The organism is Bradyrhizobium sp. USDA 3397 (assembly GCF_054060965.1).
The window spans coordinates 454,305-508,670 of the sequence record NZ_JBSSDS010000001.1; the positions used below are offsets into that span (position 1 = coordinate 454,305).

The window sequence follows — 54,366 nt, forward strand, 5'->3', positions numbered from 1 at the left end:
CATTGCGGCGGCGGCCGTCTATGACGATACCGGCGCTGCGATCGCCCGCGTGGTCGCGCGCCCCCAGGGCCAGTCGGTCGCCGAGGTCTCGCACCCGATCCACTACAGCAACGGTAACATGGCCGTTCAGGCCGGCCGCATCGCCATCGCCTATTCGCGTGCGACGCTGTACGCGGATGCGGGCAGCCGCCTGCTGCTGCTGCTCGTCGTCGGGCTCCTCGCAACGTTCGCGACCCTGATCGCCATGCGCATCTCCGCCAACATCTTCATCGGCCGGCCGCTCGCGGCCATGATGTCGGCGATCCAGCGCAGCAAGCAGGACGGCCGGGCCTATCCGGCCGATGTCACGTCCTCGAACGAATTCGGCCAGCTCGCGCGCGCTTTCAACGCCATGCAGCACACGACGTCGGGCGCGCTGGACCGGCTCGGGCACATGGCGACGCACGATCCGCTCACCGGGCTGCCGAACCGGCGCTCCCTGACCGAGCGCCTCGCCGTGACGAGCCAGAATGGAGGCGCGCCGGATACGCTGGTCGCGTTCTGCTTCATCGATCTCGACGACTTCAAGGGCATCAACGACACCTTCGGTCACGAGGCCGGCGATGCGTTCCTGGTCCAGATTTCGCAGCGCCTTCGTCGCGCGGTCGAAGCCGAGGACTGGGTCGCCCGGCTCGGCGGCGACGAGTTCGTCGTCATCCGCCCCGAGGTGAGCGACGAGCAGGCCGCGCACGCATTCGCTCAACGCGTGCTCGATGCCATTTCCGAGCCGATCCGCCTCCACGACAAGCAGGTGGTGCCGCGCGCCAGCATCGGCCTTGCCGTGCGCCACGCCGACGATCCGGAGCTGTCGCATCTGCCGACGCTCGCCGACATCGCGCTCTATCACGCCAAGAGCAAGGCGCCCGGCACGGTCGCCGTGCTGGACGAAGCGCTCCAGCGCGACTATCGCCGCCGCAGGGATCTCGAGCTCGCCATTCCCACCGGATTCGCCGAAGGCCAGTTCGAGGTCTGGTATCAAAGCCAGGTCGATCTCGACAGCCATGAGGTCGTCGGGCTGGAAGCGCTGATCCGCTGGCGCCATCCCGAGCACGGCGTGATCGGCCCCGGCGAATTCCTGCCGCTGATCGAGCGCAGCGGCAACAATGCGCGGCTGACCCGCTACGTGCTGACCGATGCCTGCCGGGCCTTGCAGCAATTGGCCGCTGCGGGCAGGCCGCAGCTGCGGATCGCGATCAATCTGCCGCCGTCCGAGCTTGCCGACCACTCGCTCGCCGCCGAGCTGCATGCGACCTGCGCGCGCTTCGGTGTCGCGGCATCGATGCTCGAGCTCGAGATCACCGAAGGATCGCTGATCAACAACATCGCCAGCGCCTCCGAAACGCTGCATCGCCTGCGGCGCCTGGGAGCCACGATCGCGCTCGACGATTTCGGCACCGGCTATTCTTCGCTCGCGCATCTGCGCCGGTTTCCGCTCGACAAGGTGAAGATCGACAAGGCGTTCATCAGCGAGATCCCCGACAGCGCCGAGGACAAGGCCATTGTCGGCGTCATCGCCTCGCTCGCCGTCACGCTGGGACTGACATTGGTCGCCGAAGGCATCGAGCGCGCCGAGCAGGCGGAGGCCATGCGTGAGATGGGCGTGCGGCTCGGGCAGGGTTTCCTCTATCAGCGGCCGCAGCCGCTCGAGGCCGTGCTGCAATGGCTCGACGGGCAGCCGGCCGTGGCGAGCCGCGTCGTCTCTGACAGCCCATCGATCACCTCCGAATTCGCCGTCTGAGTTGCGGCTGGGTCACGGCTGCGCCGCGGTCCAGAGCATCGAGAGCCCCGCCGCGATCATGATCGCGTCCATCAGCAGGCGGAAGGTTTCCGGCCTCAGATGCAGCACGAAGCGTTTGGCGATGAAGGCGCCCGACATCAATGAGGCGCCCGCGATCAGACCCTTGATGAAGACCTCGCCGGTGAGCGCGCCGAAACGCTCGAAAGTCACCGACTTCGCGAAATAGAGCCCGAGCGAGGAGGCCGCTTCGGTGGCGAGGAACGCGCCCTTGGACAGGCCGTAGAACAGGAACAACGGCACGCTGAGCGGCCCGGTCGAGACCACGATGCCGGTGAGATAGCCGATCAGCGCGCCGCCGATGGCGAGATGCCATAGATTGGCCTTGAGCTCGTGCCGCGCCAGAAAGTGCCGCACCGGCACCATCGCGATCAGGAAGAGGCCGATGGTGAGATCGACGGCATGCGAGGGCAGTGCCAGCAGCGTCCGCGCGCCGAGCGCCGCCGCCGGGATGCCCGTCGCCGAATAGGCCGCGCAGGCCCGCCAATCGACCTCGCGCCACCACGCCAGGATCCGCGAAAAATTCGCCATGACGGAAGCGACCGCCATGATCGGCACCGCTTCCTTCGGGCCATAGGCATAGACCAGCACCGGCATCAGCATGATCGACGAGCCGGTGCCGACGATGCCGGAGATGGTGCCGGCGACGAGGCCGACGGCGAGGACGAAGAGAAAGGCCAAAACAGCCTCCAGGAATCGGGAGAGTTTAGCCGCGGGCAGCGATGCGGGCGATCAGTCCTACGCGAGGGAGCCCATCGCTCTGCGCATAGGCATGCCGGTCTGGGCGCCGGCCTTGAGGCATTTCAAAGCCGCCGCTTCGCAACTCACTTCGAGCGCGCGTTGCAGCGACACGCCTTCGCTGATCATCGCCGCAAAGGCGCCGACGAAGGTGTCGCCGGCGCCGGTCGTGTCCACCGGCGTGATGCGCTGGGCGGGCGCCCGCAGGCGGGTGCCTTCCGCCGTCACCGCGAGCGCGCCTTGTGCGCCGGCGGTGACAATGCAGGTGAGGTTGCCGGACTTCGCGAGTCCGGCGCTTGCGGCTTCGTAGTCGGCGGACGTCAGGCCGATGGCGGTGGCGGCGTCGCGGGCCTCGTGCTCGTTGACGAGGAGATAGTCGGTGACGGCGAGAAGCTCCGTGACCATCTCACGCGTCATCTGCTCCGGAACGGGTGCAAGGTTCCAGATGACGGTGCCGGAGGCGGCGGCGGTTCTTCGGGCAGCTTCCAGCGCGTGCGCAAAGGGCACCTCCATCTGAAGCACTAGCACGGTGTCCAAATTGAACAGCTCGCTCGCAAGATCGCCGGCACGCGCCGTCATGTTGGCGCCGCTCGCCACCGTGATTGCATTCTCGCCGGCCTGATCGACGGTGATGAAAGCGCAGCCGGTCGGCTCGTCGGCTCTGATGACGCGGTCGGCGTTGACGCCGTTGGCTCTGAGGTTCTCGATCGTGCTGTCGCCAAATCCGTCCCGGCCGACGCGGCCAGCCATGCTCACGCGTCCAGGCCCGGCGATCCGCGCGGCGGCAACGGCCTGATTGGCACCCTTGCCGCCGAAATGCGTCCGGTAGGACGGCGCCAGCACCGTTCGGCCAGGACCTGGAATCACCGGGACCTGCGCGACCAGATCGATGTTGAGCGATCCGAACACCAGGATCATGGCGGAGAGCCCTCAGCCTTCCTCGTCCATGACGCGCAGCTTCTCGACGCGGCGGCGGAAATCCTCGTCGGTGGAGAATTCGGCGGACAGGTACGACGACACGAGATCGACAGCGAGCCACGCGCCGACGATCTGCGCGCCGATGCACATGACGTTGACGTCGTCATGCTCGACGCTCTGATGCGCGGAGTGGACGTCGTGGCAGACCGCGGCGCGGATGCCCTTCATCTTGTTGGCGGCGATCGAGGCGCCAACGCCGGTGCCGCACACCATGATGCCGCGCGCGGCTTCGCCCGACGTCACCTTCGCCGCCACGGCGCGGGCGATGTCGGGGAAATCCACCGGCTTGTCGTCATAGGAGCCGACATCGATGACGTCGTGGCCGAGCTTGCGGATGTGGTCGATGACGGTCTGCTTGAGCGGCCAGCCGGCGTGGTCGGATCCGATGACGAGACGCATTCTTTGTCCTTCTTGATCTTTGCATGACCGCGACAGCCGGGCGCGGCTGTCACGATGTCTTTCCCCGTGGTTCAGCTGCGCATGTCCGCCGGCAGATCGACGCCGTGGAATTTCTTGTAGATGGCGTTGAGCTTGCCGTTCTTGACGTTCTCGGTGATCCAGGCGTTGAGCTTGTCCATCAGCGGCTGCTCACCCTTCTTCAGGCCGATGGCGAGGTCGAAGGTCGCCAGCGGAATCCGGGACTCGAACACGCGCGAGGGATTCTTCACGCCGATCTGGTTGATGATTGTCGCGGACGAGCCGACGCAGTCGACCTGACCCGAGACCGCCGCCGTCACCATGGTGGCGTCGTCGTCATAGCGCGCGATCTTGAGGTCCTTGTCCTTCATGCTGGACAAGGTTGTGTCCTGCGTGGTGCCGCGCGAGACGCCGATCGACTTGTCCTTCAGGTCCGGCCAGTCCTTCACGGTCGACGATTTCAGGCAGCCGACGTCGGATTGCAGCGTCGCATAGCGCTTGGTGAAGTCGATCACCTTGGCACGCTCGGCCGTCACCGACAGGGTCGAGATGATGATGTCGGCCTTGCCGGTCAGGACGTTCGGGATGCGGGTCGCACCGGTGGTCTGGATGAATTCCAGCTCGAGGCCCCAATCCTTGGCGAGGAGCTGCGCCACTTCGACATCGGAGCCGGTCGGCTTCATCGTGGAATCCATCATGCCCGAGGGCGGGATGGCGAGGTCGGTCGATATGCGGATCTTCTTTGCCTTCATGATGTCGTCGAGCAGATCGGCCGATGCGGGCGTTGCCGCGATCATGATGAGGCCGCACAACGCGGCGGCCGTTCCCAGCACTATCTTCTTGGTCATCCCTGGTTCTCCTCTCCCTGTTATGATTTTAGGTTTCCCGTTCCCACGAATTGCGTGAGTTCGGGCGTGGTCGGCGACGTCAGGATCGAGGCAGGTCCGGTCTCGTGGACCTTGCCTCGATGCATGAACACGATCCGGTCGGCGATGCCCTTGGCGAAGCCCATTTCGTGGGTGACCATCACCATGGTCATGCCGTCAGCCGCGAGCTGTTCGATCACCTTCAGCACTTCGCCGGTGAGTTCGGGATCGAGCGCGGAGGTGACCTCGTCGAACAGCATCACCTTCGGCTGCATGGCGAGCGAGCGGGCGATTGCGGCGCGCTGCTGCTGGCCGCCCGAGAGCTGCTCGGGATAGGCGTGCAGCTTCTCATCCAGCCCGACCTGCGCCAGAACTTTTCGTGCGAGATCCTTGGCCTGCGACGTCGCCATGCCCTTCACCGCGCAGGGCGCGAGCGTGATGTTCTGCTCGATGGTGAGGTGCGGAAACAGATTGTAGCTCTGGAACACGATGCCGACGTCCTGGCGTAGCGCACGCAAGTTCACGTCGGGACGGTCGACGCGATGCCCGCAGACCACGATCTGGCCACCGTCGACCTTCTCGAAGCGGTCGATGCAGCGCAGCGCGGTGCTCTTGCCGGAGCCGGAGCGGCCGATCAGGGCGAGCACCTCGCCACGTGCAACGGCAAAGGAGACGCCGTCGAGCACGCGGAGCGCGCCAAAGCTCTTCTGCACGTTGTGGAGCGATACGATCGGTTCGGAGGAGGGGGCGTTTTGCTGCATGTCAGGCTGGCGCGAGGTTGGACCTGCCACGCCCCATCCGCCGTTCCAGCCTCTGGCTGAACAGCGACAGGGGATAGCACATGGCGAAGTAGGTGACGGCGATGATGGCGTAGATGGCGAACGGTTCGAACAGCGAGTTGTTGACGATCTGGCCCGAGCGCATCAGCTCGACGAAGCCAACCACGGAGGCGAGCGAGGTGTTCTTGATAATCTGCACCATGAAGCCGACGGTCGGCGGCGTCGCAATGCGGATCGCCTGCGGCAGGATCACCTTGACCATGCGCTGGGTGCGGCTCAGCGCCAAGCCTTCGGCGGCTTCCCATTGCGGCTTCGGCACAGACTGGATGCAGCCGCGCCAGATCTCGCCGAGATAGGCCGCGACGTAGAGCGTCAGCGAGGCACCGGCCGCGACCAGCGGCGAGACCTTCAGGCCGATCGCGGCAAGACCGAAATAGCCGAGGAACAGGATGACGAGCAGCGGCGTGCCCTGGATCAACTGGACATAGATCGCACTGGCGAGCCGCACCGATTTCAGCGGCGAGATGCGCGCCAGTGCGATCACGAAGCCGACGATGCCGCCGCCGATCAGCGCGATCAGCGACAGACCGATGGTCCACAGCGCGCCCTGGCCGAGGAACATCAGGTGGTTGATGTTGAGATGTCCGCCCATGGTCATCTCACAACGGCGTGCCGAGCCGGCGCCGGCGCGGAAACAGGAGGAGGCCGAGGCCCCAGAAGCCGGCACGCATCACCAGCGACAGGATGACGTAGAGCACGGCGACGATGATGTAGGTCTCGAACGCGCGATAGGTGTCCGACTGGATGTAGTTGGCGACCGCGGTGAGCTCCTCGGCCGAGATTTGCGAGCAGACCGAGGAGGCCAGCATCAGGAGCACGAACTGGCTGGTGAGCGCCGGATAGACCTTCTCGACCGCCGGCAGCAGGATGATGTGCCAGTAGATCTGCAAGCGCGACAGCGCCAGCCCTTCGGCGGCCTCGATCTGCCCGCGCGGGATCGCCTCGAAGCCGGCCCGCATGATCTCAGCGGTATAGGCGCCGACATTGATGGTCAGCGCCGCCACCGCCACCGTGAACGCGGAGTATTTCAGGCCGAGGCTGGCGAGGCCGAAATAGACCAGGAAGATCTGCACCAGCAGCGGGGTGTTGCGGATGGTCTCGACATAGACTTTGCAGGCACCGGCAATCAGCGAATTGTGCGTGCCGCGTCCGACCGCCGCGAGCGTGCCGAGCAGAGCGCCTAGCACGGTCGCGAAGAATGCCAACTCAAGCGTGAGGACGGCGCCGGCCAGAAAGCTCGGCCAACGCTCCAGCACTGCGGGAAAGTCGAGTTGGAGGCTCATCGTTCCAGGGTCAGCCGGTGGTCTGGTTGGTCATGCGGTCATAGACGCGGAACAGAGCCTGGTTGCCGTTGCTGCCTTCGCCATGGGCGCGCGCATCGACATATTGGCTGGTGACGAGCGCGGTGCCGGGCAGGGGCACGTTCAGGGCCTGTGCGTGCTCCTGCACCAGGCGAAGGTCTTTGAGCTGCAGATCGATCCGGAAGCCCGCGGAGACGTCGCCGGCGATCATCGCGGGGCCGAGCTTGTCCAGCATCCAGGAAGCGGCGGAGCCGCCGAGCAGCACCCGGCGCAGCAGGTTGAGATCGAGGCCCGAAGCGCGGCCGAGCGCGAGCGCCTCGCAGATCGCCTGGATGTTGATGCCGCAGATCAGCTGATTGCAGAGCTTGACGGTCTGGCCGGCGCCGGATGCGCCGACATGGGTGATGGTCGTGCCCATCGCGCGGAAGAACGGCTCGGCCTTGGCGAACGTGTCCGCATCGCCGCCGGCCATGATCGAGAGCGCGGCGTTCCTGGCGCCCACCGGCCCGCCGGAGACCGGCGCGTCGATGAAGCCGACGCCTGTCTTCTGCAGGTCCGAATGGATGCGGCGGACGGCGACCGGCGAGATGGTGCTCATGTCGACGATCAGCTTGCCCGGCGGCGGGGAATTCAGCAGGCCCTGCTCGCCGTAGATCGTCGCCTCGACGTGGGGCGTGTCGGGCAGCATGGTGATGACGATATCGGTGCCTTGCGCGGCATCGGCAGGGCTTTTGGCACGCGTCGCGCCTTCCTTGACGCTGTCGGCCAGCGCGGCTTCGTTCAGATCGAAGACGCGGACCGCGTGGCCCGCCGCCTGCAGGTTGCGCACCATCTCCCGGCCCATCGTGCCGATGCCGATGAAGCCGACCTTGCCCTTGTCGTTCCGTCCCATGTCGTCAGTCCGTTTCTTGTTTAATCGGCGTCTTGATTGAAGGGCTGTGCGCGATCAGCCCGAGGCACTGGTCTTGTCGATGTCACCGACGACGGCGCGTCTGCGGTATTCGTCGCCGATGGCGAAATGCTTGCGCAGCGTCGCATCCGCGCGCTCGGGATCGCGCGCAATGAGGGCTTCGAAGATGCGGCGGTGATCGTCGACAAGGTAGGTCTTCATCGACGGGAAGGCCTGCACCAGCTCGCGGCGGCTGCGATGCGAATGCGTCAACAGGCCCGCCATGGAGGCGTGCAGCACGCTCAGCGTCTCCGAATGCGAGGCGACGACGATCGCGCGGTGGAAGTCGAAATCGGCCATGCCGCCGGCATCGGCTTCGTCGATGGTCTCGCCGATCTTCGTCAGCGCGCGCTGCAGCCGTTCGAAATCGGCGATGTTGGCACGTTCGCAGGCGAGGCGGATCGCCTGGCATTCGATCGCGACGCGCGCCTGCATGACGTCGTCGAGCATGTCCGCCTGCTGGGCGAGCGCGAAGGTGAAAAAATCGTTGAGCACCGAGACGTCCGGTCGCGTCACCACGGTGCCGATGCGGTCGCGGATCTCAACGATCCCCAGCACGGTGAGGGCGCGCAGCGCCTCGCGCACGATCGGTCGGCTGACGCCCAGCAGTGTAGCAAGCTCGCGCTCGGAGATCAGGCGGTCGCCCGGCTTGAGCGAGCCGGCAAGCAGGCGTTCGCGCAGGAAGGCAAACACCTTCTCGAACCCTTTTTCGCCGTCGCTCGCTCGCTTGAGCTCCATCCCTGTCTCTTGGTCTGATCTTGGTCAGACCAGTATGCTGACCAGAGCGTCGAGGTCAAGAGGCTTCGCTCTGAGAGATCAGCAGGCCGAGAGAGGTCTGGCGGAGCGCGACCCCATCCGGCTTCATGCTGCGCCGCCGTCCGATTGTCGTCTTTCGCCCGGGGATGGCTCAGCCTTGGGCGTCCCGACCGGCTGTCCTTGCGCTCTCCTGGTGTTCGATAGACGCAAGGAGGTCCAGTTGGCTCGCCAAAGCGAGATAGGCGTTTGAAACGCTCACAAGCACATTGGCGAGCCGCTTCGCCGACATGGCATCATTCGCGCGCGCTCGGTATTGCTCCGCAAGCTTGCGACAATCCTCGGGTTTGAGCATTCAGCCCCCAAAAAGAGCTGAACACCCGCGCTGCACTCCTGGTTCCTAATCGCGAGTCCACGCAGCTGTACAAGCATCGTCGGTTGCGGCTCGCGCTCCGAGTTGCCATCATCCTCGCAAACCGAGATTCTTCCAGTGACCCTCACGTCTCTCCGAAGCAGTGTCCGCCTCCTCTACGAGGGCGCAACGCCGGACGGCGTGCGCTTCCGTTATGCGCTGCTCATCTTCGATATCGTGACGGTGCTGTTCATCATTGCAACCTCTTTCCTGCCGCCCAGTGACATCGTCGAGACGCTCGACGTGCTATTCGGCGTCATTCTGCTTGCCGACTTCTCCGCCCGACTCCTGGTCGATCGGCATCCGTTTCAAAAATTCACCCAGCTCGCGACGTGGGCTGACATGGTCGCGATCGTATCCTTCCTGGCGCCGCTTGCCGGCGAGGCGGGCGGCTTTCTCCGGATTCTGCGGACGTTGGGCCTGCTTCGCGACTACCAGATGCTGGTGAGGCTGCGCATCGATTCCCCGTTCTTTCGTCGCAACGAAGAGGTCATCTTCGCCGTCACGAACCTCGCCGTTTTCATCTTCGTCATGACCGGGATCGTCTACGAGACCCAGAAGTTTCGCAACGACGAGATCCGAAACTATGCCGATGCCCTGTATTTCACCGTCACGGCGCTGACGACGACCGGCTTTGGCGACATCACCTTGTCAGGCACGTTCGGTCGCCTGATCACCGTCGTGATCATGATTTTCGGCGTAACGCTGTTCTTCAATCTCGCCCGCGCGCTCCTCAGTCCTCACAAGGTGCGGTTTCAATGCCCGACGTGCGGGCTCCAGAGACACGATGCCGACGCCGTGCATTGCAAGGCCTGCGGTACCGTTCTCAATATTCCCGATGAAGGGGCGATCTGAAGAGCCCTCGGCGCGACGTGGACGCCTTCGATGGTGACATCATGCCAGTGTTTTGCCCGACGGATCAACTTTGATTTCGGTTTACCCGTAAGTCATTGAGCGGACAGAGGTCGGCTACTGTGCATGGGGTTGTTTTTCATACTTTTATCGGGCGGCCCGCTGCTGACTGCATTTGGGTCACCGCAACACCACCCACGCCGGCGCGTGATCGCTGGCGCCGTCCTCGCCGCGGATCTTCTTGTCGACGCCGGCTTTGGCGAGGCGCGGGGCGAGGGCAGGGCTGAGCAGGAGATGGTCGAGCCGCAGGCCCGCGTCGCGCGGCCAGCGGTTCCGCTTGTAGTCCCAGAACGTGTAGACGCGCTTGTCCGGATGCAACTCGCGGATCGCGTCGCACCAGCCTTGCTCGACCAGCGCGGCAAAGGCCGCGCGGCTCTTCGGCTGGATCAGCGCATCCTTGTCCCATGAGCGCGTCGGATAGATATCGATCTCGGTGGGCGCGACATTGTAGTCGCCGGCGAGCACCACCGGCAGGTCCTGCTTGATGAAGGTCCCGGCGTGGCGCCGCAGCCGCGCGAACCAGTCAAGCTTGTAGTCGAATTTCGGTCCCGGCTGCGGATTGCCGTTGGGCAGGTAGATGCTGGTGACGATGACGCCGCGCACCGCGGCCTCGATGTAGCGCGCTTCGAGATCGGCAGGCTTTCCCGGCAAGCGGTCGCGCGTCAGCACGGGCTCGGCATTGCGGGCGAGGATGGCGACGCCGTTCCATGTCCTTTGTCCACGCCACACCGCGCCATAGCCGGCCCTTTCGATGGCGGCCGCCGGAAATTCGCCATCACTTGCCTTCAACTCCTGAAGCGCGACGACATCGGGCTTCGCCATTCGCAGCCATGCCACCAGATTGGGCAGGCGGCGGTTGATGTTGTTGATGTTGAATGTCGCGATCTTCATCTAGAGCTACCGGCTCTGCCTTTCGTCTCCGGAGATACAATGCCCAAGTTAAGCTTTGCCGCTACCGCCTTCGTCGTCGCGTTCTCCGGGGCCACGGCACAGTCAGCCGAAACGCGCGGCGCGTGCAAGGCGGACTACGACAAATTCTGCGCCGGCATCGCGCCGGGTGGCGGCATCGTCGCATGTCTCAACGCCAAGCGCGACCAGCTCAGCGCCACCTGCAAGACGGCGCTGGACAGCAGAAAGAAGAAATAATCCTTGTGTCCCGGACGCGCGGAGCGCGAGCCGGGATCCAGAAGGCGACACGGTGAACTGTTGAGATATGGGCCCCGGCTCTGCAGCGCACTACGCCGCGAAGTGCGGCGCACTGCGCTGCGTCCGGGGCACGCGCGCGTGTTAACTCGGCAGCGGCGGCAACGCCGACGGCTGTTCGATCGGCGGTGGGGAAGGCGGCTGCCCGGCGTTCGACGCGGGCTCCGGCTTCGTCAGCGGCTCCTCGACATTGCCGCCCTTGTAGACGCGGGCATAGCGGTGGCCGAGGCTGGTCAGCACCTCATAGCCGATCGTGCCGAAATGGTGCGCGAGCTCGTCGACGGTGATGCCTTCGCCGAGCAGCGTCACCATGTGGCCGCGCCGCACCGCGTTCGGCGGCAGATCGGTGATGTCGATCGCGATCAGGTCCATGGAGATGCGGCCCGCGACAGGGCAGCGCTTGCCCGCCACGATGACATCGGCGCCGCGGGTGCCGTCATTGGAGCTGGCGGCGCGGAAATAGCCGTCGGCATAGCCGACTGCGATGATCGCCAGTTTCGTCGGCCGCCGCGCGGTCCAGGTGCCGCCATAGCCGACGGTATCGCCGCGCTCGATGCTGCGGATCTGCACGATGCGCGCCTTGAGGTCGACCACCTGCTGCATGGGATTGTCGGCCTCCGGCGTCGGGTTGACGCCGTAGAGCGCAGCTCCCGGCCGCACCAGGTCGAACTGGAAGGGCGCGCCGAGGAAGATGCCGGAGGAGTTGGCGAGCGCCGCCGGCACGCCTGTGAACTCGCTGGCGATGCTGCGGAAGGCCGCGAGCTGTCTGGCATTGATCGGGCTGTTGAGCTGCTCGGCCGAGACCAGATGGCTCATCACCAGCGTGATGCCGTGATCGCCGGCGTTGATGCGGGGGATGATGGCCTGCGCTTCCGACAGCGTCAGCCCGAGCCGGTTCATGCCGGTGTCGATGTGAACAGCGGCGCCCCCGTTCCAGCCGGTGCGGCGGCAGAACACGTCCCATTCGGCGAGCTCGTTGAGATCGCCGATCACCGGACGGCAATTGATCTTGGCGTAGTGCTCGCCGGTGTTCTGGAAATAGCCGCCGAGCACGTAGATCGTGGGCTCCGGAACGGCGGCGCGCACCTTGCGCGCTTCCTCGATGGTGGCGACGAAGAAGGTCTTGCAACCGGCTCTGCTCAGGGCGCGCGACACCTGCTCGGCGCCGCAGCCATAGGCGTCGGCCTTGATGACCGCCGAACATTCAGCCGGCACCGCGGTCTTCTCGAGCTTGCGCCAATTGGCGATGATCGCATCGAGATCGACGGTCAGCACGCCGCCGAAGGCGGCGAGCGCGGCAGCCTGGTTGGCCTCCGGGGAGAGGGGGCCGGATTGCGGGATTGATTTCGGGGCGGACGCCATTGTCATGGCGTCGTTTTACGCAAGAGACCGGCCCCGTTCAACCCGGGGAACAATCTAGTAGTCGCTGCGGTCCGGCAGTTGGCCGTCATGCGCGAGGTCGCCGAAGCGCGTGACCGAGGCATCGAAGTGCAGCTCGACGGTGCCGGTCGGACCGTGGCGCTGCTTGCCGATGATGACTTCGGCGCGGCCGACCGTGCGTTCCATGTCGGCCTGCCATTTGGCATGCTCTTCGGTGCCGGGGCGCGGCTCCTTCATGGCGAGGTAATATTCCTCGCGGAACACGAACAGCACGACGTCGGCGTCCTGCTCGATCGAGCCGGATTCGCGCAGGTCCGAGAGCTGCGGCCGCTTGTCGTCGCGCGATTCCACCTGGCGCGAGAGCTGCGACAGCGCGATCACGGGAACGTTGAGCTCCTTGGCCAGCGCCTTCAGGCTGGTCGTGATCTCCGTGATTTCCTGCACGCGACTGTCGCTGGCGCGCTTGCCCGAGCCCGAGAGCAGCTGGATGTAGTCGATCACCAGGAGATCGAGACCCTTCTGGCGCTTGAGCCGGCGCGCGCGCGCCATCAGCTGCGCGATCGACAGGCCGCCGGTGGCGTCGACGTAGAACGGCAGCGACTGCAGCTCGATCGAGACCTGCCGGATCTTCTCGAAATCGGCTTCCGTGATGCCGCCGCGGCGGATGTGGGAGGAGGGAATGCCGGTGCGCTCGGCCACGATACGCGTGGCGAGCTGGTCGGCCGACATTTCGCAGGAGAAGAAGCCGATCACGCCGCCATTGGCGGCCTTCATGGTGCCGTCGGCCTGAAGCTCCGGCACGTAGGCCTGCGCGACGTTGTAGGCGATGTTGGTCGCCAGCGACGTCTTGCCCATGCCGGGGCGTCCCGCAACGATGATGAGGTCGGAATGCTGCAGACCGCCCATCTTGGTGTCGAGGTCACGCAGGCCCGTCGAAATGCCCGACAGCTTGCCGTCGCGCTGGAACGCCTTGGCTGCGAGATCGACGGCGACCGTGAGCGCCTGCGAGAATTTCTGGAAGCCGCCGTCATAGCGGCCGGACTCGGCGAGCTCGTACAGCTTGCGCTCGGCGTCCTCGATCTGCGCCCGCGGTTGGAAGTCGACCGGCGCGTCATAGGCGACGTTGACCATGTCCTCGCCGATGCCGATCAGGTCGCGGCGCAACGACAGATCGTAGATGGTGCGGCCATAGTCCTGGGCGTTGATGATGGTGGTGGCTTCGGCCGCAAGCCGCGCCAGGTATTGTCCGATAGTCATGCCGCCGACATCGGTATCGGCCGGCAGGAACGTCTTCAGCGTGACCGGGGTGGCAATCTTGCCCATCCGGATCAGGCTGCCGGCGGTCTCGAAGATGGTCTGGTGCAGCGGCTCGAAGAAGTGCTTGGCCTCCAGGAAGTCGGAGACGCGGTAGAAGGCGTCGTTGTTGACCAGGATTGCGCCCAGAAGGCTCTGTTCCGCCTCGATATTGTGCGGTGCGCTCCGATAGGCGGGAGTTCCGGCATCGGGCGCGAGTTTGAGAACGTTCGAATCAGTCAGTGCCATGGTCGGGCGTGCTTAGCAATTTTCTTGGGCGGATGCGGGGCCGGGATAAAGCGCCGCCGCAGGTCAAAGCGGAAGCAAAAGCTGACCGCTATCAACCGCTCAGTTAAAATGGTGGATGATTAGCAGTCGCAGCACGCGCCGCGCTTGACTGGATTTTGGCGGAACTCGCTCGGCGCAGAGAGCTGTGATCGCGCCGCGGAAAAATCCTGAAATCCGTGAACCCGGGGGGCTGACGTGCAGACCTATCGAGAAGCGCGCGAAATGACGCTCGCTGACCGATTCGGCTCGGCTTCAGACCAGCAGGAGGTAGACCAGCGCAACCAGGGCCGCCCCAACGCCGGTGACGATCAGGGCGTAATCGGTGCGAAGGTCGTCCTGCACGTCAAACGAGGTTTGGGTCTCTTTGCTCATGGCGACGGTCTAGGCCAGGCCCGACCAGACTTCTGTGAAGCAGATCACATCTCCCCGGATTCTTTCGGGTGTCATGCCGGAACAGGCGGATGGGCAGGGGATTATCTCATTCCCCCGCCAACAGGGATACGAGGCGAGCGATGCAGCCAGAACGGCAGCACCAGAACTGGCAAAGCGAGACAGGCAGCCGGCTTTGGCTGTCGGGGCTGATCGCGGCTATGAAGCACGCGGAGCGGCCCGAGGTGCGTCGCCAGCCGGTCGCCCCCGAAATCCTGCTGGAATTGCGGGCGCAATTGGCGTTAACGGCGTCTTTCCGGACGTCCGGGATTTCGACACTTCGTCACTAGGATCCGGACCTATTCACCAGCCAGCTTGAGCTTCGGCATGGCCGCGCCCTCCCGGGCCCGCAGCCGGGCTTCTTCCTGCGGAATATAGTCGCGGGTCATCGGCACCACGCCCTGGCGACGGGTGATCTGGATCTGGAAGTTCATCATGGCTTGCTTGCGGAACGTCATCTCGCAGGCCGCGAGGTAAAATTCCCACATCAAGGCGAAGCGCTCGTCGTAGAGCTGCACGGCTTCCTCGCGCCGCGCCATGAACCGCTCGCGCCAAGCCTTCAGCGTCTCGGCGTAGTGCAGGCGCAGAATCTCGATGTCGCAGACCAGCAGGCCCGCGCGCTCGATCGCCGGCAGCACCTCCGAGAGGGCGGGGATGTAGCCGCCGGGGAAGATGTATTTGGCGATCCACGGATTGGTCGAATCCGGTCCCTGCGAACGGCCGATCGAATGCAGCAGCATGACGCCGTCTTCCTTCAGCAGCTCGGCGCAGCGCTGGAAGTAGGCGTCGTAGAACCTCGCCCCGACATGTTCGAACATGCCGACGGAGACGATGCGGTCGAACGTACCTTCGACGTCGCGATAATCCTGGAGCTGGAATCTGGCCGAGCCCGTCAGGCCCTTTTCGGCGGCGCGCGCATTGGCGACCTGCAGCTGCTCGGTCGAGAGCGTGATGCCGGTGACGTCGGCGCCCGCGATCTCGGCGAGATAGAGCCCGAGGCCACCCCAGCCGGAGCCGATGTCGAGCACGCGCTGGCCATTGCCGACGAGAAGCTTCGCCGCGATGTGCCGCTTCTTGGCAAGCTGCGCGTCGTCCAGCGACATCTGGGGCGTCTCGAAATAGGCGCAGCTATATTGCTTGTCGGCATCGAGAAATAGCGAATAGAGCCGGCCGTCGAGATCGTAATGATGAGCCACGTTTTGACGGGAGCGCGGGCGGGGATTGAACTGCTTGAGGTGCCGCGTCAGGTAGCGCAGGTGCCACCACGGCTTTGCCCACTGCGGCAATGGGTCGGGTTGATCGAGCAGGATCGCGAGGGCATCAGCTATGGTGCCGCGCTCGACCACGAACTCGCCGTTCATGTAGGCCTCGCCCAGCCCCAGCTCGGGATTGACGAGGACCCTCCGCTCGGAGTCCGCAGTGACGAAGCGGACTGCGACCGGCTCGCCGGAGCCGTCGCCGACGGTGAACTTCGACCCGCTCGCGCTGGTCACCGTCAACGACCCGCGGCGGATGAATTGGGACAGAAATCGACGCAACAAACGGTCCATCGGCAATCCTCTCGAGCGAACCCGAAAGATGCGACTACCCGGCCTTTATAACTGACGCCCAGGCGCCGCAGCGGTTCCTATGCGTTTGCATTCAAATCTAGCGAGCCGGTTCCGGCTGCGCTATTGCACTGTGTTCAAAGTAGATATTCGAAAACCGCTTAATCACATCCTTGCGCGCGGACCTGCTTCCATTCGCGGCTCAATCGGTTAAAAGGTGACCGCCGCCGCGCCGGATGCCGGCTGCATTTGCGGAAATTCAACGGAGATGATGGGAATGTCGAGCCGAGCGCTCAGCCTCGCGACGGTGTTGCTTCTGATTGGCTTCGGTGCGGCTAATTCCGTTCTTGCGCAGGCGACGAATCTCGAGGCTGGCAAGACCCCGTCGCAGCTGTTCTCGCAGACCTGCAATGTCTGCCACAAGAGCCCGCGCGGGCTGCTGAAGTCCGTGTCGCCCGGCTCGCTGCCGGGATTCCTGCGCCAGCACTACACGACGAGTTCGGACATGGCGGGCGTCCTCTCCGCCTATCTGATCTCGAACGGTGCCACCGACACCCGCTATCAGGCCAAGGACGCCAAGAAGGACGGCGCCGCGCCTGAACAACAGGGTCGGCGCCAGCGCGCGCAGGATGCCGCGAGGCCGGACGGCGAGGGCGCTGCTTCTGCCGCCGAGGGTACGCGCCAGAAGCGTGCGGCGCGGCCGGCCGAGGAGGGTGCCAAGCCGGAGGGAGAGGCTGCGCCCGAGGCACGCAAAGGCAAGCGGCGCGCCAAGCCCGACACGGAGGAAGCCCCGAAGGTCGATGCCGCGGCGCCGGCGAGCGACGACAAGAAGAGCGAGCCGAAGCCGGAGCCCGTCAAGCCTGACAGCGCCAAGGTCGAGCCGCGCAGCGAGACGCCGGCGCTGCGGCCAGATCCGGTCCCGCAGGTGACGCCGGCCGCTCCAGCCGCCGCCAAGCCCGCTGAGCCGGCCGCGCCCAAGCCGGTGGAAGAGGCTGCTCCGAAACCTGCCGAGCCGGCCCCCGCGGCCAAACCGCAGGAACAGGCGCCGCCCGCGACCGCTGCAGCCCCGCCGCCGCCGGCGCCGCCTGCGTCCTCCGGTCCGCCGGCGCCGCCGATCTCGCGCTAAGTCACCCGGATCTTTCGATCGACGATGCGAAGGCGCCCATCCGCGGCCTTCGCATCGTCTTGACCGTCATTAGAGTAGTGCTCTAGAGTATTGCTCTAGGAGGCGCCCATGACGGCGAGCGTACGAGACGATCTGTTGGCGGCCGGCCTTGCCGTGTTCGACCGCGTCGGCTTCGAAGCCGCGACGGTGGCTGCGATCCGCACCCGCGCGCGGGCTTCCAACGGCAGCTTCTTCCACGTCTTCGGTTCGAAGAAAGAACTTGCCGGTGCGTTGTTTCTGGAGGTCCTGCGGCACTATCACGCCGCGATACTGGCTGCGCTCGATCCCGGCCCCGACGCCGAGCAGGGCATCGATCGCCTGATCCGGGCGCATCTCGACTGGATCGTCACCAGCCGGCGCGAGGCGCGCTACCTCTTCGAGATCTCGCGCAGCGAGTGGGGCGAAGACGTGCGCGACGCCCAGCGGGCGCAGAATGCGCGGCTTGCCGAAGGCATTGAGCGCTGGCGCGCGCCGCTTGTCGCAAGCGGCGAACTTCTCCCGATGACGCCGGTGATGTTCGTTAGCCAGCTGATCGGTCCGGCGCAGATTTTCTGCCGCGCCTATCTGTCGGGTCGCGAGCGCACCGATCCGCGCATCGAGGCGGACACGCTGATCGCCTGCGCCAATCGTGCGCTGAGGCCGTTCGATCGCATCAACAAGCAATAAGGGGAGATCGCATGCGGGCCGAAGCTGATCCGGAATTTGCGCCGATTGCCGAGCGCATCCACGCCAATATCGGCCGGCAGGGTTTCATGAACCTGGTCGGCGCCGAGCTCTCCGAATTGGCGCGCGGCACCTGCACCATCGCCGTGGAGCGCCGGCCGGAGCTGTTACAGCAGCACGGCTTCTTCCATGGCGGCGTCACCGCCTTCCTGGTCGACAACGCCACCACGATCGCAGCCGCCACGTCGCGCGGCCAGCCGGCGTTGACAGCGGAATACAAGCTCAATCTGCTGTCGCCTGCGGTCGGCGAAAAGCTGATCTGCCGCGCCCGGGTGATCAAGCCGGGCCGCCAGGTCGCGGTGGTCGCCGCCGACGTGTTCTGCGTCAGCGACGGCGTCGAGAAGCATACGGCCACCGCGCTGGCCTCGATCGCGATGCTGAGCGAGGACGTCGTTGCGAAAACGAAAAGCCCGGCCGCGTGAGGCAGCCGGGCTCCGTTGTTTCTTCGTCATTGCCGGGCTTGACCCGGCAATCCATCAAGAAAGCTTCTTTGACGATGGATGCGCGGGTCAAGCCCGCGCATGACGAGTTGTGGCTTACTTCTCTTCCGCAGCCGGCGCCGGCGCGACCTCGTCGTGCTGGGCTTCCGGATCGAAGAACTCGCCGGCGGCGGCGATCGCCTCGGCGGCCGCGTCGCGATCCTCGTTGCGGGTCGATATGTCCTCGCCGCGGTTGATGCGCTCGGCCTCGTCCTGGCTGCGGGCAACCGTGACGGTGATCTCGACCTCGACTTCGGGATGAACGGCAACGGTGATCGAGTGCTTGCCGATGGTCTTGATCGGCGCGTCGAGCTGGATCTGCGGACGGGCGAGCGAAACGCCGTCGGCTTCGAACGCGAGCACGATGTCACGCACGTTGACCGAGCCGAACAGCTGGCCGGCTTCCGAGGCCTGGCGGATCACGATGATGTTCTTGCCCTCGATCTTCTCTGCGACCTTGGACGCCTCGGCCTTCGAGGCGAGGTTGCGCGCTTCGAGCTCGGCTTTCATGCCGTCATACTTGGCCCGGTTGTCGGCGGTGGCGCGCAGCGCCTTGCCGCGCTTGAGCAGGAAATTGCGAGCGTAGCCGTCGCGAACCTTCACGACTTCGCCCATCTGGCCGAGCTTGTTGACGCGTTCCAGCAAAATGACTTCCATATTCGTTCTCCTTTTGAAGTGCTCTCGAAGGTTTCAGTTTCGGGTTGAACTCAGGGGGTAGGCAGTGGCGGCGGCTGCCGGCTGCGCAGGAAGCGTTCGCGCAAACCAAACAAGGCATCCGCAAGCCCAAGGATCACCATCGCGACCACGGGCCATCCGAACACGACGACGGCGGCGTAGGTCGAGCCGAGCCAGAACGTGCGGCCGTTCAGCGCGAGCGTCAGCGTATGCAATACGGCGAAACCGGCCAGCGCATAGCTCATCAACAGCGCGGCAGTGGCGATCTGCGCCACGATGCCAAGCAGCCCCCCGGTGAAGCAGAAGGCGAGGGAGATGCACAGCACCACCAGCGTCATCTGCGGCAGCTCGGTGGTCTTGAGGTCCGGCCAGGGACGGCGCAGCCGGCCCGACGTCGCGGTCACCTTGGCGCTGAGCCAGAGGTTGAGGGTCAGCGTCATCGTCGCGGCAATCGTGGCGGCGGCGGGTGCGATGCGCACCAGCGCGTCGACGAACTGGCTGGCTTCGCCCGAAGTTTGCGTGTCGGTGGCGCGCAGGAGGCGCGTCAGGCCACGGCGCAACGTGCCGATGATGGTCTCGGCGTCGGTCCCGAGCGTGAGCAAAGCGGCCATCGTGGTCAGCGTCGCGAAGCCTGCAATCCAGAGCAGGATGCGGCCGACCGGGTACCACTCGACGTCCGGCTCCGCGGAGGGCGCGGTGCCGGTCGCAGACGCGGCGCTTCCCACCTGACGTCCGAGCAGGACGAGATGGCCGAGCCACCACGCCGGCAACGCGACGGTGACGGCGAAGGCGATGCAGTAGGGCAGGCCGAACAGGGCGCCAAGGCCGATCGCGGCAGCGATGCCGCCGAGGCTCGCGCAAAGCGGGCCCCAGCCGATCGCGGCGACCATCAGGGGGAGCGGAGCGAGATAGAACAGGACAAGCGCGATCAGCGCGCCCGAGATGATCGAGGCGAACATCAGGGCCGACGCAGCGCCGGCGATCAGGGCTATCAGTCCAAAGGCCATCATCAGCTGTCCCGCTCCCTTCGAGCGGTTAGAGGCGTCGCTTGCCCCAACCATCGGCGACCGGACGACCCGGAAGCCTTATGAGTTCGAAAAAGTTGCGACCGGCGGCGCTAGCGCCGCCGGTCGAATTGGTCGTATCAGCGAATGACGTAGGGCAGGAGGCCCAGGAAGCGCGCGCGCTTGATGGCGCGGGCGAGCTCACGCTGCTTCTTCGCGGACACCGCGGTGATGCGGCTCGGCACGATCTTGCCGCGCTCGGAGACGTAACGCATCAAGAGCTTGGAGTCCTTGTAGTCGATCTTCGGAGCATTGGCGCCCGTGAACGGGCAGCTCTTGCGACGACGGAAAAACGGGCGGCGTGCACCAGCTTCAGCCATTGGTCTTACTCCCCATCCGTGGTTTCAGCTTCGTCGCGCGGACGGCGCGGACCGCGATCACCGCGGAAACCGCCCTCGCGGTCGCCACGGAAGCCGCCTTCACGCTCGCCGCGGAAGCCACCGCCGCGGTCGTCACGCTCGCGATCACGGTCGGCCTTGCGCATCATCGCGGACGGGCCTTCCTCGAGCTCCTCGACGCGGACGCTGAGATAGCGGATCACGTCTTCGCTGATGCGCTCCTGGCGCTCGATCTCGGCGATCGCCGCGGACGGCGCGTCGATGTTGAGCAGCACGAAGTGCGCCTTGCGGTTCTTGTTCATCCGGTAGGTGAGGGAGCGCACGCCCCAATTCTCGGTCTTGGTGATCTTGCCGCCGAGACCTTCGACGATACCGGTCATCTGCGCAGTCAGCTCTTCGACCTGCTGCGGGCTCGCGTCCTGACGCGCGAGAAAAACATGCTCGTAAAGAGGCATGGTCGTCCTTTCCTCATGTTGGCGCATCGCCCGGCGTCAAACCCTTAAGAGGCCTTCGGAAAGGACTCTGGGATCAAGCTCAGAAGGCGGAAACACGGGACGACGGGCCGACTGGCCCTGCCACATCAAAATCACGAATGATTTGCTGAGACCGTCCGTTCAGCTCCCGGCCGGGGTCTGCGGATGGGCGCCTTATACGGATTTTGGCCGGCTTTGCAAGGTGGAGGGGCATCTTCGAGCCGAGCCGGTCCGCCCCTCCAACCGGGAACAAGAGCCCCATCCTCCAATACCAAGATTCGGCTTGATCTATTTGTTTGTATAACATACAAATAAATCAGCGGAGAGGATTCCATAGTGGAAGCGTCGGCCGATGCGCCGCTCGAAGCGGCAGGCGACCCCAAGCACGCCGCGCGCGCGACGCGCTCGGCCGGCCGCAAGATGCGGTCACTGCTCCTGGATGCTGCGAGCCCGCTGTTTCGGGAGCGGGGGCTGTCAGGCACGTCGATTACCGACATCGCGGCCGCCGCGGACGCGTTCCCGAGCCAGATCACCTATTACTTCCGCACCAAGGAGGCGCTGTTCGTCGAATGCGCCTGCCGGGATCTGTTGTATCTGGCACGGGCCACCGAGCAGGCGGCGCTCAAGGCGCGGACTCCCGGGGAATACACCCACGCGCTGGCCGAGACCGTGACGGCGAGCGATTCGGTCGCCTTCTTCGCCGAGGCGCTGACGCTGACGCGGCGTCGCCAGGATCTCGCGCCACTGGTGGAGCGCACCATCGAGCGCCTGCACAGCGAGGGTGCGCGCGCTTATGCGGGGCAGGTCGAGCGGCACGGTTGGCGCTCGCTGCGCGCGCCCGACGAAAGCTCGCGGCGCTTCTGGGCGGTCGCCATCGGCGTCATTCTCGAGGGCTATGCGATGGGCCGCTCGCCCGAGGCGCTCTGCGCCGAGATGCTGCGCGTGCTGGGCGAGCAGGCGAAATCCACTGAAGACACCGGGCGCCTGCGTCTCGTCGAGGCGCGCGAGGCATCCGACAATTCGAATGGAAAGGGTTAGGCCATGACCGCGCTTCGCATGCGTGCCCGCGATTTCCTGACCGACGATCAATTGGCCGAGGTGCGCCAGCGCGCGACGTGGAAAGGCGCTGCGCTGATCGCGCACGCCTGGGCGCTGATCATTGCAGCCATCGCGCTGGTCGCGTGGTGGCCCAATCCGCTCACCTATATCTTCGCCGTCGCCATCATCGGCTCGCGCCAGCTCGGCCTTGCGATCCTGATGCATGACGGCGCACATGGCTGCCTGTCCGCCGACGAGAAAACCAATCTGACGCTGAGTCAGTGGTTCTGCGCCTATCCGCTGTTTGCGGAGACGCGCAGCTACCGGCGCTATCACCTTCAGCACCATGCGCGCACCCAGCAGGAGGACGACCCCGACCTGGTGCTGTCGGCGCCGTTTCCGATCACGAAGCTGAGCTATCGTCGCAAGTTCATCCGCGACATCACCGGGCAGACCGGCTATCAGCAGCGCAAGGCGCAGTTGCTCAACGCGCTCGGGCCAAGGGCCTGGTCATGGCGGCGACGCGCGGCGCATTTCTGGGAGATGCTTGGCCCGCAATGTGTGGTCAACGGGATCATGTTTGCCGCGCTCGCCGCGGCCGGCGTGTGGTGGGCCTATCCGCTGCTCTGGCTGGTGCCGCTCTTGACGTGGATGATGGTCATCACCCGCATCCGCAATATCGCCGAGCACGCCGTCGTCCCCGATAGCAGCGACCCCTTGCGCAACACGCGCACGACGCATGCCAATTTTCTCGAGCGCCTGTTCATCGCGCCGTATTACGTGAACTATCACCTCGAGCATCATCTGTTGTTCTACGTGCCCTGCTACAATCTGCCGAAGGTGCACCGGCTGCTGAGTGCGAGCCGGTACGCCGATCGCATGGAAGTGCAGCCGAACTACGCTGCGGTGCTGCGGCTGGCCACGGCAAAGCCGAACCGCGAGGATCGGCCGGGGCAACTGGTGAACAGTGCGCGGCGCGCGCGGGCAGGAGCGGACGTCGATGCCAACCAGACCGCCGGCGGGTTTTGAGGGGCTCATTCCCCGTTGAATGCTGCTCCAGGTTCCCGTCTCGGCTTGACAGTGCGGCCCCGGACGGTGTCTACGGCCCCCTTTGGAGCATGATCCGGAACCATGGCCCAAGGAACCCCGGCCTAAGGCCGGGCGTAAATCGGCTGCCGGTTCAGAACAGGGATCATGCCTGACAGCAGGGAGCGCCGATGACGGCTGCATTCACATTTCCTGGGCAGGGTTCCCAGGCTGTCGGCATGGGCAAGGCCCTGGCCGACGCCTTCCCGGTGGCGCGCGCCGTATTCGACGAGGTCGATGCCGCGCTCGGGGAGAAGCTGACGGCCATCATCTGGGAAGGTCCGGCCGAAACTCTCCAGCTCACCGAGAACGCCCAGCCGGCGCTGATGGCCGTGTCTGTCGCGACCTTGCGCGTGCTCGAGGCGGAGGCTGGTTTTTCCATGGGACGAGATGCTGCCTTCGTCGCCGGCCACTCGCTCGGTGAATATTCGGCGCTGGCGGCGGCCGGCAGCCTGACGGTTTCGGATACCGCGCGTCTGCTTCGCACCCGCGGTCTCGCAATGCAAAAGGCGGTCCCGGTCGGCGCCGGCGCGATGGCCGCGCTGCTCGGTCTCGACTACGAGGCCGCCATGGAAGTTGCGGGCGAGGCGGCGCAGGGGCAGGTCTGCCAGGCCGCCAACGACAATGGCGGCGGCCAGGTCGTCGTCTCCGGCGACAAGGCTGCGGTCGATCGCGCCGTCGAGATCGCCAAGGCCAAGGGCGCCAAGCGCGCGATGCTGCTGCCGGTGTCCGCCCCGTTCCATTGCAAGCTGATGCAGCCGGCTGCGGATGCCATGGCGGAGGCGCTGTCGAAGGTCACGATCAAGGCGCCGGCCGCCCCGCTGGTGTCGAACGTGCTGGCGAGCGCCATCACCGATCCCGACGAGATCCGCCGCCGCCTGGTCGAGCAGGTCACCGGCACGGTGCGCTGGCGCGAGTCGGTGGCTTACATGGCCGGGCAGGGCGTCACCCGCTTCTTCGAGATCGGCGCCGGCAAGGTGCTGACCGGTCTCGTCAAGCGTATCGCGGACGGCGCCGTCGGCATTGCGGTCGGCGGCCCGAACGATATTGCCGCCGCCAAGGATGCATTGGCCGCAGCGAAGCAGGCTTAAAGGAGCCCATCAATGTTCGATCTGACTGGCCGAAAGGCGCTCGTCACCGGCGCGACCGGCGGCATTGGCGGCGCGATCGCGCAGGCGCTGCACGCGCAGGGCGCCACCGTCGCCATTTCAGGGACGCGCAAGGAGGTGCTGGACGAGCTCGCCGGCAAGCTCGGCGAGCGCGCCCACGTGCTGCCCTGCAATCTCTCCAAGGCCGATGAGGTCGAGGCGCTGGTGCCCGCTGCGGAGGCGGCGATGGGCCAGGTCGACATTCTCATCGCCAATGCCGGCATCACGCGCGACAATCTCTTCGTGCAGCTTCGCGACGAGGACTGGGACGAGGTCATCAACGTCAATCTGACCGCGACCTTCCGCCTGGCGCGCGCCGCGACCAAGCTGATGATGCGCAAGCGCTTCGGCCGCATCGTCGCCATCACCTCGGTGGTCGGCGTCACCGGCAATCCCGGGCAAGGCAATTATACTGCGTCGAAGGCCGGCCTGATCGGCATGATCAAGACGTTAGGGGCCGAATACGCCAAGCGTGGCGTGACCGCGAACTGCATCGCGCCGGGCTTCATCAAGACGCCGATGACCGATGCGCTCAACGACAAGCAGCGCGAAACGATTCTCACCAAGGTTCCGGCCGCCCGCCTCGGGACGCCCGAGGACATCGCAGCGGCCGCCGTCTATCTGAGCTCGAACGAAGCAGCCTACGTCACCGGGCAGACCATCCACGTCAACGGCGGCATGGCCATGATCTGACGTCTCGTGCCGCGTCGCCTGTCACGGCGGTGCGGCATGCGGCAAACGGCCGTTTCCGGAGCGAAATGAGGCTTGTAGTCAAGGCAATTGAAGTATGATAACCGGACCTCCAACGGATGGGCAAAGAACGCCATTGCAGGTTTTTGAAACCCTGTATATTGGCGATGCGGAGCCTTTGGCCGTCGTTCGCCGGGGCCTCCATCGGTTAGGATGGGCCAAATCAAAGTTCGTAAGCGAAGGCAGTCAAACGACCACGACGGCTCGTATCGTCCCGGGGGGTCGGGTCTACAGGGAACAACACGAGGTTAAGCAATGAGTGACATTGGCGAGCGGGTTAAGAAGATCGTGGTCGAACACCTTGGTGTTGAACCCGAGAAGGTTGTCGACAACGCGAGCTTCATCGACGACCTCGGCGCCGACAGTCTGGATACCGTCGAGCTGGTGATGGCGTTCGAAGAGGAATTCGGTTGCGAGATTCCGGACGACGCTGCGGAAACGATTCTCACCGTCGGCGACGCTACGAAGTTTCTCGAGAAGAACGCGAAGAGCTAAGGCTCTTCAATTTCGCGGGGACAACATTGAAACCGGACGGGCCGCTTCGCAGCGGTCAGCCGGTTTCTTGTTATTGGCCGTGATTCTTTCGATGCGGAGTTTTCGGATATGAGGCGGGTTGTCGTCACGGGTCTCGGCATGGTCTCGCCACTCGGCTGTGGCGTCGAGCCGACCTGGAAGCGCATCCTCAACGGCGAAAGCGGTGCGCGCAGGATCGAGAGCTTCGATGTCTCCGATCTGCAGACCAAGATCGCCTGCACGGTCGTGCGCGGCGACGGCTCGAACGACAGCTTCAATCCGGACAAGTGGATGGAGCCGAAGGACCAGCGCAAGGTCGACGACTTCATCATCTTCGGCATGGCCGCGGCCGGCCAGGCGCTCGACGACGCCAACTGGCATCCCGAGACCGAAGAGGACAAGTGCGCGACCGGCACCATGATCGGCTCCGGCATCGGCGGCCTCAACGGCATCGCCGACACCGCGATCCTGCTGAAGGAGCGCGGGCCGCGCCGGGTGTCGCCGTTCTTCATTCCGGGCCGCCTGATCAACCTCGCCTCCGGCTACGTCTCGATCGCGCACGGACTGAAGGGACCGAACCATTCGGTGGTCACGGCCTGTTCGACCGGCGCGCATGCGGTCGGCGATGCCGCCCGCCTGATCGCGCTGGGCGATGCCGACGTGATGGTCGCGGGCGGCGCCGAGTCGCCGATCAGCCGCATCGGCATTGCGGGCTTCAACGCCGCGCGCGCGCTGTCGACCGGTTTCAACGAGACTCCCGAAAAGGCCTCGCGTCCCTACGATAAGGACCGCGACGGCTTCGTGATGGGCGAGGGCGCCGGCGTCCTCGTCCTGGAGGAGCTGGAGCACGCCAGGCGCCGCGGCGCGAGGATCTATGCCGAGGTGATCGGCTATGGTCTGTCGGGCGATGCCTATCACATCACCTCGCCTTCGCCCGACGGCGATGGCGGCTTCCGCAGCATGTCGGCCGCGCTCAAGCGTGCCGGGCTGACGCCGTCCGATCTCGATTACATCAACGCGCACGGGACCTCGACGCCGCTCGGCGACGAGATCGAGCTCGGCGCGGTCGAGCGTCTGCTCGGCAACGCCGCCTCCAAGGTCGCGATGTCCTCGACCAAGTCGTCGACCGGCCATCTGCTCGGCGCGGCCGGTGCGATCGAAGCGATTTTCGCGATTCTGGCGATTCGCGATAATGTCGTGCCGCCGACGATCAATCTCGACAATCCGTCGGTCGAGACCGCGATCGATCTCGTGCCGCACAAGGCGAAGCAGCGTGAGGTCAACGTCGCGTTGTCGAACTCTTTTGGTTTTGGCGGTACCAATGCGTCGGTGATCGTCCGGCGCCTAGTCAGTTAGTTTGTGTTTGAGACGAATCCACCGTTTTGCCGTATTCGGCGATAGTCATGGACGTGGGCGCGTGCGTTTTTGGCAGGGCAAGCGATTGTCGGGCCGCTATTGAACCGGCAGGATTCAGGTTGTTTCGATGAGTGAAAGGCCGCCCATTTCACCCCGGAGTCCGCGGGCCGCGCTCGAGCCCGAGCAACTTCCGCCGCCGCCCAAGCGGTCGGACCGCGCGCGCAATCCGTTCGTCGTCGTCGGCAACGCCATCATCACCCTTCTGCTGATCGCCATGCTCGGCGCCGGCGGCGTCTATTATTACGGCCGCCAGGTGCTCGAGGCGCCCGGACCGCTGAAGGAGGACAAGATCGTCAACATCCCGCAGCGTGCGGGCAAGCGCGACATCGCCGAGACGCTGAACCGGGAAGGCGTGACCGACGTCAATCCCTGGGTGTTCATCGCCAGCGTCGCCGCGTTGAAGGCGAGCTCGGACCTCAAGCCGGGTGAGTATTCCTTCCAGAAGAACGCCTCGCTGCGCGACGTCATCGGCACCATCGTCGAGGGCAAGGTGGTGCAGCACGCCGTGACGATTCCCGAAGGCCTGACCTCCGAGCAGATCGTGGCGCGGCTGTCCGACAACGACATCTTCACCGGCAGCGTGCGCGAGCTGCCGCGCGAAGGCACGCTGCTCCCGGAGACCTACAAATTCCCGCGCGGCACCCCGCGCGAGCAGGTGGTCCAGCGCATGCAGCAGGCGCACAAGCGTGTGCTGTCGGAGATCTGGGAGCGCCGCAATCAGGACATTCCGGTCAAGACGCCGGAGCAGCTAGTCACGCTGGCGTCCATCATCGAGAAGGAAACCGGCAAGGCGGACGAGCGCAGCCGCGTCGCCGCGGTGTTCGTCAACCGGCTGAAGCAGCGGATCAAGCTGCAGTCCGATCCGACCATCATCTACGGCATCGTCGGCGGCAAGGGAACGCTGGGCCGGCCGATCAAGCGCAGCGAGATCACGCAGCCCTCGCCCTACAACACCTACGTGATCGACGGCCTGCCGCCGGGCCCGATCTCCAATCCGGGCCGCGCCTCGCTCGAAGCTGCCGCCAACCCGGCCCGCACCCGCGACCTCTATTTCGTCGCCGACGGCACCGGCGGGCACGCCTTCACCGAGACCTACGACGCGCACCAGAAGAACGTCGCCAAGCTCCGCGCGATGGAGAAGCAGATCCAGAACGACACGGTCGAGCCGCCCGAGGACGCGCAGCCGCCGGCGGCTGCCGGGCCCGGCGCCGCCGACGCGCCGACTGCGACCACGCCGGCACGGCCCAATCAGCAGAAGAAGCCGCCGTCGGCGCGCCCGGCTGGTCCCGCCAATTCCGCACCGGCCCGGCAGGGCGCGGTGCAGGGCTCGCCGCCGGTGGTCCAGCGCTAAAAGCCCGCGCGCAGACCAGCTGGCGGGCATTACGCATTCCACTTTCCGGCAAAATAGTCTTAAGATTCGCGTGGCTTGATAGCCTCGCGAATCCCGTGTTCCTGGAGAATTTGAACTGATGGCGCTGTCGTCCATGACCGGCTTTGCGAGATGCCACGGCGCGAGCGGGCCGTATACGTTCGAATGGGAGTTGAAGTCGGTCAATGCCAAGGGCTTCGACTTGCGCGTTCGGCTGCCGCAGGGGTTTGACGAGCTCGAGGCCCATGCCAAGAAGCGCGCGGGCGAGCTGCTCTCGCGCGGCACCGTCTATGCCAATCTCACCGTCAAGCGCACCAATGCCGCCGCCACCGTCCGCATCAACGAGGACGTGCTCAACGCGGTGCTGAAGGCCGCCGCGCTGATCTCGGGGAAGGTCGACGCGGTGGCGCCGAGCATCGACGGCCTGCTCGCCATCAAGGGCGTCGTCGAGGTCGCCGAGCCCGAGGGCGACGAGGAGGAGGACAAGGCGGCGCGCGCCGCGGCCGCCGAGGCCTTCGACAAGGCGCTCGACGAGCTCGTTGCGATGCGCAAGCGCGAGGGCACTTCGCTCGGGCAGATCCTGACCCAGCGCGTCGACGAGATCGAGCAGCTGGCGAAGAGAGCGGAGGCCGCGCCCGGCCGCAAGCCGGAGGCGATCAAGGCGAAGCTCGCTGAGCAGATCGCAGCGCTGCTCGATACCTCCGACCGTTTCGATTCCGATCGCCTGATGCAGGAGGCGATCCTGATCGCCACCAAGGCCGACATCCGCGAGGAGCTCGACCGCATCGCCTCCCACATCGCGCAGGCGCGCGAGCTGATCGGCAAGGGCGGCCCGATCGGGCGCAAGCTGGATTTCCTGGCGCAGGAGTTTCACCGCGAGGTCAACACCTGCTGCTCGAAGTCGAACGACATCGAGTTGACCAACACGGGCCTCGCCATGAAGAACGTGGTCGAGCAGTTCCGCGAGCAGGTGCAGAATCTGGAGTGATCCATGACGACGGGCGGTCACGGAACTGACGGTGTCGAGCGGCGCGGATTGATGTTCGTGCTGTCCTCGCCATCAGGCGCGGGCAAGACGACGCTGTCGCGCATGCTGATCGACCGGATGCCGGGCTTGAAAATGTCGGTATCTGCGACCACGCGCGCGATGCGGCCGGGCGAGGTCAACGGCAAGGACTATACGTTTGTCGACAAGGCGACGTTCGATGCCATGGTGAAGGCCGACGAACTGCTGGAATGGGCGACGGTGTTCGACAACAACTATGGTACGCCGCGCGGTCCCGTGGATGCGGCGTTGTCGGCCGGCCAGGATGTGCTGTTCGACATCGACTGGCAGGGCACCCAGCAATTGAAGCAGAAGGCGCGCGCCGACGTCGTCAGCGTCTTCATCCTGCCGCCCTCGGCGGCCGACCTCGAGAAGCGCCTGCACTCGCGCGCGCAGGATTCCGACGAGGTGATCCGCAAGCGCATGAGCCGCGCCAGCGACGAGATGAGCCACTGGGCCGAGTACGACTACATCGTGATCAATCACGCGGTCGACGAAGCCTTCGCCGAGGTGCAGTCGATCCTGAAGGCGGAACGGCTCAAGCGCGAGCGGCGGATTGGCCTCGTAGGCTTCGTGCGAAGTTTGCAAGGTCAGCTTCAAGGTTAGGCCGCGACAGGCGCGGCCCTTGCTTGGCCAACTGTTCCAGCATCGTCGTGATGACGTCGACGTCGACCGCATCGGCGTCCCGACCCGCCGGCGCGTCATCGTGAGCCTTGCCGCTCTCGACAGCGGCGAGCTTGGGCGCTGCGGCGACGGGCTGGAATATCTTCTCGACCGTCTCGTTCTCGACCTTGTTGCTTCTGGTCTCGACGGGTTCTGCGGCCGGATTGGCGGCAAGTTGCTTGCGCGCGTCGATCAGCTCGATCTCGCGGCCGATCGCAGCGAGTTTCGTCACTTGTTTTGTCGGTTGCGGACGTGCCGCATCGAAATCGATCGGGCGCGGCGGCTGGGCGGCGGCCGGTGGTGAATCCCGCCAGGGCGCGTGGCTTCCGTCATGGTCCTGCGGCGCCCAATCGTCCCAATGCCCGCGGCGGTCGGCGGCCTGGGCGCGGACCCGTCCGCCGGCGAAGCGGTAGATGACGCTGGCGAGGATGCCAGCAAGCGCCAGCGCACCGCCGATCACGAGCATCAGCATTTGCAGCGAACCGCCGGACTTGTCAGTCGTGCCATCGGCCGCGGGCGGGAGCGGAGCAGGGGATTTTGACGGCTTCGCGTTTGGCTGCGCGGCTGCTGCAAGCGTGGTTGGCGCCGGCTGAGGCGCTGGGGCGGTGGACGCTGTGGAGGCCTCGGGCCAGCGCGCGGTCACGGCCGGCTGCTGCGCGTTGGTTTCGGCGACGCTGCTCGGCTGCGGCGCGACCGCGGGTGCATTCGCCGCGGCCGGCGCGGGCGCGGCCATGTTCGGCGTGCCCGCTGCGGCACTCGTCTGCGGCGCGATATATTCTGCGCGCGCGTTCTGCACGGCCTGCGGCGATGCTGCGTCCGGCTCGGACGTATCGGTCGTCGCCTGCGCGGTCTGTGCGGCTTTGCCGCCTGCGGCGCGCAGATACCAGCACTTGCGCTTCGTTGTGCGATCGAGGCGGTAGTACCAGTGCTGGCCCTGCGGCGCGGCATCCTTCGGCGAAGCCAGGCAGTCGGGCGCCGCATTGGCCGTGCTCGATGGTGTCGGCGCGTTCTGTGATACCGCGGCCAACGGCGCGCCCGCAAGAATGCTGGCGACGAGGGTCGAAACGAACTTTGCGGTGCGGTTGCCCATCCTGGTCTCCCGGTTACGCATGACGCAACTCTTAACGACCCCTTTGTCATCAAAGACTTGGGTGGCAATGAGCCGCAAATCCGGAGAGGATGTGGCTTGAATCGGGCCCGCGCGGCGTTCGTTCCGCCGCCGGATAAGACTTTCCAACGCCACGATCAGAGTTCCATGCCACGACCTGAGCCGATTGACACGATAATAAGTTCATACTAATCATTAGTCATAACTTATTATAGGTCGAGCAAGCGGGGCATCGGGCGGTGAGTGGCTATGGCTAAAGACAGCGCACAACTGGCCGCACTCGGCGATCCCACCCGCAGGCGGATCTTCGAGCTTGTCGGCGCACGGCCACGCACCGTCGCTGAGATCACGCGACAGCTGCCGGTGTCCCAGTCGGCCGTCTCGCAGCATCTCAAGGTGCTGCGCGAATCCCGCTTGGTTCGTGCAGAGCCGAAGGGCGCCAGCAACGTCTATTACGTCGACCCGACGGGGCTCGGACAGATGCGCGCCTGGCTCGACCGGTTCTGGAGCGACACGTTGGCCGCTTACAAACTAGCCGTCGAAAAACCACCGGAGGGATCCAGATGAACACACGTGTATCGATTGCGCCCGTAAAGCATGCCATCGTCGTCGAGGCGCCGATCGAGCGCGCGTTCAAGGTCTTCACCGAGGACTTCGGCAGCTTCAAGCCGCGCGAGCACAATCTGCTCGCCGTTCCCATCGCAGAGACCGTATTCGAACCTCGTGTAGGCGGAAGCATCTATGATCGGGGGATCGACGGCAGCGAATGCCGCTGGGCGCGCGTATTGGCGTTCGAACCACCCAATCGAGTCCTCTTGAGCTGGGACATCAGCCCGCGCTGGCAAATCGAAACCGATCCCGCCAAGACCAGTGAATGGGAGGTCCGGTTCATTGCGGAGACACCGAGCCGGACCCGCTTGGAGCTGGAGCACCGTCACCTCGATCGGCATGGCGAGGGCTGGGAAGGCGTCCGCAGCGGCGTTGACAGCGATCAGGGTTGGCCGCTCTATCTTCGGCAGTTTGCCGAGCGGATTGCCGGCGAGCGTTGACGCGCTTCCTTCCAATGCCGCGCTCATGATGAGGAGAGGCCCTGTCGGGCGCTCCGATCGGGCCCGGAAACTTCTCACCTCCGCAGCCGTTATTTCGCGGCTGAGGAGAGGTCATGCCGGTCAAGGATCAGATCAAGAACTTCGCCAAGAAGCTGGTGGAGGAGCAGCCCGATGCGGCGACGCTACGGGGGCTGGTGCGGGCCCGCAAGCCGACGGCCATGCACTTTCGCGACGACGGCATCGTGCCGAACCATCCGCGCTTCCCGGCGCTGCTCTATCGCGGCGCGGTGAAGCTGAACGGTCGGCGCTTTCCGCCCGAGGTCGTCATCGACACGCTGTTCGACACCAACGGCTGGGGCCGGTCGTGGCGCGACACCGTGTACGACTTCGTCCACTATCATTCCCAGATCCATGAAGTGATGGGCGTGGCGCGCGGCACGGCGAGGATCGAGTGCGGCGGGATCAAGGGCCGCATCCTGAAACTGAAGGCCGGGGACGTGCTGGTCCTGCCCGCGGGCACCGGCCACCGGCTGATCGAATCCAGCCGGGACTTTATGGTCGTCGGCGCCTACCCGCAGGACGGCACCTATGACGAGTGCACCGACACGCGCCAGCGTCCCGACGCGGTCAAGCGCATCGCGAAGGTCCGCAAGCCGAAGACGGATCCCGTGCTGGGGAGCGGTGGACCGCTGCTCGCCGCGTGGCGGTCCGCTCAGCTCAGATAATCAGGCGTGAAATCCGCAAGTCTGCGCAGCTCGTCGGGCTGCAGCAGCTCGATCTCGCTGCCGTCCCAGGCGATCAACCCGCGATGCCTCAGCTCCTGAATGGTGCGGTTGACGTGGACGATGGACAGGCCACAGGCGTCCGCGACGTGGCGTTGCGTCATCGGCATCTGGAAGCAGTTGCGCTTGACGAGGCCGACGATCTCCAGCCTTGCCGCGAGCTCGCAGATGAGGTGCGCGACCTTGGGCAGCGCCGCCTGTGCGCCGAGGCGGGCGATCCATTGCCGCGAGATGGCCGCGTCGATCAGCGTCTCGCGCCAGAAGGCGTGGGTCAGGTGGATCGAGCTGTCGAGCAGCTGGCGGAGCTGGCTGTGGGCGACGGTCCCGACGATGGTCGGGCCGAGCGCCACGAGGTCCGCGTCCATCGGCGAGACCAGCAGCGTGTGCAGGCAGGGCATGTCGCCGGGAACATGGAAGGAGAGGGTCTGGTTGCGGTCGCCGACGATGCGCGACTGGTAAAGGAAGCCGCTGACGACGAACACGCAGCGGGTCGCGGCCTCACCCTGGCGTAGCACGATCTCGCCATCCGCGACCTGGCGCAGCGTGGACGGCAAGTCCGCGATCTGCCGGCGCTCGTCCTCGGACAGGCCTTCGATCACCTGGAGACGGGCGATGAATTTCGAATGTGGCATGAGCCTCGCGTGCCGCTTCAGCCGTCCCGCGGCACGGACGCCTCGGCCAGGCGACGCGACAGTTTCGCAAGCGTCCAGTCGGAAACCGGCACGGAGCGGAACTCGCGGATGGCGCGAGCGAGCTCCTGATCCGACATCGGCCGAACCGGCTCCCTCAGTGTTCCCTTCAGCAAGGCATCTCTGATGCTGTCCAGATGCTCGCAGGCATCGGATGCGAACAGGCGCCGGATGCGTTCCAGGAGAGTGGTGCTTTTCATATGAAGGCCGGCCGTCCGAAATCGGGGGAATGGCGTGGCTGCGATCGATGCGTCGCAAGCCGGTTAGCAACCTGTGCTTCCGATCTGCGTTCTAGTCCGCTGAACGCAAGCCGGACGTATCATTTGATAGAACCGGCGAGATTTTTGGCCGCCCCATGGAAAGAGCTCACGACGTGCTGATACGGAACCTCGGCGAGCACACGGTGCTCGTAGAGGAGGATATTGCCGAGATTCGCGCGTTGACCTTCATGCTGCGCGATTACGCACCCAATGAGGATTTCATCCGTCAAGGCGACGAGCCCGAGCATTCCGCTTTGGTCGTCTCCGGCATGGTTGCCCGCTATCACCTGCTCGGCAGCGGGCGGCGGCAATATCTGGCGTTCCACCTCACCGGCGATCTTCCGGATGCGCAGGGGCTGTTCATCGATCAGATGGATCACGGGCTCAGTGCGCTCGGGCCGGCGTCGGTTGCGTTCATCCCGCACCGCGAATTGTTCATCGCGTTCCGACGGAGGCCGACCTTCGCCCTCGCAGTCTGGCGCGAGACGCTGCGCGACGCCGCGATCTTTCGCGAGGCCATCACCAACAACAGCGCCCGGCCGATGCAGACGCGCATGGCGCATCTGTTTTGCGAGCTGTTCTACCGTGCCCGCGCGGCGCAGCTGGTGCGCGGCAATCGCTGCCGCATGCCGATTAGCCTCGCACAGCTCGGCGAGACGCTCGGCATGGCAATCGCGACGGTGAATCGGACGCTCGCAGATATCAGGCGCAGCGGCGCGATGGATCTTCGCGACGGCGAGCTGGTCGTGCTGAAATGGCGCGAGCTGCAGCGGCTCGGCGATTTCAGTCCGGCCTATCTTCATCTGAAGCGGCAGTCGCCGCGTCAGGCGTGATAGAAGAGGCATCAGCCCTCCGCGGTTGCCGCTCCACCACGTACCTCGTCGAAATGCTTCTTCACCCAATCGTTGCAGCAGCAGGCTCTCGCCTCGAGCGCTGCTGCGTCGAGGATCAGGATGGCGCCGCGGCGGGTCGCGAGGATGCGCCGCGCCTTGAACATCTGGATGACGCGGCTGGCATAGCTGCGGGAGACGCCCAGCATGCCGGCGAGCTGCTCGTGGGTGAGCGGAATCTCGGCTCCGCCGATATGTTCCTGCGCGGACATGATCCACTTGGCGGCACGCTGCTCGATCGAATGCGCTGCGTTGCAAGCCGCAGTCTGCAAGAGCTGCGCGAACTGGCAGTCGGCGTAGCGCGCGAAGGCGTCCTGGAGCGTCGCCGACCTCGGCTGCGCCTGCTCGAGCGCGCGCAGCGGCAGCCGCATCAGGGTGCCGCCGAGCTTCACGATCATGCGCGAATAGGCGAGCGAAGGGCTTCGGCCGGCGGCGATGCCCACCGCACCCTCGCGCCCCACCAGCAGGCTTTCGACCTCGCGGTCGTCCTCGACCGGCACGGCGAACGACACCAGCGCGGGACCGCATGGAAAATGGACCGCGGCGACGTCGTCGCCGGCGTGATGCAGGACGTGGCTCGCCTCGACTTCAATCGGCTGGAGGTGAGGCGCGAGCAGTTCGAAATCCTGATGATTGAGCTGCCGGAGCAGATCGTTCTGGGGCCGACCGGTCACATTGTGTTCTCTTGGGCGGGCCGGGAATCGGCGCCAGCGGCAAACCTACGTTTCCGCGGCGGAACCGACGGTTCCAAAGTGCACACAACGGACGTTCGAACGTTGAAAACTAGAGTACGGCGTCGCGGCTTCAGCGGGCTGGACGGCAGCGAGGATCGTCAGCCGCAGCGGATTTCGCGATCCTCCCTCAGTCGGCCCTGTGACGCGGCGGCGCGGTAAGCGTCGATCGCCCGGTTGGCGAGCATCAATTGCCGGCGCTCACCGGTTCGAAGCTGGGCCTCGATGGCGTCGAGCAGGAAGTTCGCGCTCGCGTCCGGCGGCCCGAGCTCGCCGCTCTTCTCCAGGCAGCTCCAGGCGATGAAGAATGCGCTTTCGACGGTGCAACGGATCGACATGCGCAGCCAACGCGGCGCGGCCGCAGGCGTTCCGTGCGGCGGGCGAGACTTGCGTCGGACCCGCCGCGCCTCGGTCAGTTCTTCAGGACGATGCGGCCGACGACCTTGCCGGCACGCAATTCGTCGATCCACTTCTGCACGTCGCCCATCGGCTCCTCGCGCATCGGCGTCGGCTTGATCTTGCCGGCGCGGGCGAGCGCCATCAACTCGTCAGCCTCCGCGAGCGTGCCGACCATGAAACCCTCGATGGTCATGCGCTTGTAGACCCATTGCACCATCGGCAGCGTGAACTGGCCGCCCATCAGGCCGGAGACCACGATCTTGCCGCCGCGCGCGGCAACCGCGACGGCAAAGGCCATCGACTTCTCGTTGCCGGCGAAATCGACGATCTCGTCGAAGCCGCCTTCGGTCTCTTTCAGGATGCGCTTGATTACGTCAGGCTCGGCCGGATCGTAGGCGACAGCGGCACCGTTCTTGAGTGCGGTCTCGCGCGCGGCCGGCGAGAGGTCGGCGACCGTGATCGGCTGCTTGAACATCGCCTGCGCGAACGACAGGCCCATCATGCCGACGCCGCCGAGGCCGATCAGCAGCAAATTGCGCTGGCGCGGACGGTCGACCAGGCGCTTGAGCGCGCCATAGGCGGTGACGCCGGAGCACATCAAGGTCGCGGCCTGGTTGACGGGGAGGGGATCGTAGTCGAGCAGATATTTGGCGTCGGGGACCAGAACGTGGGTGGCGAAGCCGCCGTCGATGGAGACGCCGAGGAAGCGTTGCTTCACACAAAGGTTCTCGTCGCCATTGGCGCAGTCGCGGCACTGGCCGCAGCCGATCCACGGAAACACCGCCTTCTTGGCGCCGACGAGACTGGCCGGAACATCGGGGCCGACCTCGTCGACGACGCCGGCGATCTCGTGGCCGAGCGTGAAGGGCAGCGTCATGCCGCGCGTGGTGTCGAGCTTCTTGCCGCCGCCGAGATCGGCATAGCCGTCCTGGATGTGGAGATCGGAATGGCAGAGACCGCAGCGCTCGATGCGGACCAGGACCTCACGGCCTTGCGGCTTGGGCGTCTCGACGATGGTCTCGCACAGCGGCGCATCGAACTTGACCAGGGACTGCCGACGCATCAACGCCATTTTCTTTCCTCCGGAATTCTTGGTTACTCGGTTTCGCTGCGTATATCCGCCAATTCACGCGCCATGGCAACAAAGCCGGAGATGGGAATGGTCTCGGCGCGCCGCGTCGCGTCGACGCCGGCGGCATGTGCAAGCCGCGCCGGATTTACATTCAGCGATTTCAGGCTTTGCCGCAGCATTTTCCGGCGCTGGCCGAAGGCGGCGGCGGCGACCTGCTCGAGCAGCCTGCGATCGCAGGCAAGCGGCTCTGCGCGCGGCTTGAGGCGCACGACGGAGGAGGTCACCTTCGGCGGCGGCACGAAGGCGGACGGCGCAATGTCGAACAGGATCTTGGTCTCGCAGCGCCAATTGGCGAGCACGCCGAGCCGGCCATAGGCCTCCTCGTCCTCGCGCGCGACGATGCGCTCGCCGACCTCGCGCTGGAACATCAGCACCATCATCTCGTACCAGGGCGGCCAGGGCTCGGTGGTGAGCCAGTTGATGAGAAGCTGGGTCGCGATGTTGTAGGGCAGGTTGGCGACGATCTTGGCGCATTCGCCCGCGAGCAGCGGGCGTGGATCGAAGGTCATGGCATCGCCATGCACGATCTCGAGCCTACCAGGGTAGCGCGCAGAAATATCCTGCAAGGCCGGGATCGCGCGCTCGTCGTGCTCGATGGCGATGACGCGCCTTGCGCCGAGCGCGAGCAGCGCCCGCGTCAGCCCGCCCGGGCCGGGGCCGATCTCGACGATGGTGGAATCCTCGAGCGGCGCGGCCGCGCGCGCGATGCGCGCGGTGAGATTGAGGTCGAGCAGGAAGTTCTGGCCTAGCGATTTCCTGGCCGACAGCGCGTGCCGGCGAATGACCTCGCGCAGCGGCGGGAGGTCGTCGATCGCGCTCATCAGCTTGTCGCAGCCGCCATGCGGCTGGCGAGCCGCAGCGCGGCGATCAGGCTCGCCGGGTTGGCCTTGCCCGTGCCGGCGATGTCGAAGGCGGTGCCGTGATCGGGCGAGGTGCGGATGAAGGGCAGTCCGAGCGTGACGTTGACGGCGTCGTCGAAGGCGACGGTCTTGATCGGGATCAGCGCCTGGTCGTGATACATGCAGACCGCGCAATCAAAGGTCCGTCGGGCCGCCTCGTGGAACATGGTGTCGGCGGGTAGCGGCCCTTTGGCCTCGATGCCGTCGTTGCGCAGCACTTTCAGCGCCGGGGCAATGACCGTCTGCTCCTCGTGGCCGAGCGAGCCGTCCTCGCCGGCATGGGGATTGAGACCGGAGACCGCGATGCGCGGCGTTGCGATGCCGAAGCGGGACTTCAGCTCGGCGGCGACGATGCGGACGGTCGAGACGATCAGCTCGCTGGTGAGCTCGCCCAGCGCATCGCGCAGCGAGACGTGGATGGTCACGGGCACGACGGCGAGCTGGGGCGACCACAGCATCATCACCGGCTGCGGCACGCGGCCGTTCTCCGCGGCGAGCTCGGCGAGGAATTCGGTATGGCCGGGATGACGGAAGCCGGCGCGGTAGAGCACGCTCTTGGCGATCGGGTTGGTGACGACGGCGCCGGCACGGCCCGCGCGCACGTCGAGGACCGCCTGCCGGATCGAGGCGAGCGCGGCCGGCGCGCTGGATGAATCGGGCTTGCCGGGCTCGGCGGTGGCGCGCTCGCCGGTCGCGACCACGGGCAAGGCGTCCGTGAACGCGGAACCCGCTTCACTGGGGCTCACCGCGGCGATCCTGATATCGGCGCCGAGCGCCTTGGCGCGGCGCGCGATCAGGGCCTCGTCGCCGAGCAGATAGAAGGCGGGCAGGTTCAGCCCGCCCCGCCTGAGCCAGGCCGCGATCGTGATGTCGGAGCCGATGCCGGCGGGCTCTCCCAGGGTGAGGGCAAGGGGCTTGGCTGCAAGAGGCTTGGTTGCAAGAGGCTTGGTTGCAAGAGGCTTGGCTGCGGACTCGGTTGAGGGCTCTGAGAAGGGCTTGGCCATCAGCGGTTGCGATATTCGATCATCGCCGCCTTGCGCAGCTCGTCGAGATAGGCCTTCTGCGTCTTCTCGTACTTCTCCTGATACATCTTCTCGCGGACCTCACGCTTCTTCGGCGTGTCGATCATGGTCGGCTTGCGCGAACACAGCACCACCATCTCGATGCCGTTCTTGGTCATCTCGGGCGCGGTCAGGCGGCCGATCGGGGTGTCGTCGAGCACCTTGCGCAGCGGCTCCGGCAGCTCCGCGGTGGTCTTGGTGACGGTGTCGCGGATGGTCGCGTTCGGGGTCGAGCGGAACAGCGAATTGGCCTCCTCGCAGCTCCCGACGCGGGCGCGATAGGACTCCGCTTCTTTCTTCCGGGTCTCCAGGAACGCTGCCGACGAGCCGCGCGGCACGATCAGCACGATCGGCTGCATCTTGTACTCGGTGCCCTCGACCTGGAGCTTTTCGCCGGTCTGCGCCTGCACGGCCTGCGCGACGTCGCGCTCCCCGACCAGCAGCTTCTCCTTGAAGCGGCCGCGCACGAGGCTGCCCCAGACCATCTCGGCCCTCATGCGGCTCTTCAGCGTCTCCGGGCGGACTCCCTTGGATTCGAGCGACTTGGTGAGCTGATCCGGCGTGATGCGCATGCGCTGCGCCATGCCGTCATAGGACTGGTTGATGTCGGAGACGCTGGGATCGACGCCGTATTTCTTGCCTTCCTTGATCTTGACCTTGTCGTCGATCAGCACGTTGATGACCTCCTGCCGGCTGGGGGTCTTCTGCGTCGACAGCTGGTCGAGCTTGGTGCGCTGCTCGATGTCGAAATCGGTGATGGGATCGCCGTTGACCATCACGGCGATGTTTTGCGCGCGCGACGGCGAGGGCAGGGCGGCGAACATCAGCCCGGCACCGATGGCGAGAAGGAGGCGGAAGACAGGCAATGGCGTCGTCATGATGTCGCTCGCATGTCGGCCGCGTCGAGATAGGGCAAACGCGGCCGGCACTTTCAAACCATTCACTGGAGGCCGGCGGAACCGCTGGAAGTCGACGAGTTCGCCAGCGTGCGCAGGCCGATTTGGAACATGAACGCGTGGCTCAGCGTGGGCGGTGCGGTGCCCGCGGAATAGCTATACGAAGTTACGTAATTCGCCGCCAGCACGAAGCAATCGTCGACATAGCCGGCACCGAGCACATATTGGTTGATCTTGTTGGCCTCGAGGTCCCAGCGCGCCGAGCCCGACACCACCCAGTTGGTCGCGACCTTCAGCGAGCCCGTCGTCAGGATGCCCTCGCGGCGGGTCAGATAGCCCAGCTCCGGCTGCTCTGCGTAATTGCCGTACAATACGCTGACCGACCAGCGATTGAAGTTGGCGCGGCCTTCCGCCTCGAAGCGCTGCACGTTCCAGGTCTGCTCGTCCATGCGGGAGCGGACGCTGAACGTGTAGGTGCTGTTCGGCGAGTAATTGGCGCTCGCAACGTAATCCGACCGCGGCTTGTCGAGGCCGGAATCGCGGCCGGTATTGATGGCATCCTGCACCGTGAAGGAGTTCAGGCCGAACAGGTGGTAGGACTGGCCGAACAGCACCTTGACGGCGCCGCCCCTGTCGAACTGCGTGGTTGACTGCACGCCGACATTGGCGCGGCCGCCGCCCTCGACGCGGTCGTAGCCGGAGAACTTGTCGACGCTGAACAGGTTCGAGGCGTCGAACACCAGGCTCTGGGCGTCCTCGTTCGGCAGCCTGCCGGCGTAAGTCTCGTTCGGCCGGATGATGATCTGCGCGATCGGCTCCAGGGTGGTCGAGCCCCAGGGCTGAACGTTGATGAAGGGATAGCGGTACTCCAGGCCCACCGTCGGCATCAGGCGGAACGCCTCGGTGTCGCCGACGGGCAGGTAGTTCGACACGCCGGGCTGGTTGGAGACCGAGGACTTGATCGCGTCGGCGCGCAGGCTCGCGAACGGCGTCCAGATCTGGCCGAACGGGTCGGTGAAGGACTTGCGCCACTGCGCTTCCGCGGTGAGGCGGGTGTAGGTGCCGGGGAAGCCGCGCAGCAGGCACTGCGAGGGCATCCGCGCCAGCGGATCGGCCGACGCCGTGGTGCACAGGCTGTTGGTGTTGGCGAGCGTCGTGATCGGGTCGAACACCGCATCGTCGCGCGACAGGTTCACGAAATTGGTCTTGTAGCTGACCTCGCCGCCGAAGACGGGATAGTTGAGCACGTTGGAATAGTCGATCACCGGGTAGACGATCGGCACCTGGCTCTGGTTGCCCGAATAGCTCAGCCAGTACATCGTGCGCGCATCGAAGAAGCTGCGATTGCCGACGCCGGTCAGATAGAGCTGTGACAGCGCTTCCGTCGGCAGCAACAGGAACGAGCCGAGCGGATCGCGGTACTGATAGAGCCGGTAGTCCGAGAAGAAGTAGTAGTCGGACATCAGCACGCCGTCCCAGCCCCAGACCCATTTGTCGTTGAGGGCGAACTGACCCTTGGTGTCGATGGCGCCGCGGAACTCGCGGTCGCCGGGCTGGCCGGCGAATGCTCCTGGATCGAGCTGGTAGATGCCGTAGGCACGGATCTGGTAGGCGCCGTCGATCAGGCGCTGGCGGAATTCGCCCTGCAGCAGCGCGCCTTGCCGCGACAAGAAGCGCGGGGTGATGGTTGCGTCCATGTCGGGCGCGATCGCCCAGTAATAGGGAACCTCGACGCCATAGCCCGTTCTGTCCGTGCCGGAAATATAGCCCGGCATCAGGAAGCCGGATTTACGCTTCACGGTCGGGTCGGGCGTCGAGAAATAGGGCATGTAGGCGAGCGGCACGCCGAAGAACTCGATCTGTGCCGTCTCGAAATACAGCATCTTCTCCTGCTGGTCGTGGATGATGCGGGCACCCTTGACCTGCCACAGCGGCGGTTTCTTCGGATCGTCCTTACACGGCGCGCAGGCCGTGTAGACGCCATTCTCGAACACCGTGTAATTGCCGCTGGAGCGGTCGGCGCGGCTCGCGGCCATGCGGGTCTGGTCCGCCGTGTCCACGCGCAGCGAATCGACGAAACCGTCGCGGTAATCGTCGGAGAGATCCAGGATCTCGGCATAGGTGATCTTGCCGTCGGCATCCGTCATGCGGATGTTGCCTTCGGCATGCAGCCGCTTGGTCTTCTGGTCGTAGATGACCCGGTCGGCCTCGACGCTGGTGCCGTTGTAGAACAGCTGCACGTTACCGACCGCGGAGACGCGCGAATTGTTGTAGTCGTAGTCCACCTCGGTGGCCTGAACCAGCATCTGGTTGTCGTTGGGGGCCCTTGGCGGCTTCGGACGCGGCGGCAGAGGATTGTAGGTGAAGCTCTGGGCCTCCGCCGGCGCCACCGCGGCAGCGTCGATCAGGCCGCCGAGCGAGGCAGCCGCGACGACGGCAATCAGGAGCCTGCGGACGGACAAGCCGCGCCCGTTCGCGCGCACCCATGTGCGCCGCGTCAAACGAGACACGAGCCCTCGGCGGACGGCAGTCACTATCCGTCCTCCTGATAGAGCAAGGCCAAAAAGCCGGTGAGGCCGCCCACCACAACGGGCAACCACGCCGCAGCGATCGGATGCATCAACTCAGCCTTGCTCAAGTCCTCAGTTACTTTCGACAGAACGTAGAGCAGAAAGCCTGCCCCCACGCCACTCAAAACCATCTTCTGCACGCCGCCCATCCGGAAGAAGCGCAACGACACGGAGGCCGCGAGCATCACCATGGCTGCGAGCAAAAACGGCTGTGCCAGAAGCTTCTGATACTGGAGTCGGTATCCCGCTGTCGCGAAGCCCGAGCTTTCGGAGGAGCGGATGTAGCTCGGTAGTTGCCAAAAGGACACAGTCTCGGGGGTGGAAAAGCTGTTGCGGACCTGCGCCTCGGTCAGCGTGGTCGGAATCTCCAGGGTGGCCTGGTCGATCGGCGGTCCGTCCAGCGAGAAGCGGCGGACGCCCTTGAACAGCCAGCGGCCGGCATCCAGCGTCGCCTCGCGTGCCTCGACCCGCTCCTTGAAGTGCAGGTCCTGGTCGAACCGGAACAGCGTCAGCCCGGTGAGCCGGATGCCCTGCTGCTCGCTGCGCGCCGCATTGATGATGGTCTGCCCGTCGCTGGTCATCTGGTTGAGCCAGAAGCCCGAAGCGTCCTGGATGCCGCCGCCGGGTGCCGAGCCGAACAGCTCGGCTTCCATGCGCTTGGACAGCTCGCGCAAATTGGCCGACATCGGGTTGTAGGCGACGGTGGCGATCACCCCGATCAGAAGCGCGCTGCCGAGCGCGGGCGAGATGAACTGCCAGGCGGAGATGCCCGCGGCGCGCGCCACCACGAGCTCGAGCCGGCGGGAGAGGGCGAGATAGCAGGTCATGGCGCCGATCAGCATGCAGAACGGCGTCAGCTTCTCCAGGAGCTGCGGCACGCGGAACAGCGAGGTCTCGGCCACCATGATCGCGGAGGCTGATGCAAGGCCCGAGGTCTTGCGCACCATCTCGATGTAGTCGACCAGCACCAGCAGCAGGAAAATGCCGCCGAAGACGCCGAGCGCCGCGACCACGAAGCGGCCGGCGAAATAGCGCCCGAGTGTGTTGGTGAGCATGCTCATGCGGTGGCCGGACGTCCGAACAGCCGCGCGATCCGTGCGTTCGACCGGTTGATGGCCTCCATCAGGCCGGGAGGCGGCTCGACCACGACACCGCGGATGATCATCCACAGCCCGGCGCCGATCGCGCCGAAAACCATCGCATATTGCGCCAGCACCGGGCCCGGCGACTTCACCGCCATCACCGAGCAGGCGAAACCGGCCATGCGCAGGCCGAACACCGCCACGATCGAGGAGGCGATGGAAAAGTTGCGGCTCTGGCGAGTGGTGCGCGGCGCTCCGAGGAAGGCAAAGGTCAGCACCGCAAAGGCGAACGGATAGATCGGCGCGAGCAGGCTGTCATGCAAGGCCGCGCGGAACTGCCCTGGAATCTGCTTGTAGACGGGATCGTTGTCGGATGGCGAGAACAGCTCCCAGAGATATCGCTCGCGGATGCCGAGGGTGACGTCGCGGCCCTTGGCGAATTTCGACATGTCGAAGCCGTAGCGGCCGAAGGCCACGAGCGCCGGATCGCGCTTGCCCGCCTCGAAGCGCTGGAGATTGCCGGTTTCCAGCACCAGGAACGAGCCGGTCTCGTTCTTCACGACCTCGCCGTGCTCGGCGACGATCGAGACGCGCTCGTTCGGATCGCGGCGGTCGTCGATGAAGATGCCGGCGAGGATGCCGCCCGGCTGGCGTTCGCGAATCCGGATCGTGAGGTTCTCGTCGAGCCGGGCGAAGCGGCCGGGCTGCAGGATGTTGGTGAGCACGTCCGCGGTGATCTCGGCATCCCACTGCTTGATGCGCCGCATCCCGTCCGGGGCGAGATAGGCCGCGATGAAGGCGACCAGCAGCGCCACCACGCAGGTGGCATAGAAGAACGGAACGAACAGCCGGATCGGCGAGAAGCCGGCGGCATTCATCACGATGATCTCGGAATCGGTCGCGAGCTTGTTCAGCGTGTGCGAGATCGCGATCATCAGCGCGATCGGCGAGATGATCAGGACCAGGGCCGGGATCACGAGGCTGGTGATGCCGAGGAAGGTGAGGATGGTCTGACCCTGGCTCGTCATCAGGTCGATGCCCCGCAACGCCTGCGTAATCCAGATCACGCCGGTGAGGCTGACCAGGACCAGCGCAAACGACGCCAGCGTCGTGCGGAAGATATACCTATCGATCGACCCCATGCGCTACCGCACGAATTCCCACCAAGCCCCAATTCCGATCGGAATTCCGGCTGCCCAACCAATCCCCGATCAGGGGATCCCCAAGGTCGGCCAACAGCTCTTCCGCCAGTTCATTCTCTCACTACCATCCCTTTGATCCGTCAACAAAATGGCTGCCCCATGGCACCCTCATCATATGGTTAATATTTCGCTGTTGTGGCGTGGGGGCCACGGCGGAGCTTGGCATCTGCCGGGCGGCTGGCCATAGTGGGGACGCCTCAGTGAATCGCCGTTCAGGTCCGGTTGTGGCTGGAACGCCCGAACGACGAAAAGCCCCATCTTTTGGAGGAGTTATCCATGTCCGATGCCATCAAGGTCGGCTTTGTCCCGCTGTCTGCCGCCCCTCGTGGCATCCTGGTCGTGTTCTGCGACGACGGCCTGAAGCTCGGTCCGGCGACGGTCAAGGCCCTCGGCGGCGCTGCCGAGATCGTGAAGCGCGCGGCGGCTGCGGCCGCCTTCAAGGGCAAGAGTGGTGCTGCGCTGGACATTCTGGCGCCGGAGGGGGTGAAGGCGAACCGGCTGATCGTGATCGGCGCCGGCAAGGCGACCGGCCTCAAGGCCAACGATTTCCTCAAGTTCGGCGGGGTGGCGGCCAGCAAGCTGCCCGCCGGCACCAGCGCCATGACCATCCTGGCGGAGCTGCCGGGTGGCGCCATGACGAGCGAGCAGGCGGTTGCGATCGCCTCGGGCCTGCGCTTACGCGCTTACAAGTTCGATCGCTACAAGACCAGGAAGAAGGACGGCGAGGAGGGCGGCGTGCGCGCCGACGTCTCGCTTGCGGTCGGCGATGCCGGTGCGGCGAAGAAAGCGTTCGCCGCCGCCGGCCATGTCGTCGACGGTGTGATCATCGCACGCGACTTCGTCAACGAGCCGCCGAACGTGCTTTTCCCGGAGGAGTTCGCCCGCAGAGCGGGTGAGCTCCGCAAGCTCGGCGTCAAGGTCGAGGTGCTCGACGTCAAGGCGATGCAGAAGCTCGGCATGGGCGCGCTGCTCGGTGTCGGCCAGGGTTCGGCGCGGCCGAGCCGCACGGTGATCATGCGCTGGGACGGGGGCAAGAAGGGCGAGGCCCCCGTCGCCTTCGTCGGCAAGGGCGTCTGCTTCGACACCGGCGGCATCTCGATCAAGCCGGCCGGCAGCATGGAGGACATGAAGGGCGACATGGGCGGCGCGGCCTGCGTCGTCGGCCTGATGCATGCGCTCGCCGCGCGCAAAGCGAAGGTCAACGCGGTCGGCGCCATCGGCCTCGTCGAGAACATGCCCGACGGCAACGCGCAGCGGCCGGGCGACATCGTCACCTCGATGTCCGGCCAGACCATCGAGATCATCAACACCGACGCCGAGGGCCGCCTCGTGCTCGCCGACGTGCTCTGGTACGTCGCCAAGAAGGTGAAGCCGAAATTCATGGTGGACCTTGCGACGCTGACCGGCGCCATCATGGTGGCGCTCGGCACCGAGCATGCCGGCATGTTCTCCAACAACGACGAACTGGCCGACCGGCTGCTCACGGCCGGCATCGAGAGCGGAGAGAAGGTCTGGCGCATGCCGCTCGGCCCGGAATACGACAAGCTGATCGATTCCCAGTTCGCCGACATGAAGAACACCGGCGGCCGCCATGGCGGCTCGATCACCGCCGCGCAGTTCCTGCAGCGCTTCGTCGACGGCGTGCCCTGGGCCCATCTCGACATCGCCGGCACCGCCATGGGCGCGCCGAAGACCGACATCAACCAGAGCTGGGGCAGCGGCTACGGCGTCCGCCTGCTGGACCGTCTGGTCGCCGACCATTACGAGCGCAAATGACCCGACATGACTGAAGTGCTGTTTTACCATCTGCAAAACATGACGGTGGAGAATGTGTTGCCGCCGCTTCTCGAGAAATCGCTCGAGCGCGGCTGGCGCGTCATGGTGCAGTCGACCTCGGAGGAGCGCGCCGATGCGCTCGACTCGCATTTGTGGACCTATCGCGACGATTCATTCCTGCCGCACGCGACATGGCGGGTGAACGATGTGGCCGACCAGCCGATCGTGCTGGCGATCGAGGGCGGCAACCCGAATGGGGCCAATGTCCGCTTCCTGGTCGACAACGCCGCGCTGCCCGAGGACGCGCAGGGCTATGAGCGCATGGTGCTGCTGTTCAACGGCGACGATCCCGACGCGCTTGCGCTCGCCCGCGCGGCCTGGACGGATTGCAAGGCGCGGGGATTTGATGTCACCTATTGGCAGGCCGACGACCGCGGCCGGTGGCAGAAGCGCAATTAGCCGCAATTAATGATAATTTGCAGTTTTCGGGCGATGCTGGCTTCGGCCACCTTCATGCCGCAAAGGGATGTTGGGACAATCGCTTAGGGCTGGTCCTTCACGTGGGGAATTCGTTTATCGTGCGACATCAAAAGCTTCCCGGCTCGCTCTTGATTGCGTTGGCTGCCGTAGCACCGCTGGTCGCGGGCTGCGCGGGCGGGGCCGATTTGCTGTCGAAGGATGCCGAATGGTTCCAGAAACCCGGCCGCCTCTTCATCAAGAACATCTCGATCGAATCGCCGCCGCTGACCCCCGACAAGCCGGTGCGGGCTGAGGATCTCGTCAGCGCCGACGGCGCCTGTCCCGGCATGGCGCCGCCGCCCGGGCCGGCCGACGCCAACGCCTCGACGACGGCACCGATGGGCGGCACGGTCGCGCTCGGCCACACGGAGTGCGACGTGGTGCGCGGCATCGGCGCGCCCTCGACCGTCAACCTGTCCAACGACGCTGGCGGCCGCCGCGTCGCCGTCGTCACCTGGACCACTGGTCCGCGCGCCGGCATCTACACGTTCACCGCTGGACGTCTGTCCTCGATCGAAGGCAATCCGGACCCGCAGCCGGTGCCGAGGGCAGCCAAGCCGAAGAAGAAGCAGGCGTAGGCGGGGATCGCCTCCGCCGCGGTGAAACGGAAGAATCTTCGACCCGGGACATCAGCGGGGCGGACCCGATGCAAAGCCCTGTTGGCGGCGCCCTCAGAGAATCGGCTTGGTGCTGAAGCGGTCAGGCTGGCGAACGGGCAAACGGCCCTTCATCTTAAAGCCGTCGCGCATATTGAGACCGAGCAGAACGATGTTCGTTGCTCCGGCGGCCAGTTCGAGAGCCTGCACGGCGTAGAACGTGGTGTCGAACTCCGCGGCCTTCGCCTTGGAGGCAAGAAACAACGCGGTGGGAATCAAAATCAGGATGCCGTTGCCGGCGATGAACGGCATGCGTTTGATCTTCGCACCGATCAGCCCGGCGCGCCGCTGCTTTGCCAGGACGAATCCCGAGCCTCCCGTCGCCGCAAGCATCGGAATGAGCAGCAGGAAGCCCCACGGTATGGCGGTCTTCACCATGGCTATGGTCTCGTGCGATGCAAACAGCTCGGTGAGAGCCGTGGAAAACCAGAAGGTCGCAATGGTGATCAGTGCGACCGCTCCCGCGACTGGGTGGATGATCTTGGTCATGGGTCTGCCGTTTTAGAAGCGAGCTACGCGACGCAGATGCCGGGCACCGCGACTTTCTGGAACAGGTGCGGGGAGGCGACCGCGGATGCAGGGTAAGCCGAGATCTTCGACCTGAACTCGGGGTGCGTGAACGCAGCCCGGAAGTCGGCACTCGTCTGCCAAACTGCGTAGTTCAGATACGTGGGGCTTTCGCCGATCGCGCGGTGAAGCTGGGTGGAGATGAAGCCGGGCTGCCGCTTCATGAAGGCGGCATCGTCCTGCCAGACCTGGAGAAAGCTTTGTTCGTCGGCCTTGTCGAGCGTGAACAGATTCACCAGCACCAAAGGGCCGGTGTCGATGCCGAGCTGACGCTCGATGGGAAAGTCAGGGTCCAGTGGGCGTAAGCTTGCCATGACGAACTCCGTCGAGATGGTTTTATGGTGTCAATATGGTATTATGGGCAATCTATTAGTTTGACATCATGATGTCAATAACTGTCTATGGTGACGGATGCGGAAATCCCTGCGAACGCCGGCCGGCGATGCTCTGACGAACCTCATGCTTGACTTGTTCCGGTTGAACAGCCTGCTCCTGACCGCAGGGGACCGCTTGGTGGCCCGGCTGGGGCTCACCAGCGCCCGCTGGCAAATTCTCGGCGCCATCGTGCAGGCGGAGCGACCGCAGCCGGTAGCCTGGCTCGCCCGCGATCTCGGCGGCAATCGCCAGAACGTGCAGCGGATCGTCAACGACCTCCATGCGGAAGGCCTCGTTGCCTTCGAGGCCAATCCGCATCACCGCCGCGCACAGCTCGTCGTCCTCACCGACAAGGGGCGGCGCGCTTTCGACGCCGCCATGGCTTTGCAGATGCCGTGGGTCAACAGCCTTTCCGAAGGGCTTGCGGTCAAGGATCTGCAAACGGTTCATCGCATCGTCGCGGCACTCCGTAACAAGCTCGAGAGCGAAGCCGAGCAGCAGACGTAAGCGAGCGAGCGGCAACGTCGCGCGCAGGTCACACCGAATGCGATGTGGTGCGGGGATCGGGGCGTCTTCGAGCGTCAACCTCTCCAACAAATGCCATCGGCCACCGCGTTGCCGTCGTTACCTGGACTACCGGTCGGCGCGCATCTAGACGCTCACCGCCGGACGACTGTCTTCGATCGAAGGCAATCCGGACCCGCAGCCGATGCCGAGGGCGGCGAAGCCGAAGGCGAAGAAGAAGTCGGCGTAAGGCGAGCGCGCAAGATGGCTATGGCCGTCCTTTCATCGCATCCTCGAACGACAGGATCTGGCCGCTCGGTCCCCGGAACGTAATTTTCTCGGGCCACATCTTTTCGATCTCGTCGAGGAGATGGCGGGCGAGCAGTCTCCAGCCCGAGTCCGGCTTGAGCGAATAGATGCTGAAGGTCATGCCTTCATCCGCGCGAGCCGAATGCACGCCAGCGAGCCATGGCTCGTCGCCCACGCTGATACTCACTCCGGCATCGCTGCACAGGTCCACGCTACGCCACACGACACGTCCATCCCGGGTGTGGACGTCGCGCCGAATCGACAGCGCTTGCGCTTGACCAAAGTCAGTGAACGTTTGCTCGAGTCTCTTCCAGTCTTCGGCGGGCACCTTCAAATTTGCATAGACTTGCGGTCGGACGGACGTGCGACTGTCTCTGAAGAGATTGTGGCAGCTTCTGTCCCTTACGACGATCGGCAGGATGAAGACGCCGCCCGTCAGAAGCACGGCCGCAGAAACGACACTCCACGATCGCCGGCTAGATATGGACGATCGCATGGCAGCCCAAAAAGTGAGGCCGCCAACAAGGCCCGACGAACCCAGAACTGCTAGGGTGCTGACGTACTCGATCCAACTAAACGGGGGTGGCGCGCCATTGAACCGATTGACCATTGTTGGCACGCCGCCGCCGATCAATGCTAGGACGCTGAAAGGCATTGCCGCGACGAGGAAGCCTGCGAGCGCGCAGGCTGCAATCCCGACGCGCGGTCGCTTGCGGCGGACGAAAAGATAGAATGGAAGACCGAATAATATGGCATGGGTCGTTGCGACGATGAACGTCGTCATCGTCAAGGTCAGGACTTGCGTGACGACGACGATGTTGATCGGGTCTTCGATCTGCACGCAAAGCGGGATGACCAATGCCAGGGTCGCGCTAAACGCTGCAAGCAGGGCTGCTCCCAACAGGAGCAAATACTGCTGAACTCGCATGTCTGGCCGTTGCCCTTGGGTTGTCGCGTGGTCGATCCCACAACTGGCCAACCTAAGGCATGATGTGGAGGAGTGCGAAGCGGTTTTCCAGAGAGATCATGCGCAACCGATATCCACCCACACCGGTGGCGCGATGATGGCCGTGATCGTAACCTTCCTACCGACGTCGCTTTCGTGATGGCAGCGCGCCCCGGAATGCGCTTTGATGGCGCAAACAACAATCCCGGAGGAAACTATGCGGTTCATTGCTCTCTTATCGGCTCTGCTTCTGCCACTCAGTGCGGCGTTCACCCAGGACTATCCGACGAGGCCCATCACCATCCTGGTTCCATTCGCCGCGGGCGGGCCGACGGACACCATCGCCCGCCTGACGGCCGCAGGCATGGCGAAATCCCTGGGCCAGCAGGTCATCGTCGAGAACGCGACCGGCGCCGGCGGCACCATCGGCACGACCCGCGCTGCGCGCGCCCAACCGGACGGCTACACGCTGCTGATCCATCACGTCGGCATCTCCACAGCGGCGACGCTCTACCGCAACCTCAGCTACGACACCAAGACGGCCTTTGCGCCGATCGGGCTCGTGACCAACGCGCCGATGACCATCATTGCGCGGCCCGATTTCCCGGCCAACACGCTCAAGGAGCTCGTCGCCTACGCCCAGCAGCAGGGCGACAAGCTGACCTACGCCAACGCCGGCCTGGGTGCGGCCTCGCATCTGTGCGGCATGCTGTTCATGACCGCGATCCAGAAGCAGCTCACCACGGTGCCCTACAAGGGCAACGGCCCGATCATGAACGACCTGCTCGGCAAGCAGATCGATCTCACCTGCGACCAGGCGACGAACACGACCGGGCCGATCACGGCCAAGCAGGTCAAGGCCTACGCGATCACCACCAAGGAGCGGCTGAAGAGCCTGCCCGATCTGCCGACGGCCGACGAGGCCGGCCTCAAGGGTTTCGAGCTCGGTGTCTGGCACGGCATCTATGCGCCCAAGGGCACGCCGCCGGCAATCGTTCAGAAGCTGACCGCGGCGCTGCAGACCGCGCTCAAGGATCCCGCGCTGATCGCCCGGTTCAACGACATCAACACCGAGCCGGTCCCGCAGGACAAGGCGACGCCGGAGGCGTTGGGCGCGATGCTGACCAGCGAGATCGACCGCTGGGCGCCGATCATCAAGGCCGCCGGGCAATACGCGGATTGAGTTTTTGCGGTCCGCCTGGCTTGCCGGTCGAGCGGGTAAAATGCAGCTTGTTCAAAGGCTCGCTCGCCGGTGCCATCATGCCGGTACTGTGCATGGGGTTGTTTTGCACGTTGGTTGGAGTGCAGCGAAGGCGCTAGCCCGCCGCCTCGTCGAACTGCGTGCTGGCCTCGAGCCATTGCTCCTCGGCGCGCGCCAGGGCGTCGGCGGCATTGGCACGCGCCTTCGACAACTGCGCCGCCTGCTTGGGATCGCGCGTGAAAATGTCGGGCAAAGCGAGCGCCGTGTCGATCTTGGCGATGATCTCGCTGACGCGGGCGATCTCGGCCTCGGCTTCGGCGATGCGCTTCTTCAAGCCTCCGCGATTGTCCGCTCTTGGGCGCTGCGGCTTCTCAGGCGGCGCGCTGCGCTCGCGCGGAGCTTCCGCGTTGCGCGTGGACAGCACCAGGCGGCGATACTCGTCGAGATCGCCGTCGTAATTGGTCACCGTGCGGTCGGCGACGATCCAGAGCCGATCGGCGCAGGCCTCGATCAGGTAACGGTCGTGCGAGACCATGATCACCGCGCCGGGAAACTCGTTGATCGCTTCCGCGAGCGCACCGCGGCTGTCGATGTCGAGATGGTTGGTCGGCTCGTCCAGGATGATCATGTTGGGGCCGAAGAAGGTCGCAAGCCCCAGGAGCAGCCGCGCCTTCTCGCCGCCTGACAATTTGCCCGCCTTGGTGTCGGCCGCCTTGCCGGAGAAGCCGATCGCGCCGGCGCGGGCGCGCACCTTGGCTTCGGGCGCATCGCCCATCAGCTTGCGGACGTGGTCGTAGGCGGAGGCGTCCTCGTTGAGCTCGTCGAGCTGGTGCTGCGCGAAATAGGCGATCGACAGCTTGTCCGCGCGCGTCACCCTGCCGGAGAACGGCGCGAGACGTCCGGCGAGCAGCTTCACCAGCGTCGACTTGCCGTTGCCGTTGGCGCCGAGCAGCGCGATGCGGTCGTCATTGTCGATGCGCAAGGTGACGCGGCCCAGCACCGGGCTCGCCGGGTCGTAGCCGACCGAGGCATTGTCGACGGCGATGATCGGCGGCGACAAGATCTTCTCCGGCGCCGGAAAGCTGATCTCGCGCACGTCCTCGGTGACCAGCGCCGTGATCGGCTTCAGCCGCTCCAGCATCTTGACGCGCGACTGTGCCTGCCGGGCTTTCGATGCCTTGGCCTTGAAGCGATCGACGAAGGACTGCAGGCGGGCGCGTTCGGCCTCCTGGCGCTTGACCGCCTTGGCGTCGAGCAGCTCGCGCGCGGCGCGCTGCTCCTCGAAGGAGGAGTAGCTGCCCTTGTAGAGCGTGAGCTTGCCGCGCTCCAGGTGCAGGATCTGGTCGACCGAGCTTTCCAGGAGGTCGCGGTCGTGGCTGATCACGATCACCGTGCGCGGATAATGCGCAAGGTGATCCTCCAGCCAGAGCGTGCCTTCGAGGTCGAGATAGTTGGTGGGCTCGTCGAGCAGCAGAAGGTCGGGCGCCGCGAACAGCGTTGCGGCGAGCGCGACGCGCATGCGCCAGCCGCCGGAGAACTCGGCGCAGGGGCGGAGCTGATCGGCGGCGGAGAAGCCGAGGCCGGAGAGGATCGCGGCCGCGCGGCTTGGCGCCGAGTGGGCGTCGATGTCGACGAGGCGGGTCTGTATCTCGGCGATGCGGTGCGGATCGGTCGCGTGCTCGGCCTCGGTCAGCAGCGCGTCGCGTTCGAGGTCGGCCTTGAGCACGACCGCGATCAGGCTTTCGGGACCGTTCGGCGCTTCCTGCGCCAGGCTGCCGATGCGCCAGCGCGGCGGCAGGGTCACCGAGCCGTGCTCGGCCGCAAGCTCGCCGCGGATCACCTTGAACAGCGTCGACTTGCCGGTGCCGTTGCGTCCGACCAAGCCGACGCGCGATCCGGGCGTGATCTGCACGGAACTCTGGTCGATCAAAAGGCGTCCGGCGAGGCGGATGGAGAGGTCGGTGATGGCGAGCATGCGGCCTTGTCACCGCAAGGCGCGGCGAACGCAACTCGTTTTTCCGTTAGTGCGTCTCGCGCTCGCGCCGCTGCAGCTCGTTCAGGAGCTGCTCGAGATGGGTCGGCAGGCGCGGCTCGGGCCGGAGGCTCTGCTGCAGCCGTTCGCCCACGGCATCGCAAATCGAGCGGCTGGTGCGCCGGTCGATCTGTTCGCTGTCATTGGCAAAAAGGCCAGCCATCGCAAGGTTCCGTGTTTCTCGAAGTAAGGACACGGTACCAAGTCATTGCCGGCGAAATGGTTTCGCTGGCTGTGGGGAAAGCCGGGGCATTCTCGTAAAAATTGTATGAGCGGTGCCTTGTACGCCAAGGCAAAGCCCCGGCGAGGGGGGCGCCGGGGCTTCTCTTGGAAGGTACCTGGGGGCTTAGGTAGCCTTCGGAAGGTGCTGACGGGCTCAGTAGCAGCGGTTGATCAGCCGCCAGCGGGGTCCCCAGGGGGTCGGGACCAGCCGGCGCACATAGCAGCCGCCATAACCGTAGGAGACGGGACCGCCAGCGTAGAAGCGCGGTCCGCCCCAGCCATGGCCGTGGTGATGGCCGTGGTGATGGTGCGCGTGCCCGTGGTGCCGGCCACCGCCATGCCCGCCGCCTTGCCAATGAGCGGAGGCCGAGGTCGGCGCCAGCGCAGCTCCCAGCGCGACCGCGGCGACAGCGGCAAGCGAAAGT

The 54,366-nt window shown here is 65.3% G+C and carries 59 protein-coding genes and 1 pseudogene (2 of these 60 running past the window's edge); 25 read left to right on the top strand and 35 right to left on the bottom strand.

Annotated features, from left to right (window positions below):
• Window positions 1–1,777: the 3' portion of a putative bifunctional diguanylate cyclase/phosphodiesterase gene (locus tag ACVWYQ_RS02090; RefSeq protein ID WP_404546235.1), read on the top strand. 275 nt of this gene lie to the left of the window's left edge; the window shows 1,777 of its 2,052 coding nt (coding positions 276–2,052); its start codon lies beyond the left edge, outside the window; the stop codon is at window positions 1,775–1,777.
• A gap of 12 nt (window positions 1,778–1,789) precedes the next feature.
• On the opposite strand, the gene ACVWYQ_RS02095 is transcribed toward ACVWYQ_RS02090, so the two are convergent.
• The 9 genes and pseudogenes from ACVWYQ_RS02095 to ACVWYQ_RS02135 all read right to left on the bottom strand — a co-directional run bounded on the left by ACVWYQ_RS02095 (window position 1,790) and on the right by ACVWYQ_RS02135 (window position 8,660).
• Complete coding sequence (locus tag ACVWYQ_RS02095; RefSeq protein ID WP_271547062.1) at window positions 1,790–2,515, bottom strand: sulfite exporter TauE/SafE family protein; 726 nt, start codon at window positions 2,513–2,515, stop codon at window positions 1,790–1,792.
• A 57-nt stretch (window positions 2,516–2,572) separates the two neighbouring features.
• Window positions 2,573–3,490 (bottom strand): ribokinase, encoded by a 918-nt coding sequence (locus ACVWYQ_RS02100; protein ID WP_404541609.1) that lies wholly within the window; start codon window positions 3,488–3,490, stop codon window positions 2,573–2,575.
• Window positions 3,491–3,502: 12 nt separating this feature from the next.
• Window positions 3,503–3,949: a ribose 5-phosphate isomerase B gene (gene rpiB / locus ACVWYQ_RS02105; RefSeq protein WP_157284566.1), complete on the bottom strand. Its 447-nt coding sequence runs from the start codon at window positions 3,947–3,949 to the stop codon at window positions 3,503–3,505.
• Window positions 3,950–4,020: 71 nt separating this feature from the next.
• The gene (locus tag ACVWYQ_RS02110; protein WP_404541607.1) at window positions 4,021–4,815 is read right to left on the bottom strand and encodes a transporter substrate-binding domain-containing protein; all 795 of its coding nucleotides are present in this window, start codon (window positions 4,813–4,815) and stop codon (window positions 4,021–4,023) included.
• A 20-nt stretch (window positions 4,816–4,835) separates the two neighbouring features.
• Window positions 4,836–5,594: an amino acid ABC transporter ATP-binding protein gene (locus tag ACVWYQ_RS02115; RefSeq protein WP_036000768.1), complete on the bottom strand. Its 759-nt coding sequence runs from the start codon at window positions 5,592–5,594 to the stop codon at window positions 4,836–4,838.
• Between the two features lies 1 nt (window position 5,595).
• Complete coding sequence (locus ACVWYQ_RS02120) at window positions 5,596–6,264, bottom strand: amino acid ABC transporter permease (protein WP_036034095.1); 669 nt, start codon at window positions 6,262–6,264, stop codon at window positions 5,596–5,598.
• A 7-nt stretch (window positions 6,265–6,271) separates the two neighbouring features.
• Complete coding sequence (locus ACVWYQ_RS02125; protein WP_157284570.1) at window positions 6,272–6,955, bottom strand: amino acid ABC transporter permease; 684 nt, start codon at window positions 6,953–6,955, stop codon at window positions 6,272–6,274.
• A 10-nt stretch (window positions 6,956–6,965) separates the two neighbouring features.
• Window positions 6,966–7,868 (bottom strand): annotated as a pseudogene (locus tag ACVWYQ_RS02130) (NAD(P)-dependent oxidoreductase); the annotation flags it as partial.
• A 51-nt stretch (window positions 7,869–7,919) separates the two neighbouring features.
• The gene (locus ACVWYQ_RS02135) at window positions 7,920–8,660 is read right to left on the bottom strand and encodes a FadR/GntR family transcriptional regulator (RefSeq protein WP_404541604.1); all 741 of its coding nucleotides are present in this window, start codon (window positions 8,658–8,660) and stop codon (window positions 7,920–7,922) included.
• 505 nt (window positions 8,661–9,165) lie between these two features.
• Here ACVWYQ_RS02135 and ACVWYQ_RS02140 point away from each other — a divergent pair.
• Window positions 9,166–9,942: a potassium channel family protein gene (locus tag ACVWYQ_RS02140; protein WP_456725385.1), complete on the top strand. Its 777-nt coding sequence runs from the start codon at window positions 9,166–9,168 to the stop codon at window positions 9,940–9,942.
• Window positions 9,943–10,119: 177 nt separating this feature from the next.
• Here ACVWYQ_RS02140 and ACVWYQ_RS02145 read toward each other — a convergent pair whose 3' ends face one another.
• On the bottom strand, window positions 10,120–10,890 hold the full coding sequence (locus ACVWYQ_RS02145) for an exodeoxyribonuclease III (protein ID WP_404541599.1): 771 nt from the start codon (window positions 10,888–10,890) through the stop codon (window positions 10,120–10,122).
• A gap of 39 nt (window positions 10,891–10,929) precedes the next feature.
• Between ACVWYQ_RS02145 and ACVWYQ_RS02150 the strand changes: the two genes are divergently transcribed.
• A complete protein-coding gene (locus ACVWYQ_RS02150; protein WP_404541597.1) occupies window positions 10,930–11,145 on the top strand; it encodes a hypothetical protein in 216 nt (71 codons plus the stop codon).
• Between the two features lie 141 nt (window positions 11,146–11,286).
• Here ACVWYQ_RS02150 and alr read toward each other — a convergent pair whose 3' ends face one another.
• Window positions 11,287–12,564, bottom strand: coding sequence for an alanine racemase (gene alr, locus ACVWYQ_RS02155; RefSeq protein ID WP_404546233.1), 1,278 nt, complete (start codon window positions 12,562–12,564; stop codon window positions 11,287–11,289).
• Window positions 12,565–12,618: 54 nt separating this feature from the next.
• A complete protein-coding gene (locus ACVWYQ_RS02160) occupies window positions 12,619–14,124 on the bottom strand; it encodes a replicative DNA helicase (RefSeq protein WP_036000744.1) in 1,506 nt (501 codons plus the stop codon).
• Between the two features lie 551 nt (window positions 14,125–14,675).
• Between ACVWYQ_RS02160 and ACVWYQ_RS02165 the strand changes: the two genes are divergently transcribed.
• Window positions 14,676–14,882 (top strand): transcriptional regulator, encoded by a 207-nt coding sequence (locus tag ACVWYQ_RS02165; RefSeq protein WP_404541594.1) that lies wholly within the window; start codon window positions 14,676–14,678, stop codon window positions 14,880–14,882.
• A 9-nt stretch (window positions 14,883–14,891) separates the two neighbouring features.
• On the opposite strand, the gene ACVWYQ_RS02170 is transcribed toward ACVWYQ_RS02165, so the two are convergent.
• On the bottom strand, window positions 14,892–16,142 hold the full coding sequence (locus ACVWYQ_RS02170) for a class I SAM-dependent methyltransferase (RefSeq protein WP_404541592.1): 1,251 nt from the start codon (window positions 16,140–16,142) through the stop codon (window positions 14,892–14,894).
• 274 nt (window positions 16,143–16,416) lie between these two features.
• Here ACVWYQ_RS02170 and ACVWYQ_RS02175 point away from each other — a divergent pair, with 274 nt between their 5' ends.
• From ACVWYQ_RS02175 to ACVWYQ_RS02185, 3 genes are all read left to right on the top strand, one after another.
• A complete protein-coding gene (locus ACVWYQ_RS02175) occupies window positions 16,417–17,265 on the top strand; it encodes a prolipoprotein diacylglyceryl transferase (protein ID WP_271547043.1) in 849 nt (282 codons plus the stop codon).
• 108 nt (window positions 17,266–17,373) lie between these two features.
• Window positions 17,374–17,970, top strand: coding sequence for a TetR/AcrR family transcriptional regulator (locus tag ACVWYQ_RS02180; protein ID WP_404541588.1), 597 nt, complete (start codon window positions 17,374–17,376; stop codon window positions 17,968–17,970).
• 11 nt (window positions 17,971–17,981) lie between these two features.
• Window positions 17,982–18,449 (top strand): PaaI family thioesterase, encoded by a 468-nt coding sequence (locus ACVWYQ_RS02185; RefSeq protein ID WP_404541585.1) that lies wholly within the window; start codon window positions 17,982–17,984, stop codon window positions 18,447–18,449.
• 114 nt (window positions 18,450–18,563) lie between these two features.
• Here ACVWYQ_RS02185 and rplI read toward each other — a convergent pair whose 3' ends face one another.
• The 4 genes from rplI to rpsF all read right to left on the bottom strand — a co-directional run bounded on the left by rplI (window position 18,564) and on the right by rpsF (window position 21,038).
• Window positions 18,564–19,163: a 50S ribosomal protein L9 gene (gene rplI, locus ACVWYQ_RS02190; RefSeq protein ID WP_036000730.1), complete on the bottom strand. Its 600-nt coding sequence runs from the start codon at window positions 19,161–19,163 to the stop codon at window positions 18,564–18,566.
• Window positions 19,164–19,213: 50 nt separating this feature from the next.
• Window positions 19,214–20,191 (bottom strand): hypothetical protein, encoded by a 978-nt coding sequence (locus ACVWYQ_RS02195; RefSeq protein ID WP_404541580.1) that lies wholly within the window; start codon window positions 20,189–20,191, stop codon window positions 19,214–19,216.
• Window positions 20,192–20,325: 134 nt separating this feature from the next.
• Entirely contained in the window at window positions 20,326–20,565 is a 240-nt protein-coding gene (gene rpsR, locus ACVWYQ_RS02200; protein WP_007592020.1) for a 30S ribosomal protein S18, read from the bottom strand.
• A gap of 5 nt (window positions 20,566–20,570) precedes the next feature.
• Entirely contained in the window at window positions 20,571–21,038 is a 468-nt protein-coding gene (gene rpsF / locus ACVWYQ_RS02205) for a 30S ribosomal protein S6 (protein ID WP_025035823.1), read from the bottom strand.
• Window positions 21,039–21,389: 351 nt separating this feature from the next.
• Between rpsF and ACVWYQ_RS02210 the strand changes: the two genes are divergently transcribed.
• The 9 genes from ACVWYQ_RS02210 (at window position 21,390) to gmk (ending at window position 30,027) form a co-directional block, all read left to right on the top strand.
• Complete coding sequence (locus ACVWYQ_RS02210) at window positions 21,390–22,094, top strand: TetR/AcrR family transcriptional regulator C-terminal domain-containing protein (protein ID WP_404541576.1); 705 nt, start codon at window positions 21,390–21,392, stop codon at window positions 22,092–22,094.
• 3 nt (window positions 22,095–22,097) lie between these two features.
• Window positions 22,098–23,123 (top strand): fatty acid desaturase family protein, encoded by a 1,026-nt coding sequence (locus ACVWYQ_RS02215; protein ID WP_404541574.1) that lies wholly within the window; start codon window positions 22,098–22,100, stop codon window positions 23,121–23,123.
• 188 nt (window positions 23,124–23,311) lie between these two features.
• Window positions 23,312–24,271 carry an ACP S-malonyltransferase gene (gene fabD / locus ACVWYQ_RS02220; protein ID WP_404541572.1) on the top strand — a complete coding sequence of 320 codons (960 nt, stop codon included), beginning with the start codon at window positions 23,312–23,314 and terminating at the stop codon, window positions 24,269–24,271.
• Window positions 24,272–24,283: 12 nt separating this feature from the next.
• Entirely contained in the window at window positions 24,284–25,021 is a 738-nt protein-coding gene (fabG, locus tag ACVWYQ_RS02225) for a 3-oxoacyl-[acyl-carrier-protein] reductase (protein ID WP_025035827.1), read from the top strand.
• 312 nt (window positions 25,022–25,333) lie between these two features.
• Window positions 25,334–25,573 carry an acyl carrier protein gene (locus ACVWYQ_RS02230; RefSeq protein ID WP_008551805.1) on the top strand — a complete coding sequence of 80 codons (240 nt, stop codon included), beginning with the start codon at window positions 25,334–25,336 and terminating at the stop codon, window positions 25,571–25,573.
• 108 nt (window positions 25,574–25,681) lie between these two features.
• Entirely contained in the window at window positions 25,682–26,947 is a 1,266-nt protein-coding gene (fabF, locus tag ACVWYQ_RS02235) for a beta-ketoacyl-ACP synthase II (protein WP_128261997.1), read from the top strand.
• A gap of 127 nt (window positions 26,948–27,074) precedes the next feature.
• Window positions 27,075–28,358: an endolytic transglycosylase MltG gene (mltG, locus tag ACVWYQ_RS02240; RefSeq protein ID WP_456725386.1), complete on the top strand. Its 1,284-nt coding sequence runs from the start codon at window positions 27,075–27,077 to the stop codon at window positions 28,356–28,358.
• A 118-nt stretch (window positions 28,359–28,476) separates the two neighbouring features.
• Entirely contained in the window at window positions 28,477–29,364 is an 888-nt protein-coding gene (locus ACVWYQ_RS02245) for a YicC/YloC family endoribonuclease (protein ID WP_157284586.1), read from the top strand.
• Between the two features lie 3 nt (window positions 29,365–29,367).
• The gene (gmk, locus tag ACVWYQ_RS02250) at window positions 29,368–30,027 is read left to right on the top strand and encodes a guanylate kinase (protein WP_057028965.1); all 660 of its coding nucleotides are present in this window, start codon (window positions 29,368–29,370) and stop codon (window positions 30,025–30,027) included.
• Here the strand turns inward: gmk and ACVWYQ_RS02255 are convergent.
• Window positions 29,960–31,174: a hypothetical protein gene (locus ACVWYQ_RS02255; RefSeq protein WP_271547024.1), complete on the bottom strand. Its 1,215-nt coding sequence runs from the start codon at window positions 31,172–31,174 to the stop codon at window positions 29,960–29,962. The two genes, gmk and ACVWYQ_RS02255, sit on opposite strands and share 68 nt — an antisense overlap.
• A gap of 267 nt (window positions 31,175–31,441) precedes the next feature.
• Between ACVWYQ_RS02255 and ACVWYQ_RS02260 the strand changes: the two genes are divergently transcribed.
• The 3 genes from ACVWYQ_RS02260 (at window position 31,442) to ACVWYQ_RS02270 (ending at window position 32,966) form a co-directional block, all read left to right on the top strand.
• Entirely contained in the window at window positions 31,442–31,759 is a 318-nt protein-coding gene (locus tag ACVWYQ_RS02260; protein WP_456725387.1) for an ArsR/SmtB family transcription factor, read from the top strand.
• The gene (locus tag ACVWYQ_RS02265; RefSeq protein WP_157284589.1) at window positions 31,756–32,241 is read left to right on the top strand and encodes an SRPBCC family protein; all 486 of its coding nucleotides are present in this window, start codon (window positions 31,756–31,758) and stop codon (window positions 32,239–32,241) included. Before ACVWYQ_RS02260 ends, ACVWYQ_RS02265 begins: the two co-directional genes overlap by 4 nt.
• A gap of 113 nt (window positions 32,242–32,354) precedes the next feature.
• The gene (locus ACVWYQ_RS02270; protein WP_036000681.1) at window positions 32,355–32,966 is read left to right on the top strand and encodes a cupin; all 612 of its coding nucleotides are present in this window, start codon (window positions 32,355–32,357) and stop codon (window positions 32,964–32,966) included.
• Here the strand turns inward: ACVWYQ_RS02270 and ACVWYQ_RS02275 are convergent.
• Window positions 32,954–33,655, bottom strand: coding sequence for a Crp/Fnr family transcriptional regulator (locus ACVWYQ_RS02275; RefSeq protein WP_404541565.1), 702 nt, complete (start codon window positions 33,653–33,655; stop codon window positions 32,954–32,956). The genes ACVWYQ_RS02270 and ACVWYQ_RS02275 overlap by 13 nt on opposite strands.
• Before the next feature lie 17 nt (window positions 33,656–33,672).
• The gene (locus ACVWYQ_RS02280) at window positions 33,673–33,912 is read right to left on the bottom strand and encodes a hypothetical protein (protein WP_271547018.1); all 240 of its coding nucleotides are present in this window, start codon (window positions 33,910–33,912) and stop codon (window positions 33,673–33,675) included.
• 155 nt (window positions 33,913–34,067) lie between these two features.
• On the opposite strand from ACVWYQ_RS02280, the gene ACVWYQ_RS02285 reads away from it, so the two are divergent.
• Window positions 34,068–34,805: a Crp/Fnr family transcriptional regulator gene (locus ACVWYQ_RS02285; protein ID WP_456725388.1), complete on the top strand. Its 738-nt coding sequence runs from the start codon at window positions 34,068–34,070 to the stop codon at window positions 34,803–34,805.
• Window positions 34,806–34,816: 11 nt separating this feature from the next.
• On the opposite strand, the gene ACVWYQ_RS02290 is transcribed toward ACVWYQ_RS02285, so the two are convergent.
• From ACVWYQ_RS02290 to lptF, 9 genes are all read right to left on the bottom strand, one after another.
• Entirely contained in the window at window positions 34,817–35,536 is a 720-nt protein-coding gene (locus ACVWYQ_RS02290) for a Crp/Fnr family transcriptional regulator (protein ID WP_271547014.1), read from the bottom strand.
• A 158-nt stretch (window positions 35,537–35,694) separates the two neighbouring features.
• Window positions 35,695–35,931, bottom strand: coding sequence for a hypothetical protein (locus tag ACVWYQ_RS02295; RefSeq protein WP_157284592.1), 237 nt, complete (start codon window positions 35,929–35,931; stop codon window positions 35,695–35,697).
• Between the two features lie 74 nt (window positions 35,932–36,005).
• Window positions 36,006–37,064, bottom strand: a complete 1,059-nt coding sequence (locus ACVWYQ_RS02300) for an alcohol dehydrogenase (RefSeq protein WP_157284593.1) — start codon at window positions 37,062–37,064, stop codon at window positions 36,006–36,008.
• A 23-nt stretch (window positions 37,065–37,087) separates the two neighbouring features.
• Window positions 37,088–37,945 (bottom strand): 16S rRNA (adenine(1518)-N(6)/adenine(1519)-N(6))-dimethyltransferase RsmA, encoded by an 858-nt coding sequence (gene rsmA / locus ACVWYQ_RS02305; RefSeq protein ID WP_456725389.1) that lies wholly within the window; start codon window positions 37,943–37,945, stop codon window positions 37,088–37,090.
• The gene (pdxA, locus tag ACVWYQ_RS02310) at window positions 37,945–39,027 is read right to left on the bottom strand and encodes a 4-hydroxythreonine-4-phosphate dehydrogenase PdxA (RefSeq protein WP_456725390.1); all 1,083 of its coding nucleotides are present in this window, start codon (window positions 39,025–39,027) and stop codon (window positions 37,945–37,947) included. The genes rsmA and pdxA overlap by 1 nt, the downstream gene beginning before the upstream one ends.
• Entirely contained in the window at window positions 39,027–39,962 is a 936-nt protein-coding gene (locus ACVWYQ_RS02315) for a peptidylprolyl isomerase family protein (protein ID WP_275499392.1), read from the bottom strand. Before ACVWYQ_RS02315 ends, pdxA begins: the two co-directional genes overlap by 1 nt.
• 62 nt (window positions 39,963–40,024) lie before the next feature.
• Window positions 40,025–42,514, bottom strand: coding sequence for an LPS-assembly protein LptD (locus ACVWYQ_RS02320; protein ID WP_404541549.1), 2,490 nt, complete (start codon window positions 42,512–42,514; stop codon window positions 40,025–40,027).
• Window positions 42,514–43,611 (bottom strand): LPS export ABC transporter permease LptG, encoded by a 1,098-nt coding sequence (gene lptG, locus ACVWYQ_RS02325; protein WP_036033998.1) that lies wholly within the window; start codon window positions 43,609–43,611, stop codon window positions 42,514–42,516. The genes ACVWYQ_RS02320 and lptG overlap by 1 nt, the downstream gene beginning before the upstream one ends.
• The gene (gene lptF, locus ACVWYQ_RS02330) at window positions 43,608–44,774 is read right to left on the bottom strand and encodes an LPS export ABC transporter permease LptF (protein ID WP_157284597.1); all 1,167 of its coding nucleotides are present in this window, start codon (window positions 44,772–44,774) and stop codon (window positions 43,608–43,610) included. The genes lptG and lptF overlap by 4 nt, the downstream gene beginning before the upstream one ends.
• Before the next feature lie 336 nt (window positions 44,775–45,110).
• Here lptF and ACVWYQ_RS02335 point away from each other — a divergent pair, with 336 nt between their 5' ends.
• The 3 genes from ACVWYQ_RS02335 (at window position 45,111) to ACVWYQ_RS02345 (ending at window position 47,707) form a co-directional block, all read left to right on the top strand.
• Window positions 45,111–46,610 (top strand): leucyl aminopeptidase, encoded by a 1,500-nt coding sequence (locus ACVWYQ_RS02335; protein WP_404541546.1) that lies wholly within the window; start codon window positions 45,111–45,113, stop codon window positions 46,608–46,610.
• 6 nt (window positions 46,611–46,616) lie between these two features.
• Window positions 46,617–47,069 (top strand): DNA polymerase III subunit chi, encoded by a 453-nt coding sequence (locus ACVWYQ_RS02340; RefSeq protein WP_404541544.1) that lies wholly within the window; start codon window positions 46,617–46,619, stop codon window positions 47,067–47,069.
• 158 nt (window positions 47,070–47,227) lie between these two features.
• Complete coding sequence (locus tag ACVWYQ_RS02345; RefSeq protein WP_157284675.1) at window positions 47,228–47,707, top strand: hypothetical protein; 480 nt, start codon at window positions 47,228–47,230, stop codon at window positions 47,705–47,707.
• A 93-nt stretch (window positions 47,708–47,800) separates the two neighbouring features.
• Here ACVWYQ_RS02345 and ACVWYQ_RS02350 read toward each other — a convergent pair whose 3' ends face one another.
• Both ACVWYQ_RS02350 and ACVWYQ_RS02355 read right to left on the bottom strand, forming a co-directional pair.
• Window positions 47,801–48,274, bottom strand: coding sequence for a hypothetical protein (locus tag ACVWYQ_RS02350; RefSeq protein WP_404541541.1), 474 nt, complete (start codon window positions 48,272–48,274; stop codon window positions 47,801–47,803).
• 23 nt (window positions 48,275–48,297) lie between these two features.
• A complete protein-coding gene (locus ACVWYQ_RS02355; RefSeq protein ID WP_404541539.1) occupies window positions 48,298–48,666 on the bottom strand; it encodes an antibiotic biosynthesis monooxygenase family protein in 369 nt (122 codons plus the stop codon).
• A gap of 97 nt (window positions 48,667–48,763) precedes the next feature.
• Here ACVWYQ_RS02355 and ACVWYQ_RS02360 point away from each other — a divergent pair, with 97 nt between their 5' ends.
• The gene (locus ACVWYQ_RS02360) at window positions 48,764–49,234 is read left to right on the top strand and encodes a MarR family winged helix-turn-helix transcriptional regulator (RefSeq protein WP_404541537.1); all 471 of its coding nucleotides are present in this window, start codon (window positions 48,764–48,766) and stop codon (window positions 49,232–49,234) included.
• Window positions 49,235–49,499: 265 nt separating this feature from the next.
• Here ACVWYQ_RS02360 and ACVWYQ_RS02365 read toward each other — a convergent pair whose 3' ends face one another.
• A complete protein-coding gene (locus ACVWYQ_RS02365; RefSeq protein WP_157284603.1) occupies window positions 49,500–50,468 on the bottom strand; it encodes a hypothetical protein in 969 nt (322 codons plus the stop codon).
• A 235-nt stretch (window positions 50,469–50,703) separates the two neighbouring features.
• On the opposite strand from ACVWYQ_RS02365, the gene ACVWYQ_RS02370 reads away from it, so the two are divergent.
• Window positions 50,704–51,669, top strand: coding sequence for a tripartite tricarboxylate transporter substrate-binding protein (locus ACVWYQ_RS02370; RefSeq protein ID WP_404541535.1), 966 nt, complete (start codon window positions 50,704–50,706; stop codon window positions 51,667–51,669).
• 133 nt (window positions 51,670–51,802) lie between these two features.
• On the opposite strand, the gene ACVWYQ_RS02375 is transcribed toward ACVWYQ_RS02370, so the two are convergent.
• The 3 genes from ACVWYQ_RS02375 to ACVWYQ_RS02385 form a co-directional block, all read right to left on the bottom strand.
• Complete coding sequence (locus ACVWYQ_RS02375) at window positions 51,803–53,662, bottom strand: ABC-F family ATP-binding cassette domain-containing protein (RefSeq protein ID WP_271546990.1); 1,860 nt, start codon at window positions 53,660–53,662, stop codon at window positions 51,803–51,805.
• A 46-nt stretch (window positions 53,663–53,708) separates the two neighbouring features.
• The gene (locus ACVWYQ_RS02380; protein WP_167361656.1) at window positions 53,709–53,882 is read right to left on the bottom strand and encodes a hypothetical protein; all 174 of its coding nucleotides are present in this window, start codon (window positions 53,880–53,882) and stop codon (window positions 53,709–53,711) included.
• Between the two features lie 213 nt (window positions 53,883–54,095).
• Window positions 54,096–54,366 carry the 3' portion of a sulfur globule protein precursor gene (locus tag ACVWYQ_RS02385; protein ID WP_074447892.1) on the bottom strand. 11 nt of this gene lie beyond the right edge of the window, so the window shows 271 of its 282 coding nt (coding positions 12–282); its start codon lies beyond the right edge, outside the window — the gene reads right to left on this strand; it ends in the stop codon at window positions 54,096–54,098.

Coding starts and splice junctions, on each gene's coding strand:
- ACVWYQ_RS02100 (WP_404541609.1), bottom strand. CDS start 3,490: ATGATCCTGGTGTTCGGATCGCTCAACATCGATCTGGTCGCGCAGGTC.
- rpiB (WP_157284566.1), bottom strand. CDS start 3,949: ATGCGTCTCGTCATCGGATCCGACCACGCCGGCTGGCCGCTCAAGCAG.
- ACVWYQ_RS02110 (WP_404541607.1), bottom strand. CDS start 4,815: ATGACCAAGAAGATAGTGCTGGGAACGGCCGCCGCGTTGTGCGGCCTC.
- ACVWYQ_RS02115 (WP_036000768.1), bottom strand. CDS start 5,594: ATGCAGCAAAACGCCCCCTCCTCCGAACCGATCGTATCGCTCCACAAC.
- ACVWYQ_RS02120 (WP_036034095.1), bottom strand. CDS start 6,264: ATGGGCGGACATCTCAACATCAACCACCTGATGTTCCTCGGCCAGGGC.
- ACVWYQ_RS02125 (WP_157284570.1), bottom strand. CDS start 6,955: ATGAGCCTCCAACTCGACTTTCCCGCAGTGCTGGAGCGTTGGCCGAGC.
- ACVWYQ_RS02135 (WP_404541604.1), bottom strand. CDS start 8,660: ATGGAGCTCAAGCGAGCGAGCGACGGCGAAAAAGGGTTCGAGAAGGTG.
- ACVWYQ_RS02145 (WP_404541599.1), bottom strand. CDS start 10,890: ATGAAGATCGCGACATTCAACATCAACAACATCAACCGCCGCCTGCCC.
- ACVWYQ_RS02150 (WP_404541597.1), top strand. CDS start 10,930: ATGCCCAAGTTAAGCTTTGCCGCTACCGCCTTCGTCGTCGCGTTCTCC.
- alr (WP_404546233.1), bottom strand. CDS start 12,564: ATGGCGTCCGCCCCGAAATCAATCCCGCAATCCGGCCCCCTCTCCCCG.
- ACVWYQ_RS02160 (WP_036000744.1), bottom strand. CDS start 14,124: ATGGCACTGACTGATTCGAACGTTCTCAAACTCGCGCCCGATGCCGGA.
- ACVWYQ_RS02165 (WP_404541594.1), top strand. CDS start 14,676: ATGCAGCCAGAACGGCAGCACCAGAACTGGCAAAGCGAGACAGGCAGC.
- ACVWYQ_RS02170 (WP_404541592.1), bottom strand. CDS start 16,142: ATGGACCGTTTGTTGCGTCGATTTCTGTCCCAATTCATCCGCCGCGGG.
- ACVWYQ_RS02175 (WP_271547043.1), top strand. CDS start 16,417: ATGTCGAGCCGAGCGCTCAGCCTCGCGACGGTGTTGCTTCTGATTGGC.
- ACVWYQ_RS02180 (WP_404541588.1), top strand. CDS start 17,374: ATGACGGCGAGCGTACGAGACGATCTGTTGGCGGCCGGCCTTGCCGTG.
- ACVWYQ_RS02185 (WP_404541585.1), top strand. CDS start 17,982: ATGCGGGCCGAAGCTGATCCGGAATTTGCGCCGATTGCCGAGCGCATC.
- rplI (WP_036000730.1), bottom strand. CDS start 19,163: ATGGAAGTCATTTTGCTGGAACGCGTCAACAAGCTCGGCCAGATGGGC.
- ACVWYQ_RS02195 (WP_404541580.1), bottom strand. CDS start 20,191: ATGATGGCCTTTGGACTGATAGCCCTGATCGCCGGCGCTGCGTCGGCC.
- rpsR (WP_007592020.1), bottom strand. CDS start 20,565: ATGGCTGAAGCTGGTGCACGCCGCCCGTTTTTCCGTCGTCGCAAGAGC.
- rpsF (WP_025035823.1), bottom strand. CDS start 21,038: ATGCCTCTTTACGAGCATGTTTTTCTCGCGCGTCAGGACGCGAGCCCG.
- ACVWYQ_RS02215 (WP_404541574.1), top strand. CDS start 22,098: ATGACCGCGCTTCGCATGCGTGCCCGCGATTTCCTGACCGACGATCAA.
- fabD (WP_404541572.1), top strand. CDS start 23,312: ATGACGGCTGCATTCACATTTCCTGGGCAGGGTTCCCAGGCTGTCGGC.
- fabG (WP_025035827.1), top strand. CDS start 24,284: ATGTTCGATCTGACTGGCCGAAAGGCGCTCGTCACCGGCGCGACCGGC.
- ACVWYQ_RS02230 (WP_008551805.1), top strand. CDS start 25,334: ATGAGTGACATTGGCGAGCGGGTTAAGAAGATCGTGGTCGAACACCTT.
- fabF (WP_128261997.1), top strand. CDS start 25,682: ATGAGGCGGGTTGTCGTCACGGGTCTCGGCATGGTCTCGCCACTCGGC.
- mltG (WP_456725386.1), top strand. CDS start 27,075: ATGAGTGAAAGGCCGCCCATTTCACCCCGGAGTCCGCGGGCCGCGCTC.
- ACVWYQ_RS02245 (WP_157284586.1), top strand. CDS start 28,477: ATGGCGCTGTCGTCCATGACCGGCTTTGCGAGATGCCACGGCGCGAGC.
- gmk (WP_057028965.1), top strand. CDS start 29,368: ATGACGACGGGCGGTCACGGAACTGACGGTGTCGAGCGGCGCGGATTG.
- ACVWYQ_RS02255 (WP_271547024.1), bottom strand. CDS start 31,174: ATGGGCAACCGCACCGCAAAGTTCGTTTCGACCCTCGTCGCCAGCATT.
- ACVWYQ_RS02260 (WP_456725387.1), top strand. CDS start 31,442: ATGGCTAAAGACAGCGCACAACTGGCCGCACTCGGCGATCCCACCCGC.
- ACVWYQ_RS02265 (WP_157284589.1), top strand. CDS start 31,756: ATGAACACACGTGTATCGATTGCGCCCGTAAAGCATGCCATCGTCGTC.
- ACVWYQ_RS02270 (WP_036000681.1), top strand. CDS start 32,355: ATGCCGGTCAAGGATCAGATCAAGAACTTCGCCAAGAAGCTGGTGGAG.
- ACVWYQ_RS02275 (WP_404541565.1), bottom strand. CDS start 33,655: ATGCCACATTCGAAATTCATCGCCCGTCTCCAGGTGATCGAAGGCCTG.
- ACVWYQ_RS02280 (WP_271547018.1), bottom strand. CDS start 33,912: ATGAAAAGCACCACTCTCCTGGAACGCATCCGGCGCCTGTTCGCATCC.
- ACVWYQ_RS02285 (WP_456725388.1), top strand. CDS start 34,068: ATGGAAAGAGCTCACGACGTGCTGATACGGAACCTCGGCGAGCACACG.
- ACVWYQ_RS02295 (WP_157284592.1), bottom strand. CDS start 35,931: ATGTCGATCCGTTGCACCGTCGAAAGCGCATTCTTCATCGCCTGGAGC.
- ACVWYQ_RS02300 (WP_157284593.1), bottom strand. CDS start 37,064: ATGGCGTTGATGCGTCGGCAGTCCCTGGTCAAGTTCGATGCGCCGCTG.
- rsmA (WP_456725389.1), bottom strand. CDS start 37,945: ATGAGCGCGATCGACGACCTCCCGCCGCTGCGCGAGGTCATTCGCCGG.
- pdxA (WP_456725390.1), bottom strand. CDS start 39,027: ATGGCCAAGCCCTTCTCAGAGCCCTCAACCGAGTCCGCAGCCAAGCCT.
- ACVWYQ_RS02315 (WP_275499392.1), bottom strand. CDS start 39,962: ATGACGACGCCATTGCCTGTCTTCCGCCTCCTTCTCGCCATCGGTGCC.
- lptG (WP_036033998.1), bottom strand. CDS start 43,611: ATGAGCATGCTCACCAACACACTCGGGCGCTATTTCGCCGGCCGCTTC.
- lptF (WP_157284597.1), bottom strand. CDS start 44,774: ATGGGGTCGATCGATAGGTATATCTTCCGCACGACGCTGGCGTCGTTT.
- ACVWYQ_RS02335 (WP_404541546.1), top strand. CDS start 45,111: ATGTCCGATGCCATCAAGGTCGGCTTTGTCCCGCTGTCTGCCGCCCCT.
- ACVWYQ_RS02340 (WP_404541544.1), top strand. CDS start 46,617: ATGACTGAAGTGCTGTTTTACCATCTGCAAAACATGACGGTGGAGAAT.
- ACVWYQ_RS02350 (WP_404541541.1), bottom strand. CDS start 48,274: ATGACCAAGATCATCCACCCAGTCGCGGGAGCGGTCGCACTGATCACC.
- ACVWYQ_RS02355 (WP_404541539.1), bottom strand. CDS start 48,666: ATGGCAAGCTTACGCCCACTGGACCCTGACTTTCCCATCGAGCGTCAG.
- ACVWYQ_RS02360 (WP_404541537.1), top strand. CDS start 48,764: ATGCGGAAATCCCTGCGAACGCCGGCCGGCGATGCTCTGACGAACCTC.
- ACVWYQ_RS02365 (WP_157284603.1), bottom strand. CDS start 50,468: ATGCGAGTTCAGCAGTATTTGCTCCTGTTGGGAGCAGCCCTGCTTGCA.
- ACVWYQ_RS02370 (WP_404541535.1), top strand. CDS start 50,704: ATGCGGTTCATTGCTCTCTTATCGGCTCTGCTTCTGCCACTCAGTGCG.
- ACVWYQ_RS02375 (WP_271546990.1), bottom strand. CDS start 53,662: ATGCTCGCCATCACCGACCTCTCCATCCGCCTCGCCGGACGCCTTTTG.
- ACVWYQ_RS02380 (WP_167361656.1), bottom strand. CDS start 53,882: ATGGCTGGCCTTTTTGCCAATGACAGCGAACAGATCGACCGGCGCACC.